Raw genomic sequence first — 57,671 nt, 5'->3', positions numbered from 1 at the left:
GGGCGTCAGGGGACTTAACGCGCCGACTGTCGACTCGGCTGGTCGCGGACCGGCGGGCCCGCGCCGTTGGCCGTAACCCGGGCGAACTAGAACTCGGACGGTAAAGCGTAAATGCGCCTGGTCCCGTTCCAGCGAAGCCAATTCGTTTTCGGCCAGCAATGGTTCGCGTGTCAGCAGGCTCAAGTAGTTGTGCAGCGAGGCGTCGTCGCGCGTCGTCCCTTCCAGGTAGATCACGATGCGCGACTGGTCGGCTTCATCACGAACTTTTTCCAGGTCGCGTTCGACGGGGGTGCGCATGTCAGCCGCCGCGACGCCTGGCTGGGGTGGTGGCGCGGCCACCGTGGGTTCCGTGCGAATCTGCTCGCGCTGAAAGCGCACGCGTTCCAGCAGCACATCATTGGGCAACGGCGCGGCGATCGAGGCCAGCAACTGCGAGCGGGGCCAGGGGTGGCGCAGGTACGTAAGCAGTTCCGCCTTCGCACGCAGGGGTACCAGCGTCTGGCGGATATTGGCGAGCTTCTGGCTTTCCAATTGGGCGGCTTGGTAATGGAGCGTGGCGTCGTCGAGTTGAGCCTGCACCTGGCGTCGCTGGCACATCTGCCCAACCTGGGTGGCGCAAATCGCGCCGCCAAACAGAACGAGCACGAGCATCCGCCACCACTTCGAGTGGCGTTGCACGTCAACCTGCCGGTAGCGGTCGGGCAGGAAATCGATTTGTTTGATGTTCGTGCTCATGATTCGCTGGAACGCGCGCCGCTATTCGGTTGGCCTCAGCGCCAGGCCGATGGCCACATCCCATTGCGTGTTACGCCCGGCGAGCGGGGTCGACTCGAAACTGCGCAGCGGGTTTCCCAATTCACACTTGGCATTCAGCGCCGTCGACATCCGCTCGGCCAGCACCGAGGTCGCTTCGCCGCCCGCCAGCACCACGCGCTGCAGCGCCTGGCCGCGAAAGGTGACGTTGTGATAGCGTATGCACAGGGCGACTTCACCCAATAAGCGCTCCAGCACGGGGCGAACCGCTTCGTTCACGCTCCGCGCGACTTCAGGATCCTGCTGATCGACGCGCCGGTCGCCATTGTGACGTCGCAGGCCCCAGGCGTCGGCCACGGTCATCTTCAAGCCGCGGGCCAGCGCCTCGTCGAAGTGCCGACCGCCGATATCGATATATTTCAAGAACGAGACTTCATCGTTCCGGGCGATCATTACCGTCGTGCTTGAATTGCCGACGTGGACGTACATCACCCGCTGGTCGCGATCGTTGTCGCGGCGATATTGCAATTCGTAACAGCGCAGCAAGGCGCTGGCTTCCAACTCGACCGCGCGCGGGCGGAAACCAGCGTCCTCGATCAGTTGCAGACGCTCGTCCAGGATCGGTCGATGGCAAGCGGTAACAATCACCTCGCGACGAACCGCGTCGCCTTGTCGCACGTCGGCGGCTTCGATGAATCGCAGTTCGGTTTCCTGGGCCGGAAACGGCAACCGCGCGCTCATCTCCTGATGGACCGAGGGTTCGATGTCGCCGCCAGCCGCCGGCTTGGCCACGCGGACATTTTGCACGAACAACTCGCTGGCTCCCAGGCAGATCACCGCGTCGCGGCCGCGGAATTTGCGCCCTTCGCGAGCTTGTTGCAAGGCGCGGACCAGTTGGCCGCGCGCGTCTCCCTGGGCATCGAATGGCAAATCCCAGCGAACCGCGTCGACGATCTGAGCGCGGTCATGATCCAATTGCACCAGCTTGAGCGCGCGCGTGCCCAGATCGATGCCGATCGAACCGCATTGGCGCTTGGTGAGTAATCGAATCATGACCGTTCAACTTTTTCGGAAAAACAACTGGCGGCAGGCTGCCAGAACAGTGTTCAGCTGCCACTGACAATGGCTGACGACGGAGCCGTGGCTTGCAAAGCCTCGACCGTGGCCAGCCCGGTGATCGGGTTCACGCGGACAAATTGGTAAAGTTGCGCGGCGCCCGAGCCCGTGGTCAGCCAAATGACCGTCTCGTCGACTTGCGTCGTCTGGCCATAAGCGGCGAACTCGACTTGCGTGCGAGGAGCCGGCGTCGAGCCGTTGCTTCCCACTGCGTACAAGGTGACGTTGGCGCTGGTGTCGGGCAGATTGCCCAGCAACGTATATTGCCGCGTCGCCGTGTCCTGGCCGGTGTAAAACGCCGTCGAAGGGAGCGTCGCCAGCGTGTTATTGGCGCCGGAGTATTCGAGGTAATACAGGTTGTTGGTCGTGTCGAACGTATAGCGATAGGTGTCGTTATTGGTCACGGCCAGGCTCCGCGCCCGGGCCATGTCGGCGGCCACCAACTGGCACGCCGACTGCAATTGGGTGGCCAATTGCGGCGTGCCGCTGACAATCAATACGCCGGCCAGAATGGCGCAAATCAATAGCGTCATGGCGACTTCCACCAAGGTGAGTCCCGCGGGAATCGTGCGACGCTTGAACATGACTTACTTCTTCTTTTCGACGATGGTGACAGGTAGTCCGGAGCGGAGCAGCGCATTCTGCTCGCGCAGTTGACGGTTGACTTCCTTGAGCTGCGAAATGATTTCGTTGTTCTGATCGATGGCGCTGGCGAACGGAGGGTTCACTTGCGGCGCTTGTGCCGAAAGTACGCCATAAAACCCTAGCACACAGAAAACCAATCCTAGGGGGAGCCAGTTTCCCCGGCGAAACGTGCGGTTTTGGCTCATTTCAGACTCCTTCTGCCCTGGTGAGGCGGCTAGTTCATCGTCCAGCTCAACACGGTCCACCGCAGCCCCGGGTCGGAGCTCGAAGCGACGTAGACCGTGTTCGACTGGTCTTTCCATTGATAGTTTACCGAACTTTGCTCGGGCTGGATCGTCAGAATCGGCTGCGGCTGCATGCCGAAGGCTGACAAGTAAATCGGATAATAGGTGACATTGCTGGCGTTGTACCAGTTCCAAAGCCAGTTCCACCAGGTGTTGCCGAGTTGCCAATCGGTTCGTTCCTCGACCTGCACGCCACCAACGATCATCCGACCTTGAAAGTCGAACTTGGTTGATGATTTCCCCTGCTGGATGTCAAAGTTGCTCCACAGCGCGATCAAGCCGCGCACCGTGGCGCTGGCTTGCGACGCCACGTACAAATTGCCGTTACTGACCATCACTGGCAACTGAATGGGTGTGGTCGTGCCACTGAGCGCCGGCAGCGAGGCCGCTTGCAACGTCACGTTCTGACCGGTGATGTTGACATCACCCGAGGCAATGATCATCCCGGTGACGTTGACGTTGCTGCTGATGGTCAACGTGCCGCTACGCTGAAACAGCCCCAGGGGATTGGTCTTGGGATCGGGTGCCAGGGTCGTATTGGCCAGCGTCGATGACAATGCCGGAACCTGGTAGTACAGTCCCCCAGGGTAAAGCTGATAGGCGGCAATCGTGCCCGGGTAGCTCCAGTTCGACGTTGACGACGAGCTGGTGTATGAAATCGATCCCCCCATCGTCGACGTGATCAGGGTCGCCGTGGGTGAATTGATGCGGTTGCTGGGCACGAACAGCGTGCCGGTCAACGGCCGCATGTCGGCATAGCCGTTCGAGCGCATCGCATTCAGGTCGGAGAAATACTGGCTATTGCCGCTGTTGCTTGGCGGGTAGCTGTCGCAGAAGCGGACGTTCCCCTGGATGCGTAGATCGCCGGAGATTTGACACGGCAATTGCAGCTCGAACGTACTGGTCCCGGTCTGGTAGACGGTGTAGTTGAGCGCCGTGGTCAGGGCCGTCGGATCGGTTGGCACTTGCCGGGGCATCAACCGCACCACCGCGGTCACGGTGTGCTTGGCCGAAATGGTGGGCCGCGCAGGATCGGTCGCGGTCCCCACCGACGTGATCGTCACGCGATATGGATAGTCGCTGTAGTTGGCGCTCGACGTCGTCAGGGTAGGATCGCCGGTCGCGTACCGGGCGACGAACGACTGGCTGGTGGCCAGCGTGCCACTCACGCTGCTGTCCATGCCCCCCCAGTCGGTCTGGCTCATCTTGCGCAGCGCCATCGAGAATCCAGCCAATGCCGCCTGAGACGAGAGATTATCGAGGTTGGCGTTGCCTTGTACCGAAACCAGCGTCGTCTGGGAACGCAGGGCGATAAACGAAACCGTCAACACCACGGCCAGCATCGACAAGACCATGATCGTGGCAAAGCCGCCGCGCGGGCCGGTCGGTCGGCGACCTGGCCCTTCGAGAAGCGCATCGGTAGTCGTCAGGTTTTCCAACTTCAACTCGTTCATGGGGTCAACAAGGAGTAAATGGCCTGGGAACCGAACACTGGAATCGGCAATTGGCCGCTGGTGTCTTGCTGGCCCGTTTTGCTGGCTGGCATCAATTGCAATTCGCTCCGCAGCCAGACTTGCCGCATGCCGAACAGCGACGAGTACAACCCCTGCGGCCAAGGCAAGTTTGCCCAGGTGATGCTGCCCCCTTGGTAGGAAGTGATATTCGCCAGCGACGGCGTCACGGTCAGTTCAAAGCGGACGACGCCGCGCGTCTTGGACATCGAACTCGGCGCGCTGCCCGTCACGGTCGCCGTGCGCAGCAGCGTGGTCAGCGTGGTCTTCTTGCTGGTCGAGGCCATCTTGAGGCCGTCGAGCGCCGTCTTCCACGTGCTCGTCTGCAACGTGGCGTCGAGCGGAATCGTCCGGTTGTCGCTCGGCGCGGTCAGCTCGATCAACGTGCCCGGCGTGGTGGGATCGAAGCAATAGAAGTAAACCTCGCTGATCAACGGGGGGCCGTTCACGTTGGCCGGCGTGCCGGCCGGCCGCCAGACCAACAGTGTATCGGGATAGCGGTAGGTGCCCAGCGTCTCGACATAAACCGCCACGCCTGGGTGACCGGGCGCGGTATATGCGCCGGCGATTTGCTGGTTGATTCGCTCGAGCGCAACGCGCCCGTGCTGCAAGGCCGTGCCGCGGTCATAGGTGTAGTTCGACGCTTGCTGCATGGCCATCGACACGGCCGAAATGGTGCCGGCGATGATCGTCATGATCGCGACGGCAATCATCAACTCGACCAGCGTCAAACCTCGGCGTCGGCCCATGGGCCGCGCGCCGCGTAAATTACGGCGCAGGCACATAGGAGAATACTCTTGAGAACGAAGCCAGCGTTTGCTGTCCCAACTTGGGATCGTTGTACAAAATTTGAATCTGCGTCAGCCGATAGTAGGTCGTCGTGCCGTTGGTGATCGGCGTGCTGGGACTGTTCGCCTGGACGTACGATACCGTGGCTTTCTGCGTGAAACGGTTGAGATATCCCGACGCCAGACTGAAGGCTGGATCGCGCGTGCTGCCGTCCCCGTCGTCGGTCGTCAGCGGAATGCCCCAATAATCGGTCGGCGGCGACAAGAGCACGCCATTGAAATCGTCGATGTCGTTGTACTGCCGTCCGGGCAAAGCCGCCTCGCCGGCACTCGGCCCCAGGTACGTATCCGTCGGCGTGTCACCAGGCACCATGTACATCTTGCCGCACTGCTCGTCGAGCAGTTGCTGAGCGAGCCCCAGGGCGATCTGCGAATTCACGCTGCTATCGACCGTCTGGCACGATTGGGCAATCGACAGCAAGGCCGCCGTACTGGCGATGCTCATCACCGCCATCGCCACCGTGGCTTCGACAAGCGTGAAGCCGTCGCGCACGCGGCGCGTGTTTCGCCCGGCGGGAGTTCGATGAAATCGCATCGCTGCGGCTCGTTGGAGACGGTTGTCAGGCCAAGGGTTTCGGAGCCGGTGCGCGCGCACCACTCCCCCTTGCCACAACACAAAACTAGGTTGCCGAGCCCGGCGGGCAAATGCCCTTGGTCGAGCTTCAGCGCACGAGATGGTCGAGCCGGCATAATCGATATAACCGGCCCGACGGGCGACGCTTTGAGCGGCGGCGGTCTAGAGCCAGTCGAGGCCGACGTCGAACCACGCGGCCGAATGAGTGAGCGCCCCGGCGCTGATCCGGTCGACGCCCGAGCGCGCCACGGCCGCCACGGTCGACAGATTGATCCCCCCGGAAGCCTCCAACTCGACGTCCAGCGCCAGTTGGTTGCGCAACGCCACGCATTGAGTCAGCAGCTCCGGCGACATGTTGTCCAACAACACAATGTCCGGCCCCGCGGGCAGCACTTCGCGCAACTGCTCGATCCGGTCGACTTCGAGCTCGACCAGCAACGGCTTTCCTTCGGGCAAACCGGGTGAGGCGACGAATTGCCTCGCTCGAGCGACCGCCTCGGCCGGCGTGAAGCGAGCGCCCGTTTGTGCCTCGCTTCCAAATGCCAAGTGGTTATCCTTGATCAACACGCCGTCGAACAAACCGATCCGATGGTTGTATCCGCCGCCGCAGCGCACGGCGAACTTTTCGAGCCGCCGCCAGCCGGGCGTCGTCTTGCGCGTGTCGTAAATCCGCGTCTTGGTCCCCGCCACGGCCTCGACGTATTGCGCAGTCAACGTGGCAATGCCCGACAGGTGACCGATGATGTTCAGAATGGGCCGCTCGGCCGTGAGCAAGCTGCGGGCAGCGCCCGACATTTCGGCTATGACGTCCCCTGCCCTGACTGCTCCGCCGTCGGCCACGCGCGCCTGCCAGACGGCCCGCGGATCGTACTCGGCTAAGGTGAGCCGGGCTGCCTCGACGCCGGCGATCACGCCTGGGCGGCGAGCAACGACCTGGGCCCGCGCCTCGGCCCCTTCCGGCACCAGGGCAACCGTGGTCCAATCGTAGAACCGATCGAGATCCTCGCGAATGGCCAAGCGGACCAGTTGGCGGCAATCGTCGGCCAGCCGGTCATCCCATTCAAGTTGCCGGTAATCGCGCTGCATGACACTTTGCCAGGGTCCAACGTGGAAGCGTCCGTGATTATCACCCGAGCCTGGGCGGCGAATCAAGCAGTCGCCGAAGTCGTCAGACGCGGGTGAGACTTCAAAGGGTAGCACCGACAACTTGTTGTCGGTGTCGCACAGCGACAAGAGGGGAATGGATCACTACCTCGATCTCTCTTGCGGCTGCGCCACCCGGACAAGCAAGTTGTCCGGGCCACCCGAGCGCACAAAGAGATTCACCGCGCCGGCTTTTGCATCGTCTTCGAGACGATCGATCCCGAGGCCGCGTTCACCCCGTCGAGCGAGTTGGCCGCCGACGTCTGGGACATTTCTTCCAACGCCGCCTCGGCCGCCGCCTCGCTGGCGGCCCCTTCTTGCAAGGCCATGCTCAGTTGATTGCGATTCGACAGATAGAACGCCACGCCGACCGCGGCGATCGAGATGGTGATCACTCGGTAAACCAACGCCACGAGCAGCCCTTGGCTGGCGGCCACGGCGCCATCGGTGGGAATCTGCTGGTACAGGTACCCGAGCACCCCTTCAAAAGCGCCGAGCCCGTTGACCGGCAACGGTAGGACACCCGTCACGTTGGCCAGCGGAATAATCACGAAATGCTCGGCCAGCGTCGGTGCCACGCCGGGCAGCCCTTGCGAAATGAAATACAACCCCACCGTAAACGCGCCGTGGACGCCCAGACTGTAGAGCATGCCTTCGGCCAACACGCGCGGATTGCGGCGATACATCCCCAAGGCACCGATCAGCCGGCGGACAATGTGACCACCGTGCGACGGCGCCACCAGCCAGCGGCGAATCGGCCCCGGACTGGCCAGCACGGCCAAGATCAGCGTGCCGACCGCGGTGGCGATCAACGTGCCGCGACAGATCACACGAATGTCCGACTGCGGCGACTGCCAATAGCCGAACAAAACGATGAAGAACGACGCGAACAGGAACAAGGCATATAGTCCCATCGCCCTGTCGACGATCACCGTGGCGGCCGCTTCGGAGCCGCGCTTGGGCTGCTCGCGGGCCAGAACCACCGCCTTGACCAGATCGCCCCCGACGGCGCCGAGCGAAACAAAGTTGAACAGATAGCCAAGAAATCCCAGCCGCAACGCATCGCGGTGGGTGAACGGCATGTCGAGGGCCAGGACCAGCAACCGCCAGCGGACGATTGTCAGCACCACGCCCAAGAAGCAGCAAGCCCAGGCGGCCGCGAGCATTCCCCAGTGCTTGGGTTCGTCGACCAGCCGCTTCAAATCGCCCCACGAGCCATAGATCAAATAGGCGATGATGCCGAGCGAGACGCCGTATTTGAGCAGGCCGATGGCCCACGTCTTGATGCGAGCGGAAGTCAACGCAACGTACTCCCCAAGGATCGGGCCTCGTCGCCGGCCGACGAGCTAGCTCGATTTTAATTCGCTAGCAGTCGAAACGTGCTGAAGGCGGTTGGCGAAAAGGACCGAATTATCAAGAATCGCTCGCCGACGCAACCCAGGTCGTCGGGCGAGCGCTGCTGGCAGCGTGACGTAAGAACCGACGCCGGGCCAGATTGAGGGCGTTGTCGTGGGACGCTGGTGCGCCACGGCGGGTGTCGTCCTTGACAGTCTGAGAAGTGATTGATAAGTTTGGCTTTTTGCGACCGAAAGGCCAAACTGGGCTAGCGGTTAGGGCGATTTCGCCTGCCGCGGCCAGGGTTGGTTTTGGTCGCAGAACGAGGGTCTCGGGCTGCGGCCCGGTTCCCAGCCCAAGTGCGGGGGATTAGCTCAGTTGGGAGAGCGCTTGCATGGCATGCAAGAGGTCAGGGGTTCAAGTCCCCTATCCTCCATTTTTCGGCTTCGCCGAAAAATAGAGCGTCGAGAATAGAAAGTAGTGAGGAGACAAGGCCAAAAGGCCACGATTGAAGCGAGCGACTAAGTGAGCTAATCGCCCACTCGACTCGGTCTCCCTTCCACTCACCACTCTCTGAAAACGAATCAAGCCACCGGCCAACCCCGGTGGCTTTTTTTTGTATCTAGCCGTACTGCGGCGGGCTGCGGCCGATGCGCTTCGTCACGCGCGGGTACTCTCCGCTCGGCTCCTTCTCACCAATTGCTTCGACTTGGATGGTGTGCCACCAGTCGTCACCAAAGTCGAACCAGTAGCCAAACTGCCGGCCGACCTCCAGCGTCAGCGAATCGAGCGTGGTCTCTTCGACGTAACCAGTGGGATCGTTCCCCATTGGGTCAGGCCCCAGGTTAACGCCGTAGCGAAGTCCGTCCGGGTCCATCGGCCCCTCGCCAAACTGAAACTCGTACAGATGTTCGTCTTCGCGGCCAAAAGCGTCGAAAATTGCTCCGTGCAGGTCCATCAATGTCTGGTCGCCGCGAATTTCGATGGTCCGCTCGACCTGCGGATTCTTCTTTACGAACGCTTCGGTCATGGGACCGCCCGTGAGCCAAACGGCGAGCGTATAGACGCGGCCAGTTTCCGCTGGCTTATCGCCCTGGGGTGCACCTCGTTTTGCTCGCTTGGCCTGGCGAGATTTTGACGCTGATTCGAGAGTCTCGTCACCGAATCCAATATTATCGGGACCGCCAAAAATCTTCGGAGCAAGTTCCTCGATGGCGGCCGAAAGTCGATCGGCGGGCACATAGGGAATCAAGCCTTGCTCGTACGCCACCACTTGCGCTTCGCGAGGCGCGTCTCGGATGTCCATAGCAAAGCCGTTGACAGAGAGAATCCAGGTGAGCGGATGCTGGTCGATCACACTGGGCAACAGCCACTCGGGGTCGAACTGGTTGGTATTGAAGAGGCGTCTGATCGTGGCCGCCTTGGCGCAGGCCGTCCCTTCGCTGACTCCAAAGGCCTTGGTCACTTCGGCCATTTTCATGTGCGGCGTCTGACTCGGATCGCTCAAAAAGTTGAGCAAGCCGATCTCTCGCACAATGCCACACGCCCAACTACTCGGCTTGCCGCTCGTGAGGGGCGAAGGACGCTTGCGCGCCAATTTATCGGCCAACTTGCCGCACAAGATGGCATAGTCGTGGTTCAAATGATCACGGCAGAACTGATCGAGCAGCTCCTTGACGGCTCGCAACGCTTCCTTGTTCTTGTCGGTATCTTTGGCCATGTTTCAGTCCCTTTGGTAATGGCGACAAGCGATCTGACAACCAGTAGTTGTGTTCGATTATGAAGCGCGAGAAGATTATCGAACAGCGTGAATGCGACGTTATTTCAAAGGATCAACCACGAAATGGCCAACAAAGGGCGTGGGACGGTGCGGCGACGAAGAAGCCGAACCTGCAAAAGAAGATGACCCGGAACAAGACATTCGCGAAGTTGGGGGAGAAGAGCATGCGAAATGCTTCAGTGTTCGCCCGTTGGCCGGTAGTGGTGATTGACACTAAAAGTGCTGGGTGTAAAAAAAGATGGCTTGAGGTGCCGGCGCGATGATCGCGCCTTCCTGTCAGGTGGCGGCAGCGGGGAGGGTTAGGTCGCTCCCTCTCATTAGCCATCGCACTCGATCTATTCCATTGCGCAATGCCGCTCGGCGCGCAAGTTCTTGGCGGCGTTTCGGTTCGCTCTTCCTGCCTCGCCCAAGAGCGGTCCCCCCTAACGGCTCGGGGGTTGAGAGGGTAAGTTTGTTCTCAGCAGCTTAGAGCGTCTTTCGAGTCGCTGCGTGCCCGAACAAGCCGTCATTCCCGCGCAGGCGGGAATCTAGTGGTTGCGGTTACCCTCTAGATTCCCGCCTGCGGGGGAATGACGGAATCAGGGCTGGCAATTGGTTACTCGTTCCGAAGCGGCTTCCGTTGCCGTGAATGGTGGCCAGCTCATCCGCTTAGAAAACGCCTCGATGCTCCCGTGAAGTAAAAACCTCTCTTGCCCCCTGACCCCGGCAGAAACCTCTATGTCCCGAATTGTCCTCGCGTTCCGCGCGTTCTTCGCCATTCTGTTTAGTGCTGAAAAGGCAACGCAGGTCGAGCAATGCCTGCTCGGCCATACGCTAGCCCAGGCCGCGACAACGCCCCAGTCTCAGGCTGCAACCAAGCCAACGCAGTCGGGCGTCAAGCCAACCCAGGCCACCGGGGCCGAAGCCTTGGCCCTGTTGGCGGCCTTGCAGCGCGAATCGCGGTTGATCGATCTCTTGAAAGACGACATCAGCGGCTACAGCGACGCGCAAATCGGCGCGGCCATGCGCGACGTCCATCGCGGCGCGGCGGGGGTGATCGAGCGGATATTCGCCCTGCGCCCGGCCGTCGACGGCGCCGAGAACAGCGATGTCACGGTGCCGGCGGGCTATGACGCCGCGCGGTATCGACTGGTCGGCTCGGTGTCGGGTCAGCCGCCGTTCACCGGCCGGCTGTGCCATCACGGCTGGCAGGCCACGGCGGTGCAACTGCCGGCCCACACCGGCAGCGCCGACTCGGCCAAGATCGTCGCCCCGGCCGAAGTCGAGCTGCGCTAAGCGCGGAACCCACCAGCAAGGAGCGACCGGCCATGGCCGCGAAATATGTGATCGGTATCGACCTGGGCACGACGAACAGCGTGCTGGCCTACGCGCCGCTGGCTGGTGAAGCGCCAGCGATCGAGGTCTTGCCGGTACCCCAGTTGGTGGCGCAGGGAACCATTGAAGCCCGGCCGCTGTTGCCGTCGTTTTTGTACCTGGCCGCCGAGCACGAGCAGGCCGCGGGCAAGTTCGACGTTCCCTGGGCCGCCCAGCGTGACTACGCCGTCGGCGAGTTGGCGCGACGCCAATCGGCCGACGTGCCGACCCGCACCGTAGCGGCGGCGAAAAGCTGGCTCAGCCAAAGCCGCTTCGATCGCCGTCAGCCGTTATTGCCGTTCGGTGCGCCGGCCGAAGTACACAAGGTGTCGCCCGTCGAGGCGGCGAGCCGCTACCTGAAACATTTAGCCGATGCCTGGCACGCGGCGATGCCCGACGCGCCGCTGGCCGAGCAGAAAGTGGTCCTCTGTGTGCCGGCCTCGTTCGACGCGGCGGCCCGCGAGCTGACGCGCGAGACGGCTCTGGCCGCCGGGCTGCCCGAGCAACTGACGCTGCTCGAAGAACCGCAAGCGGCGGTGTACGCCTGGCTGGCCGAACAGGGGGATCGCTGGCGCAAGCAACTGAAGGTGGGCGACGCGTTGCTGGTGGCCGACGCCGGCGGCGGCACGACCGACTTCACGTTGATTCGCGTCCTCGAAGAAGGGGGCGAGCTGGTGTTGCACCGCGCCGCGGTCGGCAACCACCTGCTGGTCGGCGGCGACAACATGGATTTGGCCCTGGCGCATCATTTGACCGGGGCGTTTGGCGACAAGGGAGTGCAACTTGATCCCTGGCAGTCGGTATCGCTGTGGCACGCCTGTCGCGCGGCCAAGGAATCGCTGCTGGCTCAAGATGGACCGGACAAGCAGGCCGTCAGCGTCTTGGGTCGCAGTAGCAAACTGATCGCCGGCACGATCTCGGTCGACGTGGCGCGCGAGGATGTCTCGCGGTTGCTGGTCGAAGGCTTTTTTCCCCAATGCCAGTTGAGCGACAAGCCAGCCCGGCGCGCCGCGAGCGGCTTCCGGCAATTGGGCCTGCCCTATGAGGCCGACACCGCCATCACGCGCCACCTGGCCGATTTCCTATCGACCGCCGGCATCAGCGCCAACGAGCCGGCGCGGCCGACACACTTGCTATTCAACGGTGGAGTGTTCAAGTCGAACGTACTGCGCGAGCGGCTGTGCGGCGTGCTTGCCGGCTGGTTCGGCGCGGGGGCGGCGCCGCGCGTGCTGGACGAGGACGCCGACTTGGACCTGGCCGTGGCCCGCGGAGCGGCTTACTACGCGCTGGCCAAACACGGGCGGGGGATGCGTATTCGCGGCGGCACGTCGCGGTCGTACTACGTGGGGGTCGAGACGGCGGGTCTGGCCATTCCCGGCGCGCCGCGGCCGCTGAACGCACTGTGCGTGGTGCCGTTCGGCATGGAGGAAGGGACCGAGACCGACGTGCCGAGCGAGGAGCTTGGTCTGGTCGTCGGCGAGCAGGCGCACTTCCGCTTCTTCAGCTCGGCCACGCGCCGCGACGATCGGCCGGGCACGCAACTCACGCGCTGGCGCGACGACGAATTGATCGAAACCGACTCGCTGGTGGCAACGCTGCCGGCGGTCGAAGACCTGCGCGAGCCGTACATTCCCGTGCGGTTTCACTCGCGGATCACCGAGCTGGGCGTGTTCGAACTGTGGTGCGCCAGCACGATCTCGCCCCACCGCTGGAAGCTCGAGTTCAGCGTCCGCGACGATGCCGACGCTTAAGACTTGCCACGGAGGCACTGCGGCACGGAGTTAAGCACGGAGAAGAGAGGTAGAGAAGGCACGTCGCGAGCATTAATCGTTGAATCTACTGCCTTCAATTAAGCATTAAGCATTTGATTCCCTCCGTGCCTCTGTGACTCCGTGGCTAATCCTCAGAGCATGTTGAGCGGGTCGATGTCGATGATCCATTGCACGTGGTCCGGAACCGTCAGTTCATCGGTCGCGGCGCGCAGGCCGGCGTGCAGTTGCTCGTGCGTGGCGCTTTGCACCTGGATCTGAAAGCGATGCAGGCCGCGAATCTTGGCGATCGGCGCTGGCGCCGGCCCCAGGATGCGCGCTCCCGAGTCGATGGCCTGGAACGCCTCGCGCAATCGTTCGGTCAGGTGCTCCATGAACCCGGCCACGACTTCGTCGGCGGGCCCGCGCGCGACCAGTCGCGCCATGGCCGCGAACGGCGGGTAGTGGTGTTCCTGGCGCACTCGCAGTTCGGCCTCGGCAAACCGGGCGTAATCGTGGCGCGCGGCCGCGCGAATGGCAGGGTGATCGGGATTCAAGGTTTGCACCATCACCCGGCCCCCTTGCTCGCCGCGCCCGGTGCGCCCGGCGACTTGCACCAAGAGTTGCACGGTACGTTCGGCGGCGCGAAAGTCGGGCAAGTGCAACGCCACGTCGGCGTTGATCACTCCGACCAACGTCACGTTTGGAAAGTCGAGCCCCTTGGCGATCATCTGCGTGCCGAGCAGAATCTGCACCTCGCCCGAGCGGAACCGCGCGAGTGCCCGTTCGTGGCTGCCGGGCTGCTGCATGGTGTCGGTGTCCATCCGCTGGCAGGTGTAATCGCGGAACATCGCGCGGACGTCGGCTTCGAGCCGTTGGGTTCCGTAGCCGCCGAAAAAAATCTCGGGACCGCCGCAGCTCGGGCACTCGCGCGGCGGCGCGGTGTGATAGTCACAGTAATGGCAGCGGGCCTGGTTATCGTGGCGATGGTGCGTCAGGGCGATGTCGCAATGGGGACAGCGGATCGGCTTGCCGCAGGCCGGACATTGGATGTGCGTCGAAAACCCACGCCGGTTCAACAGCAAGATCACCTGTCCGCCGCTGCCCAGGGCGCGCTGCATGGCGTGTTGCAATTGCCGACTGATCGCGCCGGAGCGGCCTTGCTGGGCGTCGTGCCGTTGGTCGACGATCAATACCTCGGGCAAGGGGCGGTCGAGTACGCGACGCGGCAGTTCGATCAGCTCGAACTCGCCGCTGCGGGCGCGTTGCCAACTTTCCAGGGCCGGCGTGGCCGAGCCGAGCACTAGTGGCACGTGATCTTCTCTTGCCCGGCGCAGCGCGACCTCGCGGGCGTGATAGCGTGGAGCGGTTTCCTGTTTGAAGGTCGATTCGTGCTCTTCGTCCAAGACGACGATGCCCAGGTGCGGCACCGGGGCAAAGATCGCACTCCGCGCGCCGACGACCACCGGGACGCTCCCTTGGGCGATTTGCAGCCAGTGGGCGTGCCGTTCGGCGTCGCTAAGGTGGCTGTGCAGGACGGCCACACGACCGAACCGGGCGCGAAACCGATCGCAGGTTTGCGGCGTGAGGCTGATTTCGGGGACCAGCACGATGGCTTGCTTGCCGTAGCTGACCACTTCTTGAATGGCGCGGATGTAGACTTCGGTTTTGCCGCTGCCGGTGATGCCGTGCAGCAGAATCGTTTTGTGCTCGCGGGCGCGCAAGGCGGTCAGAATGGCGTCGAGGCCGCGCTGTTGATCGCCGTTGAGCTGGTGCCCGTCGGTCTGCGGCGCGGTGGGCAGCTCGTCCATCTCGCTCATCAGCCGACGCGTTTCCGAGATGATCAGCCCTTTGCGGCGCAGCGCGGTGATCGGCCCTTGGGCGCAGCCAGCCGCATTGGCCAGTTGCTTGGGCGTGAGGGGCTCGCGTGCGGCACGCAACACGTCAATCACGGCCAGTTGCTTGGTCGGCAGCTTGGCCGTGGCCAGCCTAGCGTCGATCTTCGGCGCCAGGGTCAGCAGGGTGGTCAGTCGCGTTCCCGCCGCGTCGCGCACGCCGGCCGGCAAGACGGCATCGAGCACCGTTCCCCAGTCGCACAGGTAATACTCGGCCATCCAGCGCGTGAGCCGGAGCATTGAAGGCGTGAGGAGCCGGTGCTCGTCAACAACTTCCAGCACCGGCTTCAACCGGCGACGCCCGAGGGGGCGATCGGAGACTTCGACGCAGTAGCCCATGATGCGGCGATCGCCAGCGCCGAAGGGGACGCGGACGCGGCGGCCGACTTCGACCGCGTCGCGCAACGTCTCGGGGACCAGATAGTCGAACGGCTTTTCGGGGCCGGTGGGAAAGATGACCGTGCAGACGCGCGCGGTTTCGGCGTCGTCGGCCTCCCAGGCCGGTGCTTCGGTCTCGAAGAGTTGTCGCTGCTCGCTCACGCCGTGGGCCGCCGTCCGTGATGGTCGAATGGTTGCGACCCAATCATACGCGGAATGCGCGGCGGCGTTGAGTGGCCGGTTAGCGCCCCGACGTTAGATTGCCGACAACGACCAGCGCGATCCAACCGACCATGCTGAGCGCGCCAACGACGATGCCGAAATAGGCTCGGCCCAAACCATGCTTCTCGGGATGCTTACGAATGTCTCGCAGTGCAACCAAGCCAACGATGACTGCTAGAATCCCGAAGCAAGGTATGATCGAGAACAGGCCCAGGTAACCCGCCGCGATGGCCCAGCCCGAGCGCCCGACGGGGAGCAACATGCGGATGCCGGCGTCGTCCCCCAGGTTCTTCTGGACCGTGGTGGCCATGATCGGGCCGGCCGGCGACCAACCGCACTTGCCGCAGACCTGGGCGTTGGCCACCCAAGGGGACTGGCATCGCTGACAGTAGAGTTGCACCGCGACTGCCCCTTCGTTTCGACGAGCGGTTCAGATCACCACATGTAGGGTACGCACCCCGTGCGTACCTTCTTCTGGTGAACCAACAGCGAGACGCGGTACGCACGGGGTGCGTACCCTACGTAGTGCCGGTTATTTCGAGCTAGATGTACGTGTTGATCATGTTCTCGAACAGTTCCTGTCGACCGCTGCGGTTTGGGAAGGCGTCGCCTCGTTCGAGCATGATCTTTTCCAGCGACGCGAACGAGTGCTTGCCCATTTCGATTTCCGCGCCCAGCCCCGTGTCCCACGTGCTGTAGCGTTCCTTGACCAGCTTGTCGAGCGCGCCGTCGGCCCGAATAGCCGCGGCAATCTTCAACCCGCGGGCAAATGCGTCCATGCCGCCGATGTGGGCATAGAACAGATCGACCGGCTCGAAGCTCTCGCGGCGGACCTTGGCGTCGAAGTTCAACCCGCCGGTGGTGAAGCCGCCGTACTTCAGCAGCACCAGCATCACCTGCGTGGTCAGGTAGATGTCGGTCGGGAACTGGTCGGTGTCCCAGCCGAGCATCAAGTCGCCGAAGTTAGCGTCGATCGACCCCAGGAAGCCCTGCATCGCGGCATATTCCAGCTCGTGGTGCATGGTGTGTCCGGCCAGCGTGGCGTGGTTCGTCTCGATGTTCATCTTGACGTGCTTTTCCAGGCCGTAGGCGCGCAGAAAGTTCAAGCACGCCGCCACGTCAAAGTCGTACTGGTGCTTGGTCGGTTCCTTGGGCTTGGGCTCGAAGTAGAACGGGCCGGTGTAGCCGATCTGCTTGGCGTAGTCGACGGCCATGTGCATGAAACGGGCCAGGTTGTCGACCTCGCGCTTCATGTTGGTGTTCCACAAACACTGGTAGCCTTCGCGACCGCCCCAGAAGACGTACCCTTCGCCGCCGAGTTCCTTGGTGACTTCGATGGCCTTCTTCACTTGCGCAGCAGCGTAAGCGAACACCTCGGCGTTGCAGCTAGTGGCGCCGCCGTGCATGAACCGCGGGTTGCTGAACAGATTGGCGGTGCCCCACAGCAGCTTGATGCCGGTGCGCTGTTGTTCTTCCTTGAGCGCGGCCACGACCCGATCGAGAATCTTGTTCGTCTCGGCCAGCGACTTCCCCTCGGGGGCGACATCGCGGTCATGGAAGCAATAGAACGGCGCGCCGAGCTTTTCGATGAACTCGAACGCCACCTTGACACGATTCACCGCGTTGTCGGGCGAGTCGCTGGCGGCTTCCCAGGGGCGCTGCATGGTGGCGGGGCCGAATGGGTCGCTGCCGGTGCCGCGGAAGGTGTGCCAATAGGCCACGCCGAATCGCAGGTGGTCCTTCATCGACTTGCCGGCCACCATTTCGTTCTCGTCGTACCAATGGAAGGCCAGCGGGTTCTTCGACTTGGGCCCTTCGTAGCGAATCTTCGAGACTTCAGGAAAAGCTGGCATGTGACGACCTCAAACGGCAAAAGTGACGGCCCGATGGCAAGCCAGCGGCAAAAGCGCCGCGCGGCCCCAGAAGCCGACGAATGTTCGGTGCGAAGCTGTCATTCTGCACACGGTTGAACGGCGAGCAAGTGGCGACGATGATTTGGGCTAAACTATGGTCACCGTGGATGATACAAGCGGCGAAAACGCCGTTCGCGGCTCGCCCGGGGCGTGGGCTGACCCTTGACCTGCGCGTTGGCCGATCACTATCGTGAGCGGTTTGTCGCCGGCCCGGGATCGTCGGGCTCGGCCGCTTTTTATAACGGCAATTGGGTACATGATGTCGAGTGTCGAAGTTCGTCCGGTCAGGTCGTTTTTCGATCGACGTCGCTTCTTGCGCTTTCCCTGGGAACTGTACCGGGACGACAAGAACTGGATTCCGCCGCTGCTGATCAATCAAAAAGAATTGCTGAATTACATTCGGCATCCGTTCTTTTTGCAGGCCGAGATTCAGACGTTCCTCGCCTGGCGCGACGGCCGGGTGGTCGGCCGGATCGCGGCCATCGTCAATCGCGGCCATTTGGAGCGCTACAAGGACGAATGCGGCTTCTTCGGCTTCTTTGAATCGATCGACGATCAAGAAGTCGCCAACGCTCTGTTCGAGACCGCGCGAGCCTGGCTGGTCGAGCGCGGCATGAAGCGCATCCGCGGCCCGGCCAACCCGTCGATGAACTATGAATGCGGCTTGCTGATCGACGGCTTCGACAGCCCGGCCACGTTCATGATGACGTACAACCCGCCTTATTACGCCCGGCTGATTGAAGGGGCCGGCTATCGTAAGGGGCACGACATGTACGCCTATATCGGCTACCGCGATCAGTTGCCGGCCATTGAAGAAAAGCTGGGCCCGCTGGCCGAGCAGGCGGCGCGGCGCTGTGAAGTGACGGTGCGGCCGATGGACATCAAGAACTTCACGGCCGACGTCGAGTTGTTCTTGCGACTGTACAACGACTCGCTGGTGGTCAACTGGGGCTTCGTGCCGTTGACCGACGCCGAGATGAAGAGTCTGGCCTTTTCGCTCAAGCTGCTGTTGGTGCCCGAACTGACCATCGTGGCCGAGTCCGAGGGGAAAGGTGTCGGCGCGATCGTCGGTTTGCCCGACTTCAACCCGACGATCAAGAAGATCAACGGTCGCATCCTGCCGTTTGGCTGGTGGACGCTGTTGCAAGGCAAGAAGCACGTCCACCGGATTCGCGTGTTGAGCATCAACGTGGCGCCCGAGTTTCAGCGCTGGGGCCTGGGGCTGGTGTTGATGCGCGGCCTGGTGCCCAAGGCCCAGGAAGTGAACGTCCAGGAAGCGGAGTTTTCCTGGGTGTCCGAGGACAACGACCTGGCGCGGATGGGTCTCGAAAAGGGTGGCTCCAAGATCTACAAGACGTACCGGATGTACGAATGGGGCCCGCCGTCACCGCCGGTGGCGAACTAAGCTGAAAGTAGGGACGCTATCCCTGGGCTTTCGCTTGCCCGGCTTGCTGTGCGCGAATGCGGCGGAACAGGTCTTTGAGCGTTGTCGTCAAGCCGGGGCTGTTCACCTGCCGGTAGACCGAATCGGCCGGCAATTGCGCCATCAGCCGCTTGTGAGCGGCGTCCAGTTGGTGATAGGGCATCGACGGGAACAAGTGGTGCAGCGCGTGATAACGCAGCCCCACCGGCGCCCACAGCCCCGTCACGATCGGCTTGGTCGGGTAATTGACCGAGTCGACCAACTGCTCGACGAAGGTCAACTCGTGCTTGCCGTCGTACAAGAATCGATGCGCGCCCATCGTGCGCAGCTCATTGATCAACAGCGTGCCGAGCGAAATCAGATAGACCTTGAACAACAGCGACCAGGGCAAGGCCCCGGTCAAGAACAGCACGGCCGCCCCCGTGGTGAAGGCCCAGGTGGCCGTCTCTTGCAAACGCCACTCGAACAATTCCTTGTGCGACGGCAACGGTCGGATGTAGCTGGGGTCCATCACCAGCGACGAAGCCCGCTGTTGGACGAACCGGCGTAGCGGCGGGCTGATCCAACAGAGTGGCGTCAAAACCAAGAAGCGCAAGATCGCCAGCCAGGGAATCACCAGCGGCTGGCAAAGATACCAGAACACGCCGCTCATCTTGCCGGTGCCCAGCGGCAGGTACTCGCCATCCCCCTCGGTGCCGTAATGGTTCCGGGCGTGATGGGCGATGTGGGTGGCGTACATGAACGAGGGCATCAACAGCGGAATGCCGCACAACAGATTCCAAACCACGTGGAACGCGGCGTACGTGCCGGTTCGCAGATGGATCAGCTCGTGAATAAACGAACCGGCGCGATAGAAAAGCAGGACCGCGATCACGTAGCCGACGGCTTGCCAACCCAAAGTCGGCCCGCGCCGCAGCAGGGCAAAGCCCACCCAGCCGAGGATAATCGAGAGCAAAAAGTCGGTCCAATAGATTCGCGCGCTCGGCTCGAACAGATCGCGGACAATGTCCCGCGCCTGGCGAACCGAGAACTCGGCCGACTCGCTGGCGTCGACTTCGGGCAGGGTAGTGGCCATGAAAACGATTGAGGGTGCGGGAGCGTGGCGCCGCCTGCTAGCATGGCAGGTCGGGTTCATGCAGGGTATTCAGTTTCGCGCCGGCTTGCAAGACGAGCGTCGCGCAACGCAAATGGCCATGTGCTAGTGGTTTGCGCTAGAGCGAACCGGCGCGCCGCGAGTGTGCCACCACGGCACGCCGGAGTTCCAAGGAGTATTTCCATGAGTGAGTCGGGGGCGTTTACGATCCGCGCGGCACGCATCGAGGATTGCGAGCTGCTGATGCAACTGATCGGCCAGTTGGCCGAGTTCGAGCGCCTGGCCCATACCGTGACGGCCACCGTCGATGGATTGCGGGCAGCGATGTTCGGCCCTCGACCGGCGGCCGAGGCGGTCATTGCCGAGCGCGCGGGCGAAGCGCTCGGCTTCGCCTTGTTCTTCCAGACGTTTTCGACGTTTCGCGGGCGCGTGGGGTTCTACCTCGAAGACCTTTTTGTGCGCGAAGCGTTCCGTGGCCAGGGGGTCGGCCGGGCGCTACTGCTTCACCTGGCGCGCGAAGCCCATCGCCGTGGAGCCGGCCGAATGGAATGGGCGGCGCTCGATTGGAACCAACGGGCGATCGATTTCTATACCGCGCTCGGCGCCGAGCCGCTCGACGATTGGACCGTGTTTCGTTTGACCGACGAGAAGATCGCGCAACTGGCGGGCCAGGAAGCAGCGAGCGGTTGAGACGGCTCGTGGCTTTGCGCTGGCTCTTCGATTCACTCCGGCGCGCCGCCAATTGTTTGTGGAATGTTACGGCGACGAATCACCAAGCGCGCAACTGACTGCCCGCCTGATAGATAGAGCCGAGCGTTTTCGCTCATCACAAACTGTTGGACATGGGTGGTTTCAGGCGAGAGAATACCCTTCCTTCAGCTATCGCAGCAAACCACTGTTTGCCTGAACCTGCGCGGCGCTTTCGGTGCGATCGCCCCCTCACACTGTCGCCGCTGATCGTCTCGAACAATGTCCGCTTGGTCGTATCAGCGGCCGTAATGATGACAACGCCTACATTATCGCTCGCCATGGTTGGACAATCGAAATGGATGGACAGGTTGGACGCCGATGACGGCGCGTCGCGCATGGCGCGGCGCTCGATTCGTCGGCGGTTGCAGGCGGTGCGCCAGTATCTGCGCGAAATCGGCGGCGATCGGCACCCCAAGCCCGATTTGATCCATCAATTACGCGTCTCGACGCGTCGCGCGATGGCGGCGCTCGAATGCTACGACGATCTGACTCCCAATCGCCGCACCGCCTGGGTGACCAAGCAATTGCGGCTGGTCCGCAAGGCGGCGAACGACGCCCGGGACGTCGACGTGTTCTTGTCGCGCGTCGAAAAGATAGTCGAGGAGAATCGCCCTGGCGAGTTCCAGGCGTTGGCTGCTCGGCTGTGCGAGTTGCGCCGTGAGGCATTGCCCGAGTTGGTCCACGCCTGGCGTCGGCTGCATCGACGCGATTTCGACAGGAAAGTTCGGAAACTGCTGGACCGAATTCGCTGGCGCGACGAAAGCGTTCCTGAACCGAGCTTCGCCGCCACTGCCCAAACCCGACTGCAAGGGGTGGTGACCGAATTCTTTGCCCACTCCGAGCACGCGGCCGAGGACATCGCCAGCTTGCACCAGTTCCGCATCGCCGGCAAGCAGCTGCGCTACGCGATGGAACTGTTCGCCGGCCCGTTGAATCCGCGGGTTCGCGGCGAGCTATATCCACTGGTCGCCGACTTGCAAGAACACCTGGGGACGTTGAACGATCACGCGACCGCGGCCCAGCGATTGGAGCAATGGATTGCCGAGTGGAATGACCCGACGCTGACGCCGACGTTGTCGGCCTTGCTGCAAGAGGAGCGCGCGGCACTCGACGCGATTGTGACCGAGTTCCGCGGCTGGTGGACCGCCGAGCGGGCGGCCGATTGGCGGCGGCGCTTCAACGAGCTGATCAACAGCCCGTCGGCTGAACGAGTCGCCTAGGGCTGGCCGGCACAGAGCAGTGTTCTTGGGAAAACCCAGCTCGGTAACAAAATGCCCAGTCCGGCAGCCTAGGACGTCGGTGGCGTGGTGAGCACGCCAAAGATGCGGCCACCGCTCTCGTACCAACCCTGCTTGGTAAAGCGGCACCATTCCAGGTCGACGACGAAGTGCATCTCTTTCCCGTCGTTCTCGACCACCGCCAGAATCCAGCGGTAGGGGACCGTCTCGGGATGGAAAAAGCTAATGCCTGATTCCGAAATGTGCTTCCCCACGACCGTCACCGCTTCGCCCACGGGCTTGAGCGTCTGCTGGTCGATGGGGACGAGCATGAACAACCGCGGGCAGGGGTAACGCTGCTCGCGGCGGCGCTCGGCGCCCGGGTTGGGGCGACAAGTGGCTTGCAGCAAGCTGCGGATGAACGGCCGCGGATCGTCGGCCAGCGCGGTGACTTGTTCCAGCATTTCGACCGTCGGCGCGCGACGCGCCCGCAGCCGGCGCACGGCCGGAGCCAGTTGGCTGGAAAAGGTAACGACGCTCGAAGGAACGCCTGGGTCAGCGGCGGAAATCATAACCAGCGGCTCGCAACGGTCCCGAGAAACAATCGATGCAAAGTCCAGCGCGATCCTGGTTCGGCAAGCAAGGCACGAACCGGAGGCGCGGCTGGGGGCGTGACAAGTGATGGACGGGCGGTCAAAGACGACCAGAAAAGCTCCAACAGTTATCTAGGTCGAAAACTGGGAGCGGTCAAATCAGAATTCGGGCCAGGAAAGCAGCCCGTGGGCCACGGCCGTTACAATCGTGCGCGGGATGGTTATTTCGCGATTCGGTGGTGTGTAGGACAGAGCGAACCGCTTCCGTAGCCCAGGCGTTTATCAACGGCTTGTGTGGGCCGCGAGATTGCAGGGCCAAAGGCCCGACCCCATACCAGCCTGGGGCAGCGCCCCAGGCAATCCATCGCGTAAGAATACCCAAGGGCTGAAAGCCCGCCCCAATCTAGTCGTCATTAGATGGGGCGGGCTTTCAGCCCTCGGAACTAATTGCGCCGTCGTACCTGGGCCGTTGGCCCAGGCTGGTATGGTGCGCACCTTTGGTGCTTAAGAGCAAGGCATCTCAATTCCTCGCTGCATGGCGCAGGCGTAAACGCCTGGGCCACGGAAAAACCGTTGCTCTCAAATACAAGGATCGTGATTGCAACGCCCTAATCGCCAAGCGGGCACTCATTCCGCCGCCAGGCTTGCGCAGACAAGCTCCTTGTCGTTGCGGGCGAAGACGCACTTGTTGGCAAAGGCGGGGTGCGACCAGCAAACGCCGCCGCGCTGCCCCAGTTGTTCCATCGTCGGCTCGATCAACTGGGCTCGGCTAATCTCCTCGAAACCCGACGGCGACAGCCGCGCGATCAATAACTCGCCGCGCTCGTTGAACATCCAAAGCTTGTCACCTTGCCGGACCATGTGAATCGTGCTCCAACGGCTTTTGGGCGTGGCGGCCGTGCTTTCCCAGACGCGGTCTCCGGTCTTGGCGTCCAGGCAGCGCAGCTCGCCATAGCTGTCGACGCCGTACAGGTAGTCTCCCAGCAAGATCGGCGTGCCAATCATCACGTGTAACGCATCGGTCTTCTTCTCGTCGCGGCCGCTGCGCTGCCAGAGCTTCTCGACGGCCAGTTGGTTCTTGTCGAGTTGCAGCATCAGCGAGCCGTCATAGAAGCTGCTGACGAACAGCCGGCCCCGATCGACAATCGGCGTGGCGATGGTGATCACCATCTTCTTGGGCGGGTTCGGGTAGCTCCACAGCAACTTGCCATCGACCGGGTTCAGGCCCACGACATGCTGCCCCGCGGCACAGACCAGCACGCGCTGGCCCGCTTGCTCGATGATGATCGGGGCCGCGTACGAGGCGTCGTCGTCGAGCGCCCGCCAGACTTCCTGGCCCGTTTTTTTGTCAAAGGCCACCAGACAGGCGCCCTCTTCGCCACCGATTTGCACGATCACCAACGGGCCATCGACCAACGGCGACGCGGCGATACCCCAGATGGGCATGCGGATCTTGTACTCGGTGTTCAGATCATGCTGCCAGGCGATCGTGCCAGTCGCGGCATCAAAGCAATGCAAGTGCCCCATCGCCCCCAAGGCGTACGCTCGGCCGTCGTCGATCGAGACGCTGGCCCGCGGGCCGGCCTTGTAGCCGATGGAGTAAGGGCATTCGTACTCGTACTTCCATACCAGGTTGCCTGACGTTTCATCCAAGCAGAGGACGCGTTCGATCTGCTTGGGCTCGATCACTCGATCGGTGACATAGACGCGCCCTTGGGCCACCGTGGGGCCCGAGTAACCGGCGTCGATCGGCACGCTCCAGCGGCGCGGCAGCACGTCGCTGCTGAACTTCTCGACCAGGCCCGTCTCGCGCCACACGCCGTCGCGCTTCGGGCCGCGCCACTGGGGCCAATCGTCGGCCTTGACTAGTTGAACAACAAACAGCGGCAGGACAACGGCTAGCAAACGAGCGGCGCGCATGAAAAAGCCTCCGGCAGCAGCGAGCCGCCAGAGGCCTGTTGTTTACCGTTGTCGCTTCTAGGGCGACGTCGCCTGCAAAGCGACTAGGGCTTGGCCGTCGGCTGGCAATAGCTCAGCGCCAGTAAAGCATAGCCGGTCACCAGATTGGGGTCACCCTCCATCCAGCGGGCATTTTCGTTGGCCCACGACCCGTCCTCGCGCTGTCGGCGGATCAGCTCGTTGGCCAGCTCGTCGCGCCAGCGGTGAGCTCCCCCTTGGTTGTCGGTGAACGATTCCTGCCCCATTGCGTCGAGCGCCTTGGCAAACGTGGTGTAATAGTAGTACAAGCCGGCGTCCGCCATGCCCGGGTTGCTTTCCAGCGTGTAGTGCTTGCCCAGCCATTCGAGCGCCGCCTTTACCCGAGGATCGTTGGGCGTCAGGCCGGCATAGATCATGCTCTTCAGCCCTGCATAGGTCATTGAGGCGTAGCTGCGCAGGCCTCCTTCGTCGGTCTTGCCCGCCTGGCTGTTGCCGCCGCCGGCCGGGGTGTAGTAAAAGCCGCCGTCAGGGTTCTTGGCGGCGAACTCGGTGGTGTTGGCTTCGGATTCCAGGTTCTGGCAGCGCGAGACGAAAACGAGCGCCTTCTTGATGGCTGGATCGTCCGGGCCATCGCCAGCGGCCTTGAGCGCGTCGAGAAAGAAGCTGGTGTTCGACAGGTCGGGACGCTTGCTCTTGCCGTAACCTGCGCCGCCATACGCAGGATTGTTCGGGTCGTGTCCTTCGCTTTCGTCCCACTGCAGCGACTTGATGTACTTGTGAGCCTTGGCAATCCGGTCGTTATAGCGACCATCCTTGTTGGCTTCGATAAAGCAGACCAGCGCCAGACAGGTTTCGTAGTTGGCGTGATTGGTGTCGGGCTTGAAGACGCCCCCATCGGGCTGGACGAACTGGTCCAGGTACTTGAGCGCCGCCGCCGCGGTCGGATCGTCGGGCGTGCGGCCGCTGCGCAGCATGGCCGTGGCCACCAGGGCCGTCACCGCCGGCCCTGCCGGCGCCGTGAACGAACCGTCAGCCGCTTGCCCCTTCGCGCGCAGGAACTCGACCGCCTTGGCGACCGCCTGTCCACGGGCCTTGGCCAGCGCGTCGCCGCTCAGGCTTGGACTCGCCGCCTGGCACGCCGGCGCAAGTCCAGTCGCCGCCACGGTAACCACCAAGAAAGCAGTGCTCAGAGAACGGAACATTTCACGCTCCTCCCAGGGAAATCGGACGACGGCGACGGCAATAGCCGGGCTTCCATGCCGACTACGACGGGCCACTAGCTCGATTGTATCAAGCCGGAGCGAAAAAAGATGCGAATCGTGACAGCGTCAACGTGACTTCGACTTTAGCCCTCGGTCAATGACCGGGGGTCTTGTGCTTGTGATCTAACGACCAGCGTTACTAATGCACAATCGCCAGCAGGTCGTCTTCGCGCAGGATCAGCAGCTTCTGCCCATCGATCAGCAGTTCCTGACCTGAATACTGCGGAAACAGCACCCGGTCCCCTTCGCCTACCATTGGCGCGGCGCGCGAGCCGTCGGGCAAGGTGCGGCCATCGCCGACCGACAGCACTCGGCCTTGTTGCGGCGGCGACTGGGCCGACTCGGGCAGGATGACGCCCCCCGTGGTGGTTTCCTCGGCGTCGAGACGCTTGACCACGACGTGGTCACCCAAAGGGACAATTCGCATGTTGAAGATTACTCGATGATAGTTCGCCGCGTGTCGTCGGCAGTCGACCGCGGTTGGCCGCCGATTGTCGCACCTGGGACGTGGCAATTCAATGGCAGGCGAAATGCGGGGATTACCTATTGGAAGAAACCGACGATACCAAAGGAGCCCCGGACGTAAGTCCGGGGTTAGCCCTAACGCAAACCGGGGGTTACGTCCCCGGCTCTTGGTTACTTGAAGCTGCGTTAGCAGGCCTGCATGGCCACTTCGACCGCCTTCTTTTGCCACTCGGTGCAGGGGCCCGCGCCAATCGCATCGAACACCTTGCGCGCCTGATCCTTCCGATCGGCCTTCAATAGCGTGTAGCCCAACCGCAGCCGTGCCCGGATCACGCGCGCCGCGCCACGGCCGTTCAACTTGACCGAAGCGATGGCGGCGTCGTTTTCCAACTCGGGCTGATTGGCCAGCGCCTCGACCGCCGCCAAACGAACCGCGGTGCCCTTCTCGCCCAGGCACTCCTTCAACGCGGCATTGACGTTCGAGCCCGACTTACGCGCCAAACTGTTCAGCAAGCCGCAACGGAACTCGTTCCCCGACAGGGTGCGCAAGGCGTTGACCAGCGCATCGGTCGCTTCCTGGCAGTTCAAGCGCTCGAGGCAGTAGCGGGCTGTCTCGCGCAGGTCGATCTGCTTCAGGCACGCGGCCACCGCGCCAACTTCCCCCGCGCCGCCGACCAGCGACAACACGCGGAACAGTTCCTGGCACGCCGCGACTTGCTTCATCGATGTCTCGGTCGGCTCGCCGCGCTTGTCCTTCTCGGGCTGCAGCGCCGGCAAGCAGGCCGCCAAATCCTTGGCCAGTTTCGTGCGTTCATTTTCCTTCCCCGGCGCGCCGGCGGCCGTCCACTTGGCCGTGAGCTTCACCCGGCCGTGATACATCCGCAGTTGGTCCCCCGAGGCCAGCTCTTTGCACAAGTCGCCGATCTCGCCTTTCGGCAATTCGGGCCGGGGGGGCTCTTTCTTCTCGGCCGGCTTGGCGTCTTTCTTTTCGTCGGTCTTCGCGGCTGTGGCGGGCTTGGAAGCGGCAGCGGGCCTTTGGTCGGCCGCCGGTTTCTTGGCCTTGTCACCCACGGCGACATCAACCTTGATTTCAACATCGATTGGCATATTAAAGATTCCTGTGCTGGCTGGCTTAAGAATGGCTGGGGTGAAACGAGCGGGACCGTCGGGCGACTAGACGCGCCACGGGGCGCGCATCGGCCGGCTGGTCATCAGATTGGCCTGTTCGTCGCCGACGAACTGCTCTTTCTCCGGATCCCATTTCAGCTCGCGACCCATTCGCAGGGCGATGCTTCCCAGGTGACACACCGTAGCCGACCGGTGACCGATTTCCACATCGCAAATTGGCCGCTGTCGCGACTTGATGCAGTCGAGCCAGTTGTCGTGGTGGCCGTTGTTCCGCGGCAGTTGAATGTCGTTCTCGCCCGCTTCCCACTTGGTCAGTTCCATGTCGTGGGCGGCGAACTTCTTCTTGTCGCGGGTGACAAAGACCCAGCCATCGGTGCCGGTGAACTTGATGCCGTTGTCCCCCTCGCTGTGGCAGTGCAACTCGACGCCGTTGGCATAGTGGTACAACACGTCGAACTTGCCAGCCACGTCGTGCGGGCCATCGGGGTAATAGGTTCCTTGCCCCGAGACGCGAACCGGGCCGCTCTTGTCCATGCCCATTGACCATTGCGAGATGTCCAAGTGGTGCGCGCCCCAGTCGGTCATCTTGCCCCCCGAGTAATCGCTGAACCAGCGGAACTGGTAATGGCAACGGTTCGGGAAGTATTCGGCCCACGGAGCGGGACCGAGCCAGAAGTTCCAGTCCAGTTCCGGCGGCGGTGTGGTGGGCTTTTGCCAGACGCCGGCGTCGATGTTGCCGATCACCGCGTCGATGCGCACCAACTTGCCGATCTTGCCGTTCAGAATCAGTTCGACGGCCTGGCGAAACGGGCCTTCGCTGCGCTGCTGGCTGCCGGTCTGGAACACGGTGCCGTAGCGGCGGGCCGACTCGACCATCTTGCGACCTTCTTCGATCGTGAGCGTCAGCGGCTTTTCGCAGTAGACGTCCTTGCCGGCTTCCATGGCATAGATCGAGGTCAGGGCGTGCCAATGGTCGGGCGTGGCGATCAGCACCGCGTCGATGTCCTTGCGGTCGCACAGATCGCGGAAGTCCTTGTACCCCTCAATGCGACGCTGGGTCTTTTCCAGCACGTCGGCCACCGCGGCGTCGCGGTGATTGCGATCGACGTCGCAGACCGCGCCCACATCGATGCGCGGGTTCTTGAGCAACTTGTTGTTCAGGTGATGCCGGCGTCCCAAGTCGCCGACGCCGATCGAGCCGACGACCACACGGTCGCTCGGGGCCGGACGGTCGTCCTTGGCGAACACCGTGGCGGGAACAATGGTCGGCGCGGCAAGCGCCGCGGTCGAAGTCTTGAGAAACGTACGACGCGAAGGTGCGGGGCGGTCGATCACGGCCAACGACTCCTCTGTGAGAGCATGCTTAAGCAGAGAGAACGATAGGGGTGGGATTCGACGGGGACATTTACGATAAACTCCCACTCGGTGGAACGCAACGATTTGGCATCGTCAATTCGTTCCGCCACGAGACATTAGCCCCCGGTCAATGACCGGGGGCGTGCGAGAGACGGCTACTTCGCTGGCAGCGATTTGGGGTCGAGTCCGCTTGCGCGTTTCGCTTCGGCCGCGCTGTATTCAAGCACTTGGCCATCGGCCAACAGCCGCTCGCGCAACTTGGCGTAGGGCACATCTTGCACGGCCAGCTTGCCGTCGATGGCCATCACGGCCGCCGTGGCCGCCGACTGGCCCAGGATCATGAACACCGGCTCCATGCGAATCGAGCCATACGCAATGTGCGAAGCCGAGCAACAGACCGGCACCAGCAAGTTCTGGCACTGTTCGCGCCGCGGAACCAGCGAACCATAGGCGATCTCGTAGGGGCCCGGCAGCTTGGCGTAGATGTCCCCTTCGTTCTGCACAAAGCCTTCGGGGGTGATGTAACGCTGAATGTTGTGCGAGTCGATCGAGTACGAACCCATGCCGACCGAGTCGGGCGTGGGCCGCCGCTTGAGCAACTCGTTCTCGGTCATCACGTACGCGCCGATCAGTCGGCGCGCCTCGCGCACGTAAATCTGATGCGACCAGTTGCCGTTGTCGGTGAATTCATCCTTGGGCAAGCCCCAAGTCCGCATCTCGGCTTGCACATCGCTGGGCACGCGCGGATCGTTGGCAATAAAGTAGAGCCAGCCTTGCTGGTAAGTGGTGTGTTCACGCAGGATTTCGCGCCGGCGTTCGTACGACGCCTCGGGATAGTCGTGGTTGTAGCCGATGTTGTCGGTGCTGAACGGGCCGTGATTGTTCGTGTCGGTCTTGTGGTTCGGGATCGGATCGAACTTGTGGAACGTCTCGCGCCAGCCGGCCTCGAACACTCGCACCAATAGCTCATACTGCTTGGGGTCGTAACTCGCGGGCTTGGGGAACGGAATCCGGTTCTCGGGATCGTTCGTCAGACACATCCGGTAGCAGTACGCCTGGACCCCTTTGTCTTCGGCCCCGTAGGCGCCGGGGGGCGAGATGCTCACACGCGGCAGCACGCCGCTCGACGAATCGCCCGGCACGACGTACGGGCTGAGTCCCTTGGGCAGCACGCCAAAGTGGTGGCCGTGATGCAGGACGCCGGTCTGCACGCCATTCCAATGTTCTTGATACTTGGCCCGCGCTTCGCGGCCGACGTGATAGTCGACGCCGGCCGCCGCCATCAGATCCCCTTCATAGGTGGCGTCGATGAACATCTGGCCGGCGTAGGTCTTGCCGCTGAGCATGGTTATTTCGGCAATGCGTCCGTCGCGCTGCTTCACACCGGCGGCGCGGTCGAGCCACTCGCCGCGATGCACCGGAATCTCGAACTCGCGCACCAGGTCTTCGTAGACCCGCTCGGCCGTGTGCGGCTCGAAGATCCACATGGTCCGCTGCTCGCCGTCGATGGCCGGCGTACCCTGTCCCTTGTTGCCGTATTCGGATTTCTTTTGCCACTTCCAGGCGGCGTCGCTGTCGTAATGTTTCCAGATGCGGTGATAGAAATCGCGCGATAGGCCGCCGATGACCGCCTTGTTGCCCGTGTCGGTAAAGCCGAGCCCGCCGGCCGATAGCCCTCCCAGATGCTTGTCGGGACCGACGACGATGACCGACTTGCCCATCTTCTTAGCCTGGACCGCCGCGATCACACCGGCCGAGGTGGGGCCATAAACGACCAGGTCGTACGTCTGGGGCGCGGCCACGGCCGATTGAGTAGCAACGACCAGCGAACCCAGAGCAAGTAAGACGGCGAGGCGCTTCACGGCAACATTCCTTTCGGCGGACGACCCAGCGGGCGATTCGGCAAATCACGCAAACCAGCAGGCATGATGCACACCCTGGGTCGGGTACGCAACTGGCCGGTCCAGTGAGGCGAATCGGCCGCGCCGTGTTGCCTTTTGGCAACATCAAGCGGTAGGCGGCCACGGCCCGGCGCACTCGCCGACTGTGGCGGCGACGCCCGCCGGGTAAGGACTTGCGCACGCTGAACCGTCGGCCGAGGCCGCGATCGCGCCGGGTGGCACCGAGATTGCACGTTGTTCCCGGTCCCATGACGCACGTTCACGAAATCAACGACCCGGCCCAGTTGGAACCCCTGCGGCTCGTCTGGCAGTCGCTCCTCCTGCGCACTCGAGGGGCGACGTTCTTTCAGTCGCTCGACTGGCTGATGACGTATTGGGGGCATTATGGGGCGGAACAGCGGCTGCGCGTGCTGGTGGTCGAGGCTGCCGGCGACGTGATCGGCATCGTCCCGCTGGTCGTGCGCCGGCAACGAACGCGACTCGGCACGATTCGCGCCTTGACGTATCCGCTGGATTGTTGGGGCTCATTCTACGGGCCGATCACTTCGCAGCCCGCCGCCACGCTCGCCGCGGCATTGCGCTACCTGCAATCGACCGAGCGCGATTGGGATGTGATCGATCTGCCATGGGTCGACGCCGACGGCAGCGACGCGCGGCGGACGGCGACCGCCCTGGCGACGGTTGGCTTGCCGACGATCGAACGCACCGAAGGCGCCTCGTCACAAATTGAGCTGCGCGGCACTTGGGACGAATATTGGCGCGGCCGCTCGAAACACTTTCGCGGCAACATTCGTCGCGCCGAGCAGACCCTGGCCGCGCATGGCACGGTCGAATTCGTGCGATACCGGCCCACGGGCGTCCGGCACGACGATGATGCCCCGCGGTTCGATCTTTACGACGCCTGCGAGCAAGTGGCCGCCGCCAGTTGGCAAGCCGATCGCGACGATGGCACGACGATCACCAGCCCGGCGATTCGCGACTTCTTGCGCGAGATGCACGTAACGGCTTGCCGCGCTGGCGCGGCGGATGTGGCCTTGCTCAAGGTCAACGGCCAGCCGGCGGCGTTTGCCTATGGGTATCAAGGCCAAGGGAACGTGTTCGGTTTGCGCATGGGTTTCGACCCGCGGGTCTCGAAGTCCGGCGCTGGTTCCGTGTTGCTGCGACACTGGATCGCCGACAGCTTTGCCCGCGGCGACACGATGATCGACCTCGGAGTCGACTACGTGGATTGCAAGCGGCATTGGCGAACGCGCAGCGCTCGGGTCGCGCGTTACACTCACTTTGGCCCGGGTCTGCGGGCGTCGGCACTACGCGCCGCGCGACACCTTCGCGGTTGGTGGCAAAGCCGCTCGGCGTAGCGTCTTCGACCGTTGACTAGAACAACCGGTTGTAACCGTTCAGGGCCGCCACGCGGTACGCTTCGGCCATGGTCGGGTAATTGAATGTCGTGTTGATGAAGTACATCAACGAGTTCGCTTCGCCCGGCTGGGACATGATGGCCTGGCCGATGTGAATGATTTCCGAAGCGTTCGCGCCGAAGCAATGAATGCCCAGTAGCTGCAGCGTCTCGCGATGGAACAGCAGCTTGAGCATGCCGGCCGTCTGGCCAGTGATCTGGGCGCGGGCCAGGCTCTTGAACAAGGCGTGGCCGATCTCGTACGGGACGTTCGCCTCGGTCAACTCGCGCTCGGTCTTGCCCAGTGAGCTGATTTCGGGGCTGGTATAGATGCCCGTCGGAATATCCCGGACCATCTTGTGATCGCCACAGCCGCAGAATGCGTGCGTGGCGGCGAAGCGGCCTTGCACGTAGGCCGCGCTGGCCAACGCCGGAATGCCGATGACGTCGCCGACCGCGTAGATATGCGGCACCGAAGTCTGGAAGTCGTCGTTGACCGGAATGTTGCCGCGCTTGTCCGGCTGGATGCCGATGTGCTCCAAGTTCATGTTGTCCGAGTTGCCGGTGCGACCGTTGGCCCACAGCAGGATGTCGGTCTTGAGCTGCTTGCCCGACTTCAGGTGCAGCACCACGCCGTCGTTGAGCGGTTCGACCCGTTCGTAGGTTTCACCGTGACGCAGCAGCACGCCCCGGTCGCGCATGTGGTAGCTGAGCGCGTCGATGATCTCGTCATCGAGGAACTCGAGCAGCTTGCCGCGCGTGTTGATCAGGTTGACCTTGCATTCCAGGTTGCGAAACATCGACGTGTATTCGCAGCCGATCACGCCCGCCCCGTACACGGTGATCGAATGAGGCGTCTCGTTCAGACTCAGGATCGAGTCGCTGTCGAAGATGCGCGGGTGCGAAAAGTCGATATCGGGTGGCCGATAGGGGCGCGCCCCCATGGCCAGCACGATCTTGTCGCCGGTCAGCCGCCGCTTGGCGCCGCTTTCGGAGTCGACCTCGACGGTGTGCGAACCGATGAACGTGGCGTGGCCGCCGAAGATCGGAATATCATTTCGGTCGTAAAACCCTCGCCGCATGTCAACCTGGCGTTCGATCACGCTACGGGCCGAGCGTCGCAGCTCCGAGAACGAAAAGCGAAGCGTGCCGATTCGCTCGCGGAACAGCGGATTGCTGTTGGCCTCGGTCATCCGAAAGATCGAATACCGCAGCGCCTTGCTGGGAATGGTTCCCCAGTGGGTGCAGCCGCCGCCGATCTGGTGAAAGCGTTCGACGACCGCGACCGAATGGCCTTGTTTGACGGCCTGCATGGCGGCGCCTTCGCCCCCCGGGCCAGTGCCGATCACCACCAGGTCGTATTTCGATTCGGAAATGCTAGCCATGTTTCCCTTTGCAGGTCGCGTTCGGCGCCGAGCGGTTGCTCGGCGAAATTCGGGGACGTGGCGCAGTGCGCGGGGGTCGCGGCAAGTCTAGCAAATCAGTACGATTTGCGGCAGTCGACTCGCGCGAGACTAGTGCCGCGTTAACGCCGTTCAAACGTACGTGCCGGCCCGCCGTGGTCGGCCAGAAAACCCGTGGGGAACTGCCGCCAGTGACGCACCGTATTGTCAGCCTGTGCGGGTTGTTCGCAATGATCGGGCTGGCCTGGCTGCTCAGCTCGCGGCGCGGCCGCGTCAGCCTGCGAGTGATCGTCGGCGGGTTGGTGTTGCAATTTGGCTTTGCGCTGCTGGTGCTGCGCACCGGTTTTGGACGGCGATTGTTCCAGGCAGCCGGCGATCTGTTCACGCGGCTACTCGAATATGTAACCCAGGCGTCGATGTTTGTCTTTGGCGTTGACGAGCCGAACCGCGGGCTGTTGCTACAGTCGTTCGCGTTCAGCGTGCTGCCGACGATCATCTTCTTTTCGGCGTTGATGTCGTTGTTGTATCACCTGGGGGTGATGCAGCGGCTGGTGCGGTTGATGGCTCGGCTCATGCAATGGACGCTCGGCACCTCGGGGGCCGAAAGCTTGTCCGCCGCGTCGAATATCTTTGTCGGCATGACCGAAGCGCCGCTGTTCATTCGACCCTATTTGGCCAGCATGACCAACTCGGAGCTGAACGCCGTAATGGTGGGCGGCTTTGCCACGGTGGCCGGCGGCGTGATGGCCGCCTATGTCAGCTTTGGCATCGACGCCGGGCACTTGCTGACGGCGTCGGTCATTTCGGCCCCGGCGGGATTGCTGATCGCCAAGATCATGTTGCCCGAGATCGACGAGCCCCAGACCTCGGGCAAAGCGGCGGTCGAGTTGCCCTCGACGGTGACCAACACGATCGAAGCGGTCGTTGTCGGCGCGGCCGATGGGCTGAAACTCGCGATGAATGTCGGGGCGATGTTGATTGCGTTCCTGGCGTTGATTGCCATGCTCAACGCGCTGCTGGGGTGGGTTGGCGGCTGGTTCGGCGCGGCCTGGTCGATTGACGTGGCACTCGGCTATTTGTTCTGGCCCTTCGCCTGGCTGATGGGCGTGGACGCCAACGAGTGCGGCGAGGTGGGGCGGCTGCTGGGTTTGCGAATGGCGACCAACGAGTTTCTGGCCTACCGCGATCTGGCCGAACTGATGCAGCAAGGCAAGCTCAGCGAGCGTTCCGCGATCATCACGACCTACGCCCTGTGCGGCTTTGCCAACTTCGGTTCGATCGGCATCACCGTCGGCGGCATCGGGGCGATCGCGCCGGAGCGGCAACGCGACCTAGCTCGACTGGGCCTGCGGGCGATGATCGGCGGAACGCTGGCGTGCTTCATGACCGCCTGTGTCGCCGGTGTGTTGATTCCGTGAGACTGGTGTGCTGATGCGGCGAGAGAGTCCTCGCTAAACCCTTCTCCCCCGGGGAGAAGGTGGCGGCGCTAGCCGACGGATGAGGGTCGCGCGTCAGTCGGGAGCGGCGCTCCAATGGTTCGGTGACCCTCATCCGGCCTTCGGCCACCTTCTCCCGGAGGGAGAAGGGTTGCTGCTTACCGTGTCACGGTGGTTACTTCACTCCATCACCTTCAAACTGTACGTCTTGGCGACGCACACCACGCGCTGGCCCACGGTCAGTTGCTGTTGCTGGGCGCTGGAATGAGTGACCTCGGCCCAGACCACTTGCCCAACGTCGATCGCGACCATCAGGCCGTCGTCGACTTCGGCGACTTGGCACACCACGCCGGGCCAGCGATTGCGGGCGCTGATGTCGAGCGTCGCGCCCGGCGACGCCAGCAGCACGTCACGCGGGTCGAGTTGCGCGTACTTTACCTGGGGCGCGGCCGCGTCACGCGACACGGCGTCGGCGACGTGCAGGCTTTCCAGCGGTGGTGGTGGCAGCGTGACAACGTGCTCGCCAAGTCGTCCAGTGCGTTCGCCGTTTACGGTCTTCACATTGGTCAGCCGCAGCAGGTTGATCGGCCCCAACTGATCGCGCCATTGCAACGGGGCGCGATGCAACAGCGCTTGGTTCACCCCGGCCGCGGTGACGACTCGTCCGGCGTCAACGACCACGGCATATTGGGCCAAGCGGCGGACTTCGGCCTGGGCATGGCTGACAAACAGGGCGGGGATCTGCCAGCGCTCGACGATGTGTTCGAGATAGTCGAGCACCTGCCATCGCAGCCGATCGTCAAGCGATGACACAGGCTCGTCGAGCAGCAACAGTTGCGGCTGAGCCAATAGCGCTCGCCCTAGCGCCACGCGCTGCCGTTCCCCTCCCGAAAGAGTCGCCGGCCGCCGGTCGACGAGCGTTCCCAACTCCAACACACGCACAACGTCATCGTACTTGACGCGAGCCTCGCCGCCCCGATGGCGTCGCAACCCATAAGTCAGATTGTCGGCCACGGTGCGATGCGGAAAGAGCAACTGGTCCTGGAAGACCATGCCGATGCGGCGGCGTTCGGGGGGCACAAAGATGCGCCGCGCGGTGTCGAGCCAAGTCTGTCCGCCGCATTCGATGCGACCTTCCCGCACTCGCAGCAGGCCGCACAGCACGTTCAAGCACGACGTCTTGCCGGCGCCCGATGGTCCGAACAACGCGGTCACCTGGGCGTCGCTCTCCCAGGCCATATCGAGCTGAAAGCCCGAGTCGAACCGATGCTTGGCCGTGAACGAAAGATGGGTCACGATTCGTGCGTGCTCCGCGCGGCCCTGGCGGTAGCCAGGCGCGGCCCACGGCGCTCGAGCCACTGGCTGGCGGCCAGTGACAACGCGCACAGCGCGATCGACGCGCCGACCAGCGGCCAGGCGGCCGAGAGCCCGTCGGGCTGTTGCATGTGCGTGTAGACCGCCAGCGGGATGGTGCGCGTTTCGCCTTGAATGTTGCCGGCCACGAGAATCGTCGCGCCAAACTCACCCAGACTGCGGGCAAAGCCCAACACCGCGCCGGCCAGCACGCCAGGCCACGCCAGCGGCAGCACGACGCTCAAGAAGGCGTCGAGCGGCCGTGCGCCGAGCGTGCGCGCGGCCTGTTCCAGTCGCGGGTCGACCAACTCGATGGCGGTCCGCACCGCGCGGACCATCAGCGGCAAGCTGACCACCAAGGCGGCGAGCGCGGCCCCTTGCCAATTGAAGACCAACCGCACCCCCAGCGTGTTTTCGAGCCAGCCCCCCAGCCAGCCATGCCGCCCCAGCAATACCAGCAACACGTACCCGGTGACCACGGGGGGCAGCACCAGCGGCAGATTGACCAGCGTATCGAGCAGCCAGCGCACGATGCCGCGCGAGTGAACCAGCGCATACCCCAGCGCGATGGAAACAGGCAGCCCAATCACGACCACGCAAGCGGCGACGCGCAAGCTGAGCAGCACCGCTTCAAGGTCGTCGGCGTTCATGGTTGGGCCTGGGGCGCAGCGCTGGCGGGCACCGATGGGACTTTCGTCACTTCGGCGTCGTCGTTGAGAATACTGAAGCCAAACCGCTTGAAGACAGCGATCGCTTCGGGAGAAGTCAGCTCGTCGTAGAACTTCACCGCGTGGGGATTCTCGGCCCCTTGCTTGAGGACGAGCCAGGGGTAGACCACCGGCGCGTGCAACTTGGGATCGATTTCCGTGACGACACGGACATTCTTGCTCAGCGCGGCGTCGGTGGCATAGACGATGCCGGCTTCGGCCTCGCCTCGCTCGACAAAGAGCAGCGCCTGGCGCACGTCATCGCCGGCCACCACTTTGGGAGAGACCTTGGCCCAGAGTTCCAGCTTTTCGAGCGCCGCTCGCGCATATCGCCCGGCGGGGACGCTGCTGGTTTCGGCCAGGGCCACGTGTGCGACGCCACTGTCGGCGAGATCTTCCAGCCGCTTCACCGACGAATCGACGCGCGCCGGCACGATCAGCACCAGCCGATTGCCCAACAGCTTGCGGCGACGCGCCACGAGTTGCTTGTCGCTCAGGGCGTTGGCCCACTTCTCGTCGGCGGAAAGAAACAAATCGGCCGGCGCGCCTTGCTCGACTTGTTGCGCCAGGGTGGCCGTGCCCGCCAGGTTGAGCACGACCTTGCACCCGGTGCGCTGCTCGAAGGACTTGGCAATCTCTTTCAAGGCGTCGGCCGTGCTGGCGGCCGCGAAAACGCGAACCGTTCCCTGGCTGGCCGAACGCACTTTGCCGCAGCCCGCAACCAGCGCGACCGTCAACAACAGAGTAAAAGCAACGAAGCGAGCCAGCGCAGTGCGCATGAGATGAACACTCGTCCTGTGTGTCGGGCGATTGAAACCGAGAACGCCGAGCGGAGCGTGCGCTCAGGATAAACTGTGGCGGAGAAAACCGCCAGTTGGCGCGGGCGAGCAGCTTCCACGCCCTTGTCAAGGAGCAAATGGCTTGCCGATTGCGACAGAAGTCGACGCTGAAGTCAGCATCAGCGCGGCTTATCGGGCGTGTGCGGCCGCTAGCACGACAGCGCGCAAAGTTGCGCGGCGCGTCAAGAGCATTGACGCGATTTTTGCGTGGCGCGTTTCTAAATAAATTCTCTTCGCGCTTATCGACCAGCGCGCATATAATGCCGCCCGCTCGATCGCGCCGCACCATGCGTGACACTCGTTCACGCCGCGGCGAATGTTGAGCGATTCCTCTTCACTGCCGAGGTTCATTGCCGTGCTGTACGTCCGACCGAAAGTTGCCGAGCTGTCGTTTCAACTGTTTGGTCGTTCGCTGCATCCGGAGTTGTTCGAGATCAAAAGCAGCCGCTCGTTGGAACGGGGTGATTATCGGGCGCGAATCGACATCACCAGCGCCGGCCACGTGGTGACCTGGAATTACCAGGGGGTCACGCTGACCGAAGTCTGTGCCGACGTCCATCAGCCCCTGCCGCGCAAGCGTCGGCTGCTGTCCCATCGCCTGAAAGGGGAGCGAAACGACCGCTTTGAGACCCGCGGCGGCATTCGCTACGAGACCAGCTTGCAGCTCGAAACGGTCCCCCCCGAGGTGTTCTGGAACCTGCAACAGGAGCTTTCCCAGGACGGTCAGTTGCGGGGGATGCTCCACCGGTTCTCGTCGAGTGGCCGGTTGGCCCTGGGGGCGTTGAGCTACATTTCGCTCGAAACGCGGAACCGCAGCCTGCTGATCCAGGCGTTTCACACGTTTCCCGACGACTGTGCCCTGGTCAAAAGCCAGTCGCTCTTTGAATTGCCGTAGCAATTGCGGTACAACATTCGCAATTGTCAGCGCGGCGCCAAGTATCGGCCCAACGCTTGTGCATCGCCAGGGGCCAGCCGCACTGTGATTGTTTAGTAAAAAGGGATGGCCAGCGTGTTTGTCGCAGGATCAACGGAGTGTTTCCCCAAGCTGCCGCTCGACCAGGCGCTGCAACGGCTGGTCGATCTGGAATACTCGCACGTCGAACTCGATGTGTTCGAGTCGGGCAATCATCTCAAGCCATCTGAAGTGCATAACCGGCTGGAAGAAGTTGTCCACCTGTGTCGCGACGAGCATCGGCTGACGCCGGTTGCGCTGTACGTCGACATCGAGCCCGAGATTCCAGCCTACTACGATCAATGGAAGAGTTGCTGCCGGCTGGCCAAGGCGTTGAAGATCGCCACCATTGCCGTTCGCAGCGGCGAGTTGGGCACGCCCTTCAATGCCGAGGTCGAGCGGCTGCGCGAGATGGTGCGGATTGCCTCGCTCGAAGGAGTGGTCGTCGGGCTGAAGACCGAAGTCGGCCACATGACCCAGGATCCGGCCACGGCCGGCGTGCTGTGTGACAACGTGCGCGGCTTGGGCATCACGCTCGACCCCAGTCACTATGTCTATGGCCCCTACGGCGGCGCCGATTATGACCGGCTGTTCAAGCATGTCTGCCACGTCCAATTGCGCGACACGTCCAAGAGCAAGCTGCAAACGCGCGTCGGCCAAGGTGAGATCGAATATGGCCGGCTGGTTACCCAGTTGGGCAAGCTCGGCTACAACCGGGTCTTCTCGGTGAACATCATCGATCTGGAAGATCCCGAAGTCGACCACTACGGCGAAATGCGCAAGCTTCGGTTGCTGTTGGAAAGCTTGCTGTAGTTGACTCATCAGGTCCGCACTCGCAGTAATCGCGGCAGCGGAAGACGCGGCAGCGCTTATTGGATGCCGTCACGAGCCTTTTCTCGTGCTGGTGGCGTCGCACCGGGCCGCCAAGTACACTGTCCGGGGTCCATCAGCCGGCGGGTGTGATTACGCTCGTCGCCTGGCCTGCCTGGAAACCCTCGATCGGCGCGTGCCGTGGCGCGGCTGATCTTCTTTCGGATTCTTCACGCCGAGGTTGGAACATGAAATTGCGCTTTGCGCTCGCCGTCGTCTTGTCATCGCTGGTCTTGTCGAGCGCCCCGCAAGCCGCCGAACCGGCGCCGCCGATCAAGATTGCCGACGGCCTGGTCAATCCCGAATCGGTCTGCGTTGGCGTTGACGGGCGGATGTACGTGACCACCATCGGCGAGTTCGACAAGCCGGGCGATGGCGGCATCGTGGCGATGGTGCCGGGCAAGACACAGACATTTGTCACCGGCTTGGACGACCCCAAGGGGATCGACTACTTCAACCGCGCTTTCTATGTCGCCGACCAGAAGCGCGTGCTGCGCGTCGACATGGCCGGCAAGGTTGAAGTCTTTGCCGCGGCCGAGGCATTTCCGCGTTCGCCGTTGTTCTTGAACGACGTCGAAGTCGATGCCAAGGGGAACGTCTACGTCACCGACACGGGCGACCTGCAGGGGGCTGGTGGTGGCGTGTTCCGCATCGACCCCAAAGGGAAGGTCACCACGATCATCGACGCCAAGACCACGCCCGAGTTGAAAGGGCCGAACGGGTTGTTGGTTGACGGCGCCGGGCATTTGCTGTTATTCGATTTCATCGCTGGCAAGTTGCACCGCGTCGATTTGGAAGACAACTCGCTGGCCACCTTGGCCGAAAATCTGCCTGGCGGCGACGGCATTGCCCGGGATTATGATGGCAATATTTACCTCAGCCAGTGGAAGACCGGTGAAGTGACGGTCTTGCGTCGTGGCAGCAAGCAGGTGGAACTGCTGAGCACAAAGTTCCAGCAGGCCGCCGACATTTGCATCAACTACAAGACCGGTCACGTGATTGTGCCGGACATGAAGGCTGGCACGGTTTCGACCTTGCCATTGGTCTCGCCCCGTCCGACCGACGTGGATGAAACACCGTTGCCAGTCGAGATCGCTCAAGTTTGGCCCAACGTGGAAATCGCGCGGCCGATCGTGCTGACTCACGCCAACGACGGCAGCGGCCGTCGGTTCTGCGCGTCGCAACTGGGCCAGGTCTACATCCTGCCCAAGAACGACGATGACAGCCAGGCGACGCTGTTCTTCGATCTGCACGAAAGCGTGAGCTACAAAAACAGCGAAAACGAAGAGGGGTTCTTGGGCATGGCCTTCCATCCCAAGTTCAAGGAGAACGGCCAATTCTTCGTCTATTACACGTCGACCGAGTCGCCGCACCTGTCGAAGATTTCGCGGTTCCGCGTCGATGCCGACAATCCGAACCATGCCAGCGTGAAGAGCGAAGAAGTGCTGATGCGAATTCCGCAGCCCTATTGGAACCACAACGGCGGCACGCTGGCCTTTGGTCCCGATGGCTTCTTGTACATCGCGCTCGGTGACGGCGGTTCGGCGAACGATCCACAGAACAACGCCCAGAACCTGAGCACTTGGCTTGGCTCGATCCTGCGAATCGATGTCGACCGCAAGGAAGGGAAGCTAGCCTACGGCATTCCCCAGGACAATCCGTTCCTGCCTGGTGGGAGCCAGGCTGGCCGCGCCGACGGCGCCAAGCCCGAGACCTATGCCTATGGCGTGCGCAACATCTGGCGGATGTCATTCGACCGGCAGACCGGCGAAGGCTGGTTTGCTGACGTCGGACAGGACATTTGGGAAGAGATCAACTTGCTGAAGCCTGGGGCGAATTACGGCTGGGCGCTGCGCGAGTCGATGCACCGCTTCCGCGAAACTGGTTCGGGCCCGCGCCGCGATCTGACCGAGCCGATCTGGGAGTACCATCACGACGTGGGCAAGTCGGTCACCGGCGGGCACGTCTATCGTGGACCGATCCAGGCGTTGCAGGGACACTACATTTACGCCGACTACGTGACCGGCAGAGTGTGGGGGCTGAAGTATGACAAGCAGGCCAAGCGCGTCGTTGCCAATCGACCGATTGCCGGCAACACGGCGCCGGTGATGTCATTCGGCGAAGATCAGGACGGGGAGGTCTACTTCATGACGCCCGAAGGCCGCCTTTACCGGTTCCGCGCGCCGCGCGGCTAAGCGCGCTTGCGCTGCAGATAAATGCCAACCACGACGGCACGACGGAAGAGGGATCACCGCGGAGGCGCAGAGAAGGCCGCAGTAGGAGTAGAGGGACGAAGAGGCTCGCCACTTGCCTCGCTATCGCGGCATTTCATTCGTCATTCGGGCTTCGTCATTGGCAACTGGACAAAGCCATCACAAAGGCGGCGATCTACTTAGAGCTTCCAACTGTCAAACAGTTGCACGCGCAGTTGATCCAGGTCGGGTACTTTCTGGCCGTTCGTCTTGCGCACCAGTTCCGCCACCCAGTTGTCCATCCGTCGCATCCGCTCGGCCAGATTGGCCACCGTGTTCATCGCCAGTCGGGTGCAAATCGCCGGCTGCGTCGTGCCTAGCTTGTCGAACGCTTCGCGATCCAGACGCAGCAACTGCACCGGCCCCTTCGCACGCACGCATGCCGAATGGGGCGCGGCATGAAAGAAGGACATCTCGCCAAAGTTGCTGTAAGGCTCCAACGTGGCTAGGACGATCGGCTGCTTGGCCTCGTTGGGCTTGCCGACGAGGGCGACCTCGCAGCGTCCTTCGAGCAACACCCACAGATACTGGCTCATGCCGTCTTGTTCGACAATGGTCTGACCTGCCGGGGCGGCGACCAACTCGGCCACGCCACTCAACTGCTTCAATTGATCGACCGTCAGACCGGCAAAGATCGGAATCTGTTCGAGTTGCGCCGCGGTCAAAGTTTTATCGCTCATGTCACTCCTCCCAAGACGGTAGCACGGCCCACGCGACCGATGCCCAGGACGTAGGCCGCGGTGCGCAGGCTGACCTTGCGTTGTTGTGCCGTTTCCCAAACCCGCTCAAAGGCCTCGCTCATCACCTGGTCCAGTTCCTGACGCACGCGATTCATGCCCCACTGGTAATGCTGCCGATTCTGGACCCACTCGAAATAACTGGCCGTCACGCCCCCCGCATTGGCCAGAATGTCCGGCAACACCGTCAGCCCGCGACGATCGAAGACGTCGTCGGCTTCCAGATTGGTCGGCGAGTTGGCCGCTTCGACGATCAGCGGGGCCTTGATCTTCTCGGCGTTCTGCTTGGTCAGCACACCGCCAAGCGCCGCCGGAATCAACAGATCGACATCCAACTCAAGTAGCTCCGCGTTGCTCAACTGATCGGCTTCCTTGTAACCGGCCAGGCCGCCGCGATTGGATAGAGCGTAGCGCATCAGGCCCTTCATATCGAGCCCATCGGCCCGATAGAACCCACCGCTCACGTCGCTGACCGCCACGATACGACACTCGGCGTCGCTGAGGAACTTGGCCGTGTGGAAGCCGACGTTGCCGAAACCTTGGATGGCGACACGCAGCTTGGTCGCGTCGCGCCCCAGCCGGCTGCAGAGCTTCATGGTCACAATGCCCACACCGCGCCCGGTCGCTTCCTCGCGTCCCGGCAGGCCGTGCATTTCGACCGGCTTACCGGTGACGACCGCGGGGCTGAAGCCGTGGTACTTGCCGTATTGATTCATGAACCAGGCCATCACCCGGTCGTTGGTCCCCATGTCGGGTGCGGGAATATCGACGTCCGGACCGATCACGTCGTGAATGCCGTCAACGAAGGCGCGCGTGATCCGCTCCAACTCGCGCGGGCTGACCTGGCGCGGGTCGATGGCGATGCCCCCTTTGGCGCCGCCATAGGGGATGTTCACGACCGCCGTCTTCCAGGTCATCAGCGCGGCCAGTGAGCGGACTTCGTCCAGGCTGACGTCTGGATGGTAGCGCAAGCCGCCTTTCATCGGGCCGCGCGAGTCGTCGTGCTGGACGCGATAGCCGACATAAGTGGCGATTTCGCCGTCGTCGCGCTCGATGGCCACTTGGACCTGGACCTCGCGCTTGGGCATCAACAGCAGCCGTCGAATATTATCGTTCAGTTCGATCTGATCGGCGGCTTTATGGAAGTAGTGCTGAGTGGAGTCCAGTTCGCTCATGGATGTTTCGTCTCGCAAGGTCAGGCAGTCGTTCGATGCCAACCGCTATGAAAAGTCTACGCTTCGGCCTGGGGACGGGGCGCGGGAATCTTATCGGTGTGCCCTCATCGACTCAATGCGACGCGCGGGGTATGGACGCCAGCAGTCCTATCGGTTTGCATCGGCCAAAAGCGCAACCTCTGGCCGATTCACTTGTTGGCGATGGGGTTAGGAGGGTGAAACGGCCATTAAAAACCCGTTATTCATGCCACGCTGAGTATTGTCCTAAACCTTTGTGTAATCGATCCGCTCGGGCTAAACTGAATAGGCCGTGTATGTTGGGTCAACACGGCACGCCCGCCATCCATGACCCGTGGGGCAATTCGCTGAAAAAGCGCGAAGCGCGTTCCCCTTTTTTGTTGAACTGAAGCTGTAGGCGTCGCGTCTAACAAGGCGCACGCCCCGGGCTGTCATTACAGACCCATTGGCCGCGCGGTGGCCAGGACGGCGGCGCTCGAGCGATTGAATCTGGTTCCCATGGCGACAACCTCAAACCTTCAAACATTTTGGAAGCACCTGTCCGAGAGCAGGCTCCTCAAGAATGAGGAGCTGGCCAAGCTCTTCGAAGCGTCGCAAAAGATGGAAGCCGCCGGGAAGCTGTCCCCCGACAAGGTGGCTCAATGGCTGGTCAGCAATCAAAAGATCAGTCCCTATCAGGCCAAGATCCTGTTGGCCGGTCGTGCGGGGCCGTTTCGCTACGGCGATTACCTGATCTATGACCGGATCGAAAGCGGACGCCTGGCGGGCATCTTTCGCGCGTTCCACACCCCGACCAGTCATCGCGTTTGTCTGTTTTTCCTATCCGGGGCGACGGTCCAAGACTCGCAAGTCTTGGCCAGCTTGGCGCAGCAGGCTGGCATGGCCAATCGCGCCAGCTTGGGACACCCGAACCTGTTTCGCACGTACTATCTGGCCGACGAGGGGCGCTTCAAGTTCATCGTCCTCGACGACTTGCAGGGAAAGCGCGTCGAACGTCTGCTCGCCACGCAAGGGGCGCTCGATCCGCGCGAGGCCTGCCGGATTGCTCGCCAGGCGGCGCTGGGCTTGGGCCGCTTGCACGCCATGGGGCAGGTTCACGAGGAAATCCGTCCCGCCAACCTGTGGGTCGACCGCAACGGACACGTCCGCATCTTGTTGTTCCCGTTGTCGCGCGATCCGCTTGCGCCGCCGCGGGCCTGGTTGGCTGATGTGCTGTCGGGCAATCGTCAGGAAGGCAAATTGCCGGTCGAGGCCGACTATACCGCACCTGAATTACTCGACGGCTCGCGCGCCCCCGACGCGCGCAGCGACCTGTACAGCCTCGGGTGTACTCTGTACCAGATGTTGTCGAACCAGGTGCCATTCCCCGGCGGCACGCTGCAGCAAAAACTGCAACGCCACGCCGCCGCCGAGCCGACGCCGCTCGAAAAACTGAATCCCGCCGTCACGCCCGAACTGTCGCGCTTGGTCGGCTATATGATCGCCAAAGACCCGGATATGCGCTACCAGCGCGCCGACAGCATCGTCGAGGCGTTGCTTGAGCACTTGCCCCCCGGGGCTGCTCAGTCGGAACAACTCAGCACCACGGCCGCCGGCAAAGCGTACGAGGTCTGGCTGAAAAAGAACGTCGCGCCGCCTCCGGCTCCGCCGGCCAATGCGACCCCGGCAGCCCCCAGCGCCACCCCCGCGCCTAGCGCGACGCCGGCGCCCATGGCCGCCGCGGTGATGGCTGACCCGATTCCGCCGGTGCAAGCGCCGATGGTCGCCATGCCGGTCAACCCGAACATAGCGCCGATGATGGCGACGCCAGTCATGGCGATGCCCACGGCCGATCCTTACGGTGCCATGAGCGCAGGGGGCGCAGTGCCCATGGCCATGCCGGCCGGATCGATGATGGGAGCACCGATGACCGCCATGCCTGTCGGCGGATCGCCCATGATGGCTGCGCCAGTGATGGCCATGCCCGCGGCTGATCCTTACGGCGCGATGGGCGCGCCGATGATGGCCGCGCCGATGATGGCCGCGCCCGTGATGGGCGCACCGAGCGGCGCGCCGATGGGGATGGGCTTCGACTCGGCCCCTAGCGACGGTGGCATTCTGGCAGAGCGCGCCCTGCGGCGCAAGAAGAGTTCGAGCCTGCCTTTGATTGCCGTCGTGCTGCTGTTGGCCCTGGTCGGAACCGCCGTGGGCTTGCACTTTAGCGGCTTTGACCTGATGGCGCTCGTCGGCGGCGGTGGGGACAAGACCGAGGCCAATGTTCAAGCCAATGCCAATCCACAGGCCAGCACTGGCACCAAGCCGTCGGTCCCCGCGACCGGCGTTCCGTCAACCGGCACGCCTGGTACTCAACCGGCAACTGATGGCTCGGCCACCAATGCACCGGGCGCAATGACGGAGCAGCCCGGCGAAGCGAAGCCAGCAGTCGAGAAGGCCAAGGGCGAAGCGATTGCCGGCGCGAACGAGCCGATCTGGGCGTCGCCGACGTCGGGCAAGCCGCTGACGCCGACCGAAATCAGGTACATGGCCCAGTTTATGCAGTCGATCCTGATCGTGCGCCCGGCCGATTTGCTGAAACAGCCCGAGGCCAAACTTCTGCTCGCTCCGGAGATGTCGCCGCAGATCGAAAAGCTGGCCGGGCAGAATCCGTTGGGCGTGCCGGGACGCTGGCTGGCCACGTCGTTGCCGGCGCTGGTCGGTGTGCCGCTGGATAACATCGAGCAAGCGATCATCTGCTGGCCGCAAAGCCACGACGCGCATGGCGTGTTGGCCGTTGTCGCCCGACTGGTCGAGCCGGTCGAAGAGGCGACGCTGTTGACGGCCTGGGGCAACCCGCAACCGCAACCCGTCGGTGACAAGAAGTACTACATACGCGACGGCCGCGGCTATTACATCCCTGCCGATGGCGGCGGCAAGTTCGTGGCGATCGCGCCGCCCGAGGAAATCAAAGGGATGATCGACGGCGACGCGGTGATCTTCTCGCCCGAGGTCGAGAAGATGATGCAGTCGACCGACGCCGAGCGGCAATTCACTTGGATCTTCCCGCACAAGTTCCTGGAAGGGGCGGGCGGGGCGATCTTCGAAGGGCTGGGCGCCAAGCTCAAGGAGCCGGTCGAATGGCTCCTGACCGGCGCTGGCGATGCGGAAGGAACGACCGAAGCGCCGAAGGTGATCTTGCTGAGCGCTCACTTCAGCGACGGCGCGTTCTTTGCCGAGGCGCGACTGTCGAACCCCGACGCCACGGTCAAGGAAGCGACCGCTGCGGCGGCGTACCTGGAACGCGCCAAACAATTGCCGCGCCGCGTGAAGCTCTACAACGCTTCGCTGGCCAAGACGCCGTTCAGCTTGCCGATCCTGGCCGACTTCGACGACCGTGTGAAGCTGGCCGATCACGCGCTCAGATTTGGCGTACTCGACAAGCAGGTGATCGCCCGGTGCTACTTGCCGGCCGGGGCGGCCTTGCACCTGGCCTTGGGGACGCATCTGGCCATGCTCGAGAACCCAATTGGCGTCGCGCCGGTCGCGGTCGTCGCGGCTGCGCCTGCGGGCGGAGCGCCGGCGGCGCCGGGCATGACCGCCGCGCCGGCAGGGGCTGGGCCGCAGACCACGGCCGACAAGTTGAACAAGGTCACGTCACTCTCGTTCCCAAAGAATACGCTGGAAGTCTCGATGCAATTGCTGGCCGACGAACTGGGATCTCCGATTGTGATCATGGGGGGCGACTTGCAGCTCGACGGCATCACCAAGAACCAGTCCTTTACCCTGGACGAGAAGAACAAGAGCATCCGGGAAATTTTGATGACGATCTTCATGCGGGCTAGCCCAGAGGGCAAGCTGGTCTATTTCATCAAACCCGACATCGACGGGTCGGAAACGTTGTTCGTCAGCACGCGGGCCCAGACCGCCAAGCGTGGGGACACGCTGCCCCCCGAGTTCGCTGGCGCGCCGGACCCGAAAAAGAAGAAATAACCGGCGTAATGCGCATCAGCCGAGGTGATTGGCGACGTACGATTGAGAGCATCGACGCACGAGGATTGACGCCGGCGCAAAGTTGCTGGCCCGGTTGATAAGGCGAGTCGCGTGGAACTGTTTTCAGTACGCTGTTTGACCTGCAAGTCCAAGCTGAAGGTCGTCAACAGCGACATCATCGGCCAGATCGTCGGCTGTCCCAAGTGCGGCGGCATGGTGCAGATTGCGCCCCCCGCAGGTTGGCAGCCCGGATCGTCGGCCGCAGCGTCCGACTCGCAATCACAACTGGCCTCGGCCTCGTCGTCGGGCATCATCACTGGCGCGGCTGCCGCCGGCGCCGTGACGACACCGTTCGATGATTTGGCCTGGAGCGATTCGCCGGCCGCCAATGCCGCGCGCAATGCGGCGGCACCGAAGCAGCCCGCGCGCCCAGCGCCGGAAAAAACTTCGTCCAAGCCGCCAGCGTCCGCGCCCACGAGCGTCGCGGCGGCGAAAATCGCGCCGGCGGCATCGAACGCGCCGCCCTTGCCCGATTTGCTGCAGGCCGCGCCGTCACGATCGTCCCTGGCTTGGCTCCCCTGGGTGTTGATCCCGGTGGCTGGTATCTTGTCAGCTGCCGTGGCCGCCTGGGTGACCAGTGGTAACGCCGCCAACACGGAAGTGGCCGTGGCCGTCACACCAGCGTCGGTCGTCCCCGCGGTCGTGACCACAACGACAACTCCGACTGTGCTAGTGCCGCAGCCCGCGGCGATCACCGCTCCGGCGCCCACAGCGCCCGTGGTTCCCAATAACGTATTCTCCGCGCCTGCGGCCCAACAAAAAGACGGAGGTGGACAGCGAGCGGACTCGGCGCCTGCGGTGCCCGCTATGCCGCCTGTTCCGGTCGCTCCAAAGCCGGCTGCTGAACCTGTTCAAGTGGCTGCGGTGACGAATCCTGCTCCGGCTGCGATGCCCGCCGTTCCCGCGGCGGCGCCCGTGGCCGAGCCTGAAAAGCCGGTCCTGCCCAAGATCGATCCACCGTCCGCCCTCGACACGTTGCAGCCTCGTTCGGCGGTACACGTTCGCCCGGCCGACACGATTCCCCCGGTCAACATTCAAGAAAGTTTGCTGCACAAGGTGCCGGGCATCAAGTTCAACAAATCACTGGCCCGCTTCGCGAACATGATCGGCCTGACCAACGCGGTGCCGGTGACGTTCGATCTCGACGCGCTGGCCGAAGCCGGCGTCACCTTGCGCGACCCGGTCACCATCGACGCCAAGAATGTCACGCTGACGGAAGTGCTGGCTTGCGCACTTGGCCCGCGCGGGTTGATCGCCGTCGAACATGGCGGCCAACTGCTGGTCACGACCGACGTGCGGCACAAGAACCTGGCAACTGCGCGCGACTACGACATTTCCGATTTGGCCGGCAGTGATCCCGCCACGGTGGTCAAGTTGGTCACCACGCTCGTCGAGCCGACCTCGTGGGCCGCGCAAGGAGGCGAGGGAGTCGCGAACGTGACCGGTGGTAAGCTGAACATCCGGCACACGGCCGAGATGCAAGCCGCCGTGACCGGTTTCCTCGATCGCTTGCGCGTGGCTCGCCACCTGTCCATCAAGAATACCGTGGCCAAGCCGCCGCGCAACGTCAGTCGTTCGACGGCGGCCCGGCAAAAGCTCGACGGCGCGGTGACGATTAACTTCAGCAACTCGGCCCCGCTGGGGCAAGTGCTGTCTAAACTTGAGGAGGTGGCCGAGGTTCAGTTGCCCGCCGACGGCGTGGCCTTGGCCGCGGCTGGACGATTCGCCGGCAGCCAGGCGACGGTTGCCGTCAGCGACCGGCCGCTGCGCGACGCGCTGGATCAGGCGCTCAACCCGTTGGGGCTGGCCTGGCGGGCTTTTGACGAGACGACCGTGCAGATCACGTCACAACAAGTCGTCGACCAGCATGGCGAGTTGGAAGTCTATTCGGCCGCGCCCTACATCAAGGCCGGCGTGCAGCCCGCGGCCTTGATCGAACGGCTGCGCAACGAGGTGTCGCCGACGCGCTGGCAATCGGCCGGCGGGGCGGGCGCCCTGGTCTATGACGAGCCTTCGCAAAGCCTGTTCGTTTGGCAATCGCAACCGGTCCAGCGCCAGGTGGAAGCCTGGCTAGTGAATCCGGCCACGAAGTAATCGCCGCTGGACAGTTTTATTCTCAACCGTCATGCGGCATGCACCAGTGCTTCTCCCCTTGTGGGAGGAGATGCCCGGTGGGCGGGAGAAGGGTACAAAGCTCCCGCCATTCGGGGCTTATCCTCTTCTTACCCTCCGCCTTCGTCATTCCGGCTTTGCTTTGACCGGAATACTGATAATCAGCCCCGCGGTTCGTTCTTCCAAATTGGTTCGATTGGGGACGTGGCATTTCAGACAAGGGTTGAGGAGCGCGATCGCGCCGGCGCGGCGATAGTGGCCCTGCTCTTCCCATTCAAATTCGCGCTGGCCAGCCTTCAGGGCTTCGACGGCGTCGCGCTCGAACTGATTCTTGGCCTTGTGATCGGAATTCATTGCCGTGCCGTCGACCACCAGCCAGCGCAGCTTGACGCGCTGCTCTTGCTCAAGTTCGTCGAAAATGTCCTTCATCATGGCCGCCGGCAGAACCAGATTTTCGTCTTCGTGAAAGTACTGATGATGGACCGCCTGCAACGTGTTGTGCATGGCTTGATGCAACAGCCGTGCTTGCCGGCGCGCTTCGTCGCGCGAAACCGGCACGGCTGGCGCGCCGGCTTCACCAGGCCTCTTAGCGTCATCCTGCTCCGCCGCGCCAGCCACGATCGAGCAGAAGACGAGCGCGACCAACACCAGACAGCCGGCCATTGTGGCCGCGTCTCCCACCGATCGGTTCATGGCACCGCTCCTTAGTTCACATCAACCACTTCGCCCCGCCGCTTGTCGAGCGGTCTCTCCACGATACCAAAAGCGGATATATATGTCCACATTTGTTGGAGCGGGCCCCAAATACCAGCCAGCAAGAGAACGAGGAAAGAGAAAATCGTGCAACTTGGTTCCCGTAGTACCTTGCCGCACGAACTTGGATTGCCCCTCACCCGATCCGCGACGCAAACCACCCTCAGCCCGCAAGGGGCGAGGGGAGATGCAATCTCAACGCGGTAGCCGGCTACGCCTTGAGATTCTTCAGCGCTTCGGTGCCGTCGCCCAAGCTTTCGCCCTGGACGCCGAACCGTTCGAGCATGGCCAGGTACAGATTGTTGAGCGGCGTCCGGTTCGCGTACTTCACGTGGCGGCCGCTGGTGATCGTGCCGCCGGCCTGACCGGCCAGCACGATCGGCAGATCGTCGTGGTTGTGCCGGTCGCCGTCGCCGATGCCGCTGCCGTACATGATCATCGAATGGTGCAGCAGCGATCGTTCTCCTTCCTTGATCTTTTTCAATCGCTCGAGCAGATAGGCGAATTGCTCCATGTGGAAGTGATTGATCTTGGCGATCTTCTCTTGCTTCTCTTTGCTGCCGCCGTGGTGTGACAGCTCGTGGTGCGCTTCGGAGACGCCGACCATCTGGTAGTTCCGGTTGCTTCCCTCGTTGGCCAGCATGAACGTCGTGACCCGTGTCAGGTCTCCTTGGAATGCCAGCACGATCAGATCGCACATCAGCCGCAGATGCTCGCGATACTCGCCCGGCACGCCGGCGGGCTGCTTGAAGTCGGCGGGTGGCTTGACGTCTTTCGATTCGACCAGTTGCAGGCGCAGCTCCAGCTCGCGCACGCCAGTTAGGTACTCGTCGAGCTTCTGTTGGTCGGTTCCGCCCAGCTTGCCGCGCAGCCGTTGCGCGTCATCATTGACCAGATCCAGAATGCTCTGCCGGTACAGCAGTCGCTTCTCGCGGCTTTCGTGCTTGGCTTGCGGGCTGCCGCTTGAGAACAGTCGCTCGAAGACTAGCCGCGGGTTGACTTCCTTGGCGCAGGGGGTGGTGGCGTTGCGCCAGGAGATGTTCGATTGATAGGCGCAACTGTAGCCCGAGTCGCAGTTGCCCGAGGTCAGCCCCGGCTCACACCCTAGTTCGAGCGAGGCTAGTCGCGTCTGGCGTCCAATGGCGTTCGCCGCCAGTTGATCGACCGACACGCCGCAATGGATGTTCGCGCCGTGCGTCTTACGCGGGTGAATGCCGGTCAAGAACGCCGCCGCGCTGCGGGCGTGATCGCCGCCGCCGTCGCCGAGCGCGAACGCCTGGGCCTGGGTCAGACCGCTCAGCACGCTGATGTCGCCGCGGACGTTTTGCAGGGGCTGCAAAATCGGCGGCAGGTCGAAACTGGCACCTTCGGCCACTGGGGTCCACTCGGGCATGTGCGCGCCGTTGGGGACCATCAAGAACGCCATCCGCAGCGGTGAGTTGGCCGGCGCGGAATCTTTGCCGAACGAGCGCGGCAACATGGCGTCGAGCCACGGCAAGGCCAGCGTCGAGCCGACGCCACGCAAGACCATCCGGCGGGAAACAGGTTGCATCATGGCGCCCCTGCCAGGGAACGACGGGTGAATGGTTCGCTGCTGACAATTTCGGCCACCAGGGCCGAGAACTTGAAGTCCTGCCGTTCAACGCCGCGCACGATGCCGTTGACGGCCAGTTTGTCAGTATACTCGAGTCCGCGCCCCAGGGCGTAGGTGAGCAGCTTCTCGCTCAAGCAGCGGGTGAACTCGGTGCGCCGACCGCGAAGGACGCGCTTCAGTTCCTGGGGACCGTTGAATTGCTCGCCATTGGGCAAGACGCCGGCAGTGTCGAGCGGGAACTTGCCGTCTTGCTCGCGCCACTGGCCGATGGCGTCGAAGTTTTCCAGGCCGAAGCCCAGCGGGTCCATCCGCTGGTGACAATTGGCGCAGGCCGGGTTGGCGCGATGTTGTTCCAGCCGTTTGCGCAGCGGCGCCGATTCGTTCACCTTGCGGTTTTCCGTCAGCGCAGGCACCTCGGGGGGCGGCGGTGGCGGTGGCGTGCCGAGGATGTTTTCCAGGATCCACTTGCCGCGCTTGACTGGCGATGTGCGGGTCGGGTTCGAGGTGATCGTCAGCATGCTGGCCTGGGTAATCACGCCACCCAAGTTCGGGTTGTCGAGCTTGACGCGGCGAAACTCCCGCCCGGAAACCTCCTTAATGCCGTAGTGCTCGGCCAGCACGTCGTTCACGAACGAGAAGTCGGCATCGATAAAGTCAAGAATGCTCCGGTCCTCGCGCATCACCGCGGCAAAGAACATCTCGGTTTCGGTTCGCATGGCGTCGAGCAACTCGGGCTTGAACTTGGGGAACACCTGGGTGGCAGGGTTCACGATGTTCAAGTTGCGAGTTTGCAGCCACTGGCTGGAAAAGCTTTCCACGAAGCTTTGCGACTTGGGGTCGGCGATCATCCGCCGCGCCTGCCGCGTCAGCTCGTCGCGCTGGCGCAGCTTGCCGGCGAATGCGACTTTGAACAGCTCGTCGTCCGGCATGCTGTTCCACAGAAAGTACGAGAGCCGCGAGGCCAGCTCGTAATCGTTCAGTTGGTAGCTGCCGTCGGGGCCGGGGTGCTGGTCGGTTTCGACGCGGAACAGGAAGTGTGGCGAGACCAGCACCGCCTGGGCGGCCAGTTGCACGCCGCGCTCGAAGCTGTCCCCTTGCTTCTGGGCCAGTAGCACCAGCGCGGTCAGCCGCTGGCTTTCCTCGGGCGTGACGGGGCGGCGATACGCGCGACTGGCCAGACGCTCGACAATCTGCCGCGCGCACGGTTCGGGCGAAGAATCCTGCGGCTGACAGAACACAATCCGCCGGTGCGACTCGGGCATGTCTTCCCACCGCGTCGGCAAGGGAGACTCAATTTCGAGCGACTCGACCGTCAGGTTGCGATCGATTGGCTTGCCGTCGGGGCCACCGTTTTCGTCATAGAAATCATTGGTGAAGGCGACCGCGACGCGATGCTTGCCGGCCTTGACCGTGGCCTGAGCCTCGAACGATTCGGCCACGTGGTCACGTGTCAGGACATCGAACGCGCGAACCATCTGCTTGTCGACTCGCAGTTCCATATGAGCCGGATCGGCGCCGGCCCGTTTGGCGGCGGCGCGGATGCGGAACTTGTACTCGCCGTCGCGTTCAAACTCGATCTGTTGGAACGCCTCGCCGTTTGAGTACAAGCTGCCGCCGGCCTGCTTGTTTAACGTGTTGTCCAGCTCTTTCCCCGGCCAATGTCGCGTGCGGGCGACGCTGTTCTCGCGCGCCACGATGGCCGAAGTGGCCAACTGCTCGGCTGCGGCCAGGTATTTTTCCATCAACAACGGCGGCAGCGACAACACGTCACCGATGTTGTCAAAGCCATAGCCGACGTCGTCGGACGGAAAGTCATCGGCCGGACGGAAGCTCACACCCAGCAAGTCACGCACCGTGTTGTTGTATTCCACGCGATTCAGTCGCCGCATCGTCACGCGACCGGGCACCCGGCGGGCTTCGTCGTGGCGGCGAAACACATCGTCGATCAACGCATGGAACTGCTCGCGCTCTTGCGGCGTCGGTTGCGGCTTGTCGTCGGGGGGCATGACGTGACCGCGAATGTTGGCCAGCGCCTGCTCCCAAAGTTTCCGGTCCCGAATCAACAGGGCCGGGTCGCGGAACTGATCGAATCGAATCTCCCCCTTGGCTTGCTTGCCCGAGTGACAATCCAGGCAGTACCGCTGCAACAGCGGGCCAAGTTTTTCAGCCAACTGGGGATGAGCCTTGTCCGGTGCGGTAAGTGGTTCTGCGGAACGGGCCGCCACAGCTTGCCCCAGGCCGAAAGCGACCGCGACCAGGAGCAAGACACTCCGGTGGCGCAGCCAGCTTGAATGTGTGACGAGAAGGGACTCAGGCATGAAGCGGGACTGCTGGGGAATTAAAGTCGGGAGGAACGATAACCGAGGTAACGGGGGGCCAAGCTCGGGCCGTCAGAAAAAATGCTTGACCCGCGAGGGCGAAAATCGGCGCAAAGTCTTACCACGACAAACATATGGGACAATTCCATGGCTGTCGAGCGACTGACTGGCGCGAGGCTTCTCAAAGCGTTATTTGGCCAGGACTTGCATTCGATTTGGTGGCCGACAATGCCATTGCTCGCTGGCTGCTAAATCCCTATGATCCGCCCCCCATGCCAAACCGACCGGTGCCTTAACCACAGGCCGGTCGTTGCCCCCCTGAATCCTCATTGTTGTCCGCTGACTTAGTCGGGAGTGCCCGTCCTAATGCGTGCTTCGCTCGTGAATGGCGCACGGTCCATGGTCATGATCGTGTGCATGATTGCCGTACCGTTGTTGGCGGTTTTTGGCACTGGCTGGTTACCGTTGAAAAGCTGGTTTGGTGACAACTCGTTCACCCGTGAAACGTCCAACTTGCCCCCGTTGAACCTGAACATGGCTGGCCCGGCCAAGCCGAACGGTCAAGGGGGAAGCATCTTGCAATTGCAACAAATTCAGCCGAGCCCGCTGGCTTCACAGCCATTGACCGCGCCGAGCCTATTCGACGCCGAAGGCAGTCCGGCCCAAGCGCTCAAGCCGACGATCCTCAGCGAAACACCCGCCAGTAGCCCGAACGAGCCCACTCCCACCGCCGTGCCGGCCCCGCCGCCGGTGGCGACACTGAGCGGAAATCCCCCGGCGAACCCGTCTGCGGCCATTGCGCCAGCAACGAGTGCTCCGTCGGCTGTTCCTGCACCGGCCGGAAATGAACGGCCAATTCGCTCATCGGCACGCGGGGTGCCGGGACGTCGCTATGCGGCGAATGCCTCGGCCGACAACGTGACTTTGGCGGTACACGCGACGCCGGCTGTGGCCAGCGTCGCACCATCGGCGGTCGTTAATGCTGTGAATGTTCGCCCGTTGGAGTCTGTGGTTGCACCAGCCGGTGATTCGACCGGTACCCCATCGCCATCCGGTGGCCAGCGCGAGCTGCGCGGCAAGGACTGGTTTGCCGACGCGCAGCAACGCCTGCGTGAATTGGGAGCCACGTATTACCTGCTCGAAACGTGGGGGCAAAACGGCCAGCTTTACCGCTTTCACTGTCGCATGGCTCACGGTGCGCAAGGGGACGCCGTGCAAAACTTCGAGGCCACCGATACCGATCCAGCGGCGGCGGTAAAGACCGTGGTTGAACAAGTCGAAGCCTGGCGACGACAGCAATCCCAGTAAGCCCGTGGGACTACTTGCCCGATCGTTTGGCAATACCTAGGCTTACGTTCAGCGGCTGTTTCAAGTTGCTGCTGGCCCGCGTGGGGCAGTGACGAATTGACGCGGTTCGCTGGGCCGCGGTTTCTTTTCAAGCGTATCGCAATTACAAGGCTGGAATGCCGTGCGACCGTTGCTTGCCAATCGATTGCGCACTGCGCCCGCCGGTGGTTTGCTGGCCGCCATGTCGACGGCCAGCGCAACGTCGCACTCGCCGCAAAATCGCAGCGTGCCAAGCCGCTCGTTATGTCTGACCCGATCCTCGACGGGTGCGCGAGCGGCGGCCCACGGGCCAAGGGCGCGCACGTCGCGCATGGCGCGCCTGGAAGCGGTGCTGATTGCCGCCGTGGAACCGCTGCATTTGCGTAAAATATGTCAATTTGCCAGCTTGGCGGATGCTACCGAAGCGCGTACATTAGTCCGCCAACTGAATAAGTTTTACGACGAAGCGGGGACCGCTTTCCGCGTCGAAGAAATTGCCGGCGGTCATCGGTTGATGACGCGACGCAAATATGCGTCGTGGCTCCGGCGATTGCGGCAAGGGGCGGCGGGACTGCGGTTGTCGGCACCGGCGTTGGAAACCCTGGCGGTGATCGCCTATCGTCAGCCGGCCTCGCGCGGTCAGATCGAAGCAATTCGCGGCGTCCAGTGCGGTGAAATGCTACGGCAATTGATTGAGCGCGACCTGGTCAAGATTGCCGGTCGCAGCGAAGAGCTAGGGCGACCATTTTTATATGGCACAACGCGGCGATTTTTGCAAAGCTTTGGGCTACGCGACTTGACAGAACTGCCCGCTTTGGCCGACGTTATGGGAGTCGGTGTCGCGGTGGAAGCCAGTGCGGCGACCGCTGACGCGGCGAATCAAACAACGAATGTATCGCCCGAGACAACTCGGGATCATCAAACTAACCAGTCCCACGAATTCAATGAGGAGTCACCAGTGAGAGTGGCATTGGCTGCGGAACACGAAGTTCCAGAGGACGCTGAAGAAAAACTGCGCCTGCGCCCAGACTACGCAATGGTCGCCGAAGACGATGATGGCGAGGATGAGTCGTCAGGCGATGACGACGAAGACGACGACGAGGAATGGGACGACGACGAAGAGGAAGATGAAGACGAGGACGATGAAGACGTCGACGACGACTTCGATGATGAAGACTGGGAAGAAGTCGACGAAGACGATGAAGAATGGGACGAGGAAGAAGACGACGAGGACGAAGAGGACGACGAAGAAGACTGGGACGATGACGACGACGAGGAGGACGATGACTGGGAGGAAGACGAAGATAAAGGAGAGAACGAGAAGGAGTAATTACGCGCTCTTGGTGGTGCGAGATTAAGCCTGGTTCTCTTGGCTCGTCGGCCTCGACTGATCAGATTCAAAAACAAGGAACTGCTTTGGCCCAGCGCCGGAGCAGTTCCTTGTTCTTTTTGGAGCGCTCAGCCACGGTTGCTGAACGCCAAAGACATTCGCGGCCCCTAAACCACGGCGACTCAGCTTCGTCCGTGTGAGCGGTCAGTCGCTATATGGTATTTCGCGAGTTTTGTTCGCAACCGGCGAACCAACCGACGTCGTGTCGCGTAGTGACTGGACAACCCTTGCTGGGGAAACTATCGTTTAGGTCTCAAAGCCTTCCGGCAACGCCAATTCGGACGATCGACGCCATCGGCCGGACGTGTGCCGCGGGGCTTTGAGTGAGCCAGGTCTTCAGGTCGCGCACGGCGAGCCGCGACGCCCACAGGCGTCGTGCAGGTTTCGGGA

At 62.7% G+C, this 57,671-nt stretch carries 45 protein-coding genes and 1 tRNA gene (1 of these 46 only partly in view); 16 read left to right on the top strand and 30 right to left on the bottom strand.

The genetic code is table 11. From position 1 onward, the window contains the following. The 9 genes from JSS27_13340 to JSS27_13300 all read right to left on the bottom strand — a co-directional run. On the bottom strand, window positions 1-735 hold the 5' portion of the coding sequence (locus JSS27_13340; protein MBS0209926.1) for a hypothetical protein. Its footprint begins 9 nt before the window's first position; only the first 735 of its 744 coding nucleotides appear in the window; its start codon is at window positions 733-735; the stop codon falls past the left edge of the window. A 21-nt stretch (window positions 736-756) separates the two neighbouring features. Then, window positions 757-1,806, bottom strand: coding sequence for a pilus assembly protein PilM (gene pilM, locus JSS27_13335; protein ID MBS0209925.1), 1,050 nt, complete (start codon window positions 1,804-1,806; stop codon window positions 757-759). 53 nt (window positions 1,807-1,859) lie between these two features. Beyond that, window positions 1,860-2,453 (bottom strand): hypothetical protein, encoded by a 594-nt coding sequence (locus JSS27_13330; protein MBS0209924.1) that lies wholly within the window; start codon window positions 2,451-2,453, stop codon window positions 1,860-1,862. A gap of 3 nt (window positions 2,454-2,456) precedes the next feature. Then, the gene (locus JSS27_13325) at window positions 2,457-2,699 is read right to left on the bottom strand and encodes a hypothetical protein (protein MBS0209923.1); all 243 of its coding nucleotides are present in this window, start codon (window positions 2,697-2,699) and stop codon (window positions 2,457-2,459) included. Window positions 2,700-2,728: 29 nt separating this feature from the next. Beyond that, complete coding sequence (locus JSS27_13320) at window positions 2,729-4,252, bottom strand: hypothetical protein (protein MBS0209922.1); 1,524 nt, start codon at window positions 4,250-4,252, stop codon at window positions 2,729-2,731. Beyond that, complete coding sequence (locus JSS27_13315) at window positions 4,249-5,058, bottom strand: prepilin-type N-terminal cleavage/methylation domain-containing protein (GenBank protein MBS0209921.1); 810 nt, start codon at window positions 5,056-5,058, stop codon at window positions 4,249-4,251. Before JSS27_13315 ends, JSS27_13320 begins: the two co-directional genes overlap by 4 nt. A gap of 19 nt (window positions 5,059-5,077) precedes the next feature. Next, window positions 5,078-5,692, bottom strand: coding sequence for a type II secretion system protein (locus tag JSS27_13310; protein ID MBS0209920.1), 615 nt, complete (start codon window positions 5,690-5,692; stop codon window positions 5,078-5,080). Between the two features lie 201 nt (window positions 5,693-5,893). Then, a complete protein-coding gene (nadC, locus tag JSS27_13305) occupies window positions 5,894-6,817 on the bottom strand; it encodes a carboxylating nicotinate-nucleotide diphosphorylase (GenBank protein MBS0209919.1) in 924 nt (307 codons plus the stop codon). Window positions 6,818-7,053: 236 nt separating this feature from the next. Further along, window positions 7,054-8,175, bottom strand: coding sequence for a flippase-like domain-containing protein (locus JSS27_13300; protein MBS0209918.1), 1,122 nt, complete (start codon window positions 8,173-8,175; stop codon window positions 7,054-7,056). Between the two features lie 397 nt (window positions 8,176-8,572). Between JSS27_13300 and JSS27_13295 the strand changes: the two genes are divergently transcribed. Continuing rightward, window positions 8,573-8,645, top strand: a tRNA-Ala gene (locus tag JSS27_13295). 186 nt (window positions 8,646-8,831) lie between these two features. Here the strand turns inward: JSS27_13295 and JSS27_13290 are convergent. Continuing rightward, a complete protein-coding gene (locus JSS27_13290; GenBank protein MBS0209917.1) occupies window positions 8,832-9,929 on the bottom strand; it encodes a plasmid pRiA4b ORF-3 family protein in 1,098 nt (365 codons plus the stop codon). 91 nt (window positions 9,930-10,020) lie between these two features. Here JSS27_13290 and JSS27_13285 point away from each other — a divergent pair, with 91 nt between their 5' ends. From JSS27_13285 to JSS27_13275, 3 genes are all read left to right on the top strand, one after another. Beyond that, entirely contained in the window at window positions 10,021-10,200 is a 180-nt protein-coding gene (locus JSS27_13285; protein MBS0209916.1) for a hypothetical protein, read from the top strand. A gap of 506 nt (window positions 10,201-10,706) precedes the next feature. Then, window positions 10,707-11,264, top strand: a complete 558-nt coding sequence (locus tag JSS27_13280) for a DUF2760 domain-containing protein (protein MBS0209915.1) — start codon at window positions 10,707-10,709, stop codon at window positions 11,262-11,264. Window positions 11,265-11,296: 32 nt separating this feature from the next. Continuing rightward, window positions 11,297-13,093 carry an Hsp70 family protein gene (locus tag JSS27_13275; protein MBS0209914.1) on the top strand — a complete coding sequence of 599 codons (1,797 nt, stop codon included), beginning with the start codon at window positions 11,297-11,299 and terminating at the stop codon, window positions 13,091-13,093. Between the two features lie 152 nt (window positions 13,094-13,245). On the opposite strand, the gene priA is transcribed toward JSS27_13275, so the two are convergent. From priA to xylA, 3 genes are all read right to left on the bottom strand, one after another. Further along, complete coding sequence (gene priA, locus JSS27_13270; protein MBS0209913.1) at window positions 13,246-15,525, bottom strand: primosomal protein N'; 2,280 nt, start codon at window positions 15,523-15,525, stop codon at window positions 13,246-13,248. A gap of 79 nt (window positions 15,526-15,604) precedes the next feature. Further along, complete coding sequence (locus JSS27_13265; protein MBS0209912.1) at window positions 15,605-15,985, bottom strand: DUF4190 domain-containing protein; 381 nt, start codon at window positions 15,983-15,985, stop codon at window positions 15,605-15,607. Between the two features lie 142 nt (window positions 15,986-16,127). Next, a complete protein-coding gene (xylA, locus tag JSS27_13260) occupies window positions 16,128-17,438 on the bottom strand; it encodes a xylose isomerase (GenBank protein ID MBS0209911.1) in 1,311 nt (436 codons plus the stop codon). A 319-nt stretch (window positions 17,439-17,757) separates the two neighbouring features. On the opposite strand from xylA, the gene JSS27_13255 reads away from it, so the two are divergent. Beyond that, window positions 17,758-18,903: a GNAT family N-acetyltransferase gene (locus JSS27_13255; GenBank protein ID MBS0209910.1), complete on the top strand. Its 1,146-nt coding sequence runs from the start codon at window positions 17,758-17,760 to the stop codon at window positions 18,901-18,903. 16 nt (window positions 18,904-18,919) lie between these two features. Here JSS27_13255 and JSS27_13250 read toward each other — a convergent pair whose 3' ends face one another. Further along, a complete protein-coding gene (locus tag JSS27_13250) occupies window positions 18,920-19,996 on the bottom strand; it encodes a fatty acid desaturase (GenBank protein MBS0209909.1) in 1,077 nt (358 codons plus the stop codon). Between the two features lie 201 nt (window positions 19,997-20,197). Between JSS27_13250 and JSS27_13245 the strand changes: the two genes are divergently transcribed. Both JSS27_13245 and JSS27_13240 read left to right on the top strand, forming a co-directional pair. Beyond that, on the top strand, window positions 20,198-20,704 hold the full coding sequence (locus tag JSS27_13245; GenBank protein ID MBS0209908.1) for a GNAT family N-acetyltransferase: 507 nt from the start codon (window positions 20,198-20,200) through the stop codon (window positions 20,702-20,704). 338 nt (window positions 20,705-21,042) lie between these two features. Beyond that, window positions 21,043-21,984 (top strand): CHAD domain-containing protein, encoded by a 942-nt coding sequence (locus JSS27_13240; GenBank protein ID MBS0209907.1) that lies wholly within the window; start codon window positions 21,043-21,045, stop codon window positions 21,982-21,984. A 68-nt stretch (window positions 21,985-22,052) separates the two neighbouring features. Here the strand turns inward: JSS27_13240 and JSS27_13235 are convergent, their stop codons facing one another. From JSS27_13235 to JSS27_13205, 7 genes are all read right to left on the bottom strand, one after another. Continuing rightward, window positions 22,053-22,553, bottom strand: coding sequence for a hypothetical protein (locus JSS27_13235; GenBank protein MBS0209906.1), 501 nt, complete (start codon window positions 22,551-22,553; stop codon window positions 22,053-22,055). A gap of 648 nt (window positions 22,554-23,201) precedes the next feature. Beyond that, a complete protein-coding gene (locus JSS27_13230; protein MBS0209905.1) occupies window positions 23,202-24,494 on the bottom strand; it encodes a PQQ-like beta-propeller repeat protein in 1,293 nt (430 codons plus the stop codon). A gap of 83 nt (window positions 24,495-24,577) precedes the next feature. Continuing rightward, a complete protein-coding gene (locus JSS27_13225; protein ID MBS0209904.1) occupies window positions 24,578-25,714 on the bottom strand; it encodes a terpene cyclase/mutase family protein in 1,137 nt (378 codons plus the stop codon). A 199-nt stretch (window positions 25,715-25,913) separates the two neighbouring features. Then, window positions 25,914-26,201: a co-chaperone GroES gene (locus JSS27_13220; GenBank protein MBS0209903.1), complete on the bottom strand. Its 288-nt coding sequence runs from the start codon at window positions 26,199-26,201 to the stop codon at window positions 25,914-25,916. A 224-nt stretch (window positions 26,202-26,425) separates the two neighbouring features. After that, window positions 26,426-27,346: a hypothetical protein gene (locus tag JSS27_13215; GenBank protein ID MBS0209902.1), complete on the bottom strand. Its 921-nt coding sequence runs from the start codon at window positions 27,344-27,346 to the stop codon at window positions 26,426-26,428. 66 nt (window positions 27,347-27,412) lie between these two features. Then, window positions 27,413-28,699: a Gfo/Idh/MocA family oxidoreductase gene (locus tag JSS27_13210; protein ID MBS0209901.1), complete on the bottom strand. Its 1,287-nt coding sequence runs from the start codon at window positions 28,697-28,699 to the stop codon at window positions 27,413-27,415. A gap of 179 nt (window positions 28,700-28,878) precedes the next feature. Then, window positions 28,879-30,585 (bottom strand): FAD-dependent oxidoreductase, encoded by a 1,707-nt coding sequence (locus tag JSS27_13205; protein ID MBS0209900.1) that lies wholly within the window; start codon window positions 30,583-30,585, stop codon window positions 28,879-28,881. 287 nt (window positions 30,586-30,872) lie between these two features. Between JSS27_13205 and JSS27_13200 the strand changes: the two genes are divergently transcribed. Further along, window positions 30,873-31,982: a GNAT family N-acetyltransferase gene (locus JSS27_13200; GenBank protein MBS0209899.1), complete on the top strand. Its 1,110-nt coding sequence runs from the start codon at window positions 30,873-30,875 to the stop codon at window positions 31,980-31,982. 16 nt (window positions 31,983-31,998) lie between these two features. Here the strand turns inward: JSS27_13200 and sthA are convergent, their stop codons facing one another. Beyond that, the gene (gene sthA, locus JSS27_13195; protein MBS0209898.1) at window positions 31,999-33,405 is read right to left on the bottom strand and encodes a Si-specific NAD(P)(+) transhydrogenase; all 1,407 of its coding nucleotides are present in this window, start codon (window positions 33,403-33,405) and stop codon (window positions 31,999-32,001) included. A gap of 209 nt (window positions 33,406-33,614) precedes the next feature. Between sthA and JSS27_13190 the strand changes: the two genes are divergently transcribed. Continuing rightward, a complete protein-coding gene (locus JSS27_13190) occupies window positions 33,615-34,841 on the top strand; it encodes a NupC/NupG family nucleoside CNT transporter (protein ID MBS0209897.1) in 1,227 nt (408 codons plus the stop codon). A gap of 198 nt (window positions 34,842-35,039) precedes the next feature. Here JSS27_13190 and modC read toward each other — a convergent pair whose 3' ends face one another. The 3 genes from modC to modA are packed head-to-tail and all read right to left on the bottom strand — an operon-like array spanning window position 35,040 to window position 37,698. Continuing rightward, window positions 35,040-36,155: a molybdenum ABC transporter ATP-binding protein gene (modC, locus tag JSS27_13185; GenBank protein ID MBS0209896.1), complete on the bottom strand. Its 1,116-nt coding sequence runs from the start codon at window positions 36,153-36,155 to the stop codon at window positions 35,040-35,042. Further along, window positions 36,152-36,862 carry a molybdate ABC transporter permease subunit gene (gene modB, locus JSS27_13180; GenBank protein ID MBS0209895.1) on the bottom strand — a complete coding sequence of 237 codons (711 nt, stop codon included), beginning with the start codon at window positions 36,860-36,862 and terminating at the stop codon, window positions 36,152-36,154. Before modB ends, modC begins: the two co-directional genes overlap by 4 nt. Beyond that, the gene (modA, locus tag JSS27_13175) at window positions 36,859-37,698 is read right to left on the bottom strand and encodes a molybdate ABC transporter substrate-binding protein (GenBank protein ID MBS0209894.1); all 840 of its coding nucleotides are present in this window, start codon (window positions 37,696-37,698) and stop codon (window positions 36,859-36,861) included. Before modA ends, modB begins: the two co-directional genes overlap by 4 nt. Window positions 37,699-38,113: 415 nt before the next feature. Here modA and JSS27_13170 point away from each other — a divergent pair, with 415 nt between their 5' ends. From JSS27_13170 to JSS27_13160, 3 genes are all read left to right on the top strand, one after another. After that, on the top strand, window positions 38,114-38,653 hold the full coding sequence (locus tag JSS27_13170; GenBank protein MBS0209893.1) for a DUF2617 family protein: 540 nt from the start codon (window positions 38,114-38,116) through the stop codon (window positions 38,651-38,653). Between the two features lie 114 nt (window positions 38,654-38,767). Then, window positions 38,768-39,523 (top strand): sugar phosphate isomerase/epimerase, encoded by a 756-nt coding sequence (locus JSS27_13165; protein MBS0209892.1) that lies wholly within the window; start codon window positions 38,768-38,770, stop codon window positions 39,521-39,523. 251 nt (window positions 39,524-39,774) lie between these two features. Further along, window positions 39,775-41,775: a PQQ-dependent sugar dehydrogenase gene (locus JSS27_13160; protein ID MBS0209891.1), complete on the top strand. Its 2,001-nt coding sequence runs from the start codon at window positions 39,775-39,777 to the stop codon at window positions 41,773-41,775. Window positions 41,776-41,972: 197 nt separating this feature from the next. On the opposite strand, the gene JSS27_13155 is transcribed toward JSS27_13160, so the two are convergent. Both JSS27_13155 and JSS27_13150 read right to left on the bottom strand, forming a co-directional pair. After that, complete coding sequence (locus tag JSS27_13155) at window positions 41,973-42,512, bottom strand: cyclic nucleotide-binding domain-containing protein (protein MBS0209890.1); 540 nt, start codon at window positions 42,510-42,512, stop codon at window positions 41,973-41,975. Next, on the bottom strand, window positions 42,509-43,744 hold the full coding sequence (locus JSS27_13150) for a glutamate dehydrogenase (GenBank protein ID MBS0209889.1): 1,236 nt from the start codon (window positions 43,742-43,744) through the stop codon (window positions 42,509-42,511). The genes JSS27_13155 and JSS27_13150 overlap by 4 nt, the downstream gene beginning before the upstream one ends. A 516-nt stretch (window positions 43,745-44,260) precedes the next feature. Between JSS27_13150 and JSS27_13145 the strand changes: the two genes are divergently transcribed. Then, the gene (locus JSS27_13145) at window positions 44,261-47,728 is read left to right on the top strand and encodes a serine/threonine protein kinase (protein ID MBS0209888.1); all 3,468 of its coding nucleotides are present in this window, start codon (window positions 44,261-44,263) and stop codon (window positions 47,726-47,728) included. Window positions 47,729-47,863: 135 nt separating this feature from the next. Further along, on the top strand, window positions 47,864-49,882 hold the full coding sequence (locus JSS27_13140) for a hypothetical protein (protein MBS0209887.1): 2,019 nt from the start codon (window positions 47,864-47,866) through the stop codon (window positions 49,880-49,882). A 144-nt stretch (window positions 49,883-50,026) separates the two neighbouring features. On the opposite strand, the gene JSS27_13135 is transcribed toward JSS27_13140, so the two are convergent. The 3 genes from JSS27_13135 to JSS27_13125 form a co-directional block, all read right to left on the bottom strand. Next, window positions 50,027-50,593, bottom strand: a complete 567-nt coding sequence (locus tag JSS27_13135; GenBank protein ID MBS0209886.1) for a DUF3365 domain-containing protein — start codon at window positions 50,591-50,593, stop codon at window positions 50,027-50,029. A gap of 271 nt (window positions 50,594-50,864) precedes the next feature. Next, complete coding sequence (locus tag JSS27_13130; GenBank protein ID MBS0209885.1) at window positions 50,865-52,208, bottom strand: DUF1552 domain-containing protein; 1,344 nt, start codon at window positions 52,206-52,208, stop codon at window positions 50,865-50,867. Then, window positions 52,205-54,565 (bottom strand): DUF1592 domain-containing protein, encoded by a 2,361-nt coding sequence (locus JSS27_13125; protein ID MBS0209884.1) that lies wholly within the window; start codon window positions 54,563-54,565, stop codon window positions 52,205-52,207. Before JSS27_13125 ends, JSS27_13130 begins: the two co-directional genes overlap by 4 nt. Window positions 54,566-54,964: 399 nt before the next feature. Between JSS27_13125 and JSS27_13120 the strand changes: the two genes are divergently transcribed. Both JSS27_13120 and scpB read left to right on the top strand, forming a co-directional pair. Continuing rightward, window positions 54,965-55,873 carry a hypothetical protein gene (locus tag JSS27_13120; GenBank protein ID MBS0209883.1) on the top strand — a complete coding sequence of 303 codons (909 nt, stop codon included), beginning with the start codon at window positions 54,965-54,967 and terminating at the stop codon, window positions 55,871-55,873. Window positions 55,874-56,222: 349 nt separating this feature from the next. Further along, the gene (scpB, locus tag JSS27_13115) at window positions 56,223-57,221 is read left to right on the top strand and encodes an SMC-Scp complex subunit ScpB (protein MBS0209882.1); all 999 of its coding nucleotides are present in this window, start codon (window positions 56,223-56,225) and stop codon (window positions 57,219-57,221) included. Window positions 57,222-57,671: the final 450 nt, after the last annotated feature.

Source organism: Planctomycetota bacterium (assembly GCA_018242585.1).
Lineage (GTDB): Bacteria > Planctomycetota > Planctomycetia > Pirellulales > PNKZ01 > JAFEBQ01.
This window is presented reverse-complemented; position numbering and strand designations above follow the sequence as displayed.

Excerpts from the sequence above, each read along its gene's own strand:
- JSS27_13125 (MBS0209884.1), bottom strand. The coding sequence starts at position 54,565 with ATGCCTGAGTCCCTTCTCGTCACACATTCAAGCTGGCTGCGCCACCGG.
- modB (MBS0209895.1), bottom strand. The coding sequence starts at position 36,862 with ATGAACGCCGACGACCTTGAAGCGGTGCTGCTCAGCTTGCGCGTCGCC.
- JSS27_13235 (MBS0209906.1), bottom strand. The coding sequence starts at position 22,553 with ATGATTTCCGCCGCTGACCCAGGCGTTCCTTCGAGCGTCGTTACCTTT.
- JSS27_13245 (MBS0209908.1), top strand. The coding sequence starts at position 20,198 with ATGAGTGAGTCGGGGGCGTTTACGATCCGCGCGGCACGCATCGAGGAT.
- JSS27_13310 (MBS0209920.1), bottom strand. The coding sequence starts at position 5,692 with ATGCGATTTCATCGAACTCCCGCCGGGCGAAACACGCGCCGCGTGCGC.
- JSS27_13220 (MBS0209903.1), bottom strand. The coding sequence starts at position 26,201 with ATGCGAATTGTCCCTTTGGGTGACCACGTCGTGGTCAAGCGTCTCGAC.
- JSS27_13200 (MBS0209899.1), top strand. The coding sequence starts at position 30,873 with ATGACGCACGTTCACGAAATCAACGACCCGGCCCAGTTGGAACCCCTG.
- JSS27_13240 (MBS0209907.1), top strand. The coding sequence starts at position 21,043 with ATGGTTGGACAATCGAAATGGATGGACAGGTTGGACGCCGATGACGGC.
- sthA (MBS0209898.1), bottom strand. The coding sequence starts at position 33,405 with ATGGCTAGCATTTCCGAATCGAAATACGACCTGGTGGTGATCGGCACT.
- pilM (MBS0209925.1), bottom strand. The coding sequence starts at position 1,806 with ATGATTCGATTACTCACCAAGCGCCAATGCGGTTCGATCGGCATCGAT.
- modA (MBS0209894.1), bottom strand. The coding sequence starts at position 37,698 with ATGCGCACTGCGCTGGCTCGCTTCGTTGCTTTTACTCTGTTGTTGACG.
- JSS27_13150 (MBS0209889.1), bottom strand. The coding sequence starts at position 43,744 with ATGAGCGAACTGGACTCCACTCAGCACTACTTCCATAAAGCCGCCGAT.
- JSS27_13155 (MBS0209890.1), bottom strand. The coding sequence starts at position 42,512 with ATGAGCGATAAAACTTTGACCGCGGCGCAACTCGAACAGATTCCGATC.
- JSS27_13225 (MBS0209904.1), bottom strand. The coding sequence starts at position 25,714 with ATGTTCCGTTCTCTGAGCACTGCTTTCTTGGTGGTTACCGTGGCGGCG.
- JSS27_13230 (MBS0209905.1), bottom strand. The coding sequence starts at position 24,494 with ATGCGCGCCGCTCGTTTGCTAGCCGTTGTCCTGCCGCTGTTTGTTGTT.
- JSS27_13285 (MBS0209916.1), top strand. The coding sequence starts at position 10,021 with ATGCGACGTTATTTCAAAGGATCAACCACGAAATGGCCAACAAAGGGC.
- JSS27_13315 (MBS0209921.1), bottom strand. The coding sequence starts at position 5,058 with ATGGGCCGACGCCGAGGTTTGACGCTGGTCGAGTTGATGATTGCCGTC.
- JSS27_13145 (MBS0209888.1), top strand. The coding sequence starts at position 44,261 with ATGGCGACAACCTCAAACCTTCAAACATTTTGGAAGCACCTGTCCGAG.
- JSS27_13130 (MBS0209885.1), bottom strand. The coding sequence starts at position 52,208 with ATGATGCAACCTGTTTCCCGCCGGATGGTCTTGCGTGGCGTCGGCTCG.
- JSS27_13275 (MBS0209914.1), top strand. The coding sequence starts at position 11,297 with ATGGCCGCGAAATATGTGATCGGTATCGACCTGGGCACGACGAACAGC.
- xylA (MBS0209911.1), bottom strand. The coding sequence starts at position 17,438 with ATGCCAGCTTTTCCTGAAGTCTCGAAGATTCGCTACGAAGGGCCCAAG.
- JSS27_13320 (MBS0209922.1), bottom strand. The coding sequence starts at position 4,252 with ATGAACGAGTTGAAGTTGGAAAACCTGACGACTACCGATGCGCTTCTC.
- JSS27_13290 (MBS0209917.1), bottom strand. The coding sequence starts at position 9,929 with ATGGCCAAAGATACCGACAAGAACAAGGAAGCGTTGCGAGCCGTCAAG.
- JSS27_13325 (MBS0209923.1), bottom strand. The coding sequence starts at position 2,699 with ATGAGCCAAAACCGCACGTTTCGCCGGGGAAACTGGCTCCCCCTAGGA.
- JSS27_13135 (MBS0209886.1), bottom strand. The coding sequence starts at position 50,593 with ATGAACCGATCGGTGGGAGACGCGGCCACAATGGCCGGCTGTCTGGTG.
- JSS27_13255 (MBS0209910.1), top strand. The coding sequence starts at position 17,758 with ATGTCGAGTGTCGAAGTTCGTCCGGTCAGGTCGTTTTTCGATCGACGT.
- nadC (MBS0209919.1), bottom strand. The coding sequence starts at position 6,817 with ATGCAGCGCGATTACCGGCAACTTGAATGGGATGACCGGCTGGCCGAC.
- JSS27_13120 (MBS0209883.1), top strand. The coding sequence starts at position 54,965 with ATGGTCATGATCGTGTGCATGATTGCCGTACCGTTGTTGGCGGTTTTT.
- JSS27_13215 (MBS0209902.1), bottom strand. The coding sequence starts at position 27,346 with ATGCCAATCGATGTTGAAATCAAGGTTGATGTCGCCGTGGGTGACAAG.
- JSS27_13250 (MBS0209909.1), bottom strand. The coding sequence starts at position 19,996 with ATGGCCACTACCCTGCCCGAAGTCGACGCCAGCGAGTCGGCCGAGTTC.
- scpB (MBS0209882.1), top strand. The coding sequence starts at position 56,223 with ATGGCGCGCCTGGAAGCGGTGCTGATTGCCGCCGTGGAACCGCTGCAT.
- JSS27_13330 (MBS0209924.1), bottom strand. The coding sequence starts at position 2,453 with ATGTTCAAGCGTCGCACGATTCCCGCGGGACTCACCTTGGTGGAAGTC.
- JSS27_13280 (MBS0209915.1), top strand. The coding sequence starts at position 10,707 with ATGTCCCGAATTGTCCTCGCGTTCCGCGCGTTCTTCGCCATTCTGTTT.